Annotated in this window: 51 protein-coding genes and 1 pseudogene; 37 read left to right on the top strand and 15 right to left on the bottom strand. The window is 53.2% G+C overall.

All coding sequences use genetic code 11. The features are described from left to right. Positions 1–185: 185 nt before the first annotated feature. The 9 genes from M0R70_13385 to M0R70_13345 form a co-directional block, all read right to left on the bottom strand. On the bottom strand, positions 186–926 hold the full coding sequence (locus M0R70_13385; GenBank protein ID MCK9420364.1) for an enoyl-CoA hydratase/isomerase family protein: 741 nt from the start codon (positions 924–926) through the stop codon (positions 186–188). Positions 927–1027: 101 nt separating this feature from the next. After that, positions 1028–4195, bottom strand: coding sequence for an efflux RND transporter permease subunit (locus M0R70_13380; GenBank protein MCK9420363.1), 3168 nt, complete (start codon positions 4193–4195; stop codon positions 1028–1030). A 102-nt stretch (positions 4196–4297) separates the two neighbouring features. Beyond that, on the bottom strand, positions 4298–5386 hold the full coding sequence (locus M0R70_13375) for an efflux RND transporter periplasmic adaptor subunit (protein MCK9420362.1): 1089 nt from the start codon (positions 5384–5386) through the stop codon (positions 4298–4300). Between the two features lie 53 nt (positions 5387–5439). Next, a complete protein-coding gene (locus M0R70_13370; protein MCK9420361.1) occupies positions 5440–6792 on the bottom strand; it encodes a TolC family protein in 1353 nt (450 codons plus the stop codon). Next, positions 6792–7130, bottom strand: a complete 339-nt coding sequence (locus M0R70_13365) for a rhodanese-like domain-containing protein (GenBank protein ID MCK9420360.1) — start codon at positions 7128–7130, stop codon at positions 6792–6794. The genes M0R70_13370 and M0R70_13365 overlap by 1 nt, the downstream gene beginning before the upstream one ends. Positions 7131–8282: 1152 nt before the next feature. Then, positions 8283–8603 carry a hypothetical protein gene (locus tag M0R70_13360; protein MCK9420359.1) on the bottom strand — a complete coding sequence of 107 codons (321 nt, stop codon included), beginning with the start codon at positions 8601–8603 and terminating at the stop codon, positions 8283–8285. Between the two features lie 47 nt (positions 8604–8650). Then, the gene (locus M0R70_13355) at positions 8651–8926 is read right to left on the bottom strand and encodes a hypothetical protein (GenBank protein ID MCK9420358.1); all 276 of its coding nucleotides are present in this window, start codon (positions 8924–8926) and stop codon (positions 8651–8653) included. 224 nt (positions 8927–9150) lie between these two features. Continuing rightward, positions 9151–9516: a hypothetical protein gene (locus M0R70_13350; GenBank protein ID MCK9420357.1), complete on the bottom strand. Its 366-nt coding sequence runs from the start codon at positions 9514–9516 to the stop codon at positions 9151–9153. Positions 9517–9596: 80 nt separating this feature from the next. Further along, positions 9597–9953 (bottom strand): hypothetical protein, encoded by a 357-nt coding sequence (locus M0R70_13345; protein MCK9420356.1) that lies wholly within the window; start codon positions 9951–9953, stop codon positions 9597–9599. Positions 9954–10325: 372 nt separating this feature from the next. Between M0R70_13345 and M0R70_13340 the strand changes: the two genes are divergently transcribed. The 10 genes and pseudogenes from M0R70_13340 (at position 10326) to M0R70_13295 (ending at position 18716) form a co-directional block, all read left to right on the top strand. After that, on the top strand, positions 10326–10775 hold the full coding sequence (locus M0R70_13340) for a hypothetical protein (protein MCK9420355.1): 450 nt from the start codon (positions 10326–10328) through the stop codon (positions 10773–10775). Further along, positions 10775–11212 carry a type II toxin-antitoxin system VapC family toxin gene (locus M0R70_13335; protein ID MCK9420354.1) on the top strand — a complete coding sequence of 146 codons (438 nt, stop codon included), beginning with the start codon at positions 10775–10777 and terminating at the stop codon, positions 11210–11212. The genes M0R70_13340 and M0R70_13335 overlap by 1 nt, the downstream gene beginning before the upstream one ends. A gap of 118 nt (positions 11213–11330) precedes the next feature. Next, positions 11331–13151 carry an excinuclease ABC subunit UvrC gene (gene uvrC / locus M0R70_13330; protein ID MCK9420353.1) on the top strand — a complete coding sequence of 607 codons (1821 nt, stop codon included), beginning with the start codon at positions 11331–11333 and terminating at the stop codon, positions 13149–13151. Positions 13152–13216: 65 nt separating this feature from the next. Beyond that, on the top strand, positions 13217–14035 hold the full coding sequence (locus tag M0R70_13325) for a hypothetical protein (protein ID MCK9420352.1): 819 nt from the start codon (positions 13217–13219) through the stop codon (positions 14033–14035). A gap of 58 nt (positions 14036–14093) precedes the next feature. Next, positions 14094–14672 (top strand): annotated as a pseudogene (locus tag M0R70_13320) (GTPase domain-containing protein). A gap of 425 nt (positions 14673–15097) precedes the next feature. After that, complete coding sequence (gene ispD / locus M0R70_13315; protein ID MCK9420351.1) at positions 15098–15787, top strand: 2-C-methyl-D-erythritol 4-phosphate cytidylyltransferase; 690 nt, start codon at positions 15098–15100, stop codon at positions 15785–15787. Positions 15788–16043: 256 nt separating this feature from the next. After that, a complete protein-coding gene (gene ispF, locus M0R70_13310; protein MCK9420350.1) occupies positions 16044–16526 on the top strand; it encodes a 2-C-methyl-D-erythritol 2,4-cyclodiphosphate synthase in 483 nt (160 codons plus the stop codon). A gap of 3 nt (positions 16527–16529) precedes the next feature. Continuing rightward, positions 16530–17108: a hypothetical protein gene (locus M0R70_13305; protein MCK9420349.1), complete on the top strand. Its 579-nt coding sequence runs from the start codon at positions 16530–16532 to the stop codon at positions 17106–17108. Between the two features lie 137 nt (positions 17109–17245). After that, the gene (gene cysE, locus M0R70_13300) at positions 17246–17902 is read left to right on the top strand and encodes a serine O-acetyltransferase (protein MCK9420348.1); all 657 of its coding nucleotides are present in this window, start codon (positions 17246–17248) and stop codon (positions 17900–17902) included. Positions 17903–18095: 193 nt separating this feature from the next. Then, positions 18096–18716, top strand: coding sequence for a LysE family transporter (locus M0R70_13295; protein ID MCK9420347.1), 621 nt, complete (start codon positions 18096–18098; stop codon positions 18714–18716). A 104-nt stretch (positions 18717–18820) separates the two neighbouring features. Here M0R70_13295 and M0R70_13290 read toward each other — a convergent pair whose 3' ends face one another. After that, a complete protein-coding gene (locus tag M0R70_13290; protein MCK9420346.1) occupies positions 18821–19237 on the bottom strand; it encodes an OsmC family protein in 417 nt (138 codons plus the stop codon). 826 nt (positions 19238–20063) lie between these two features. On the opposite strand from M0R70_13290, the gene dsrA reads away from it, so the two are divergent. From dsrA to M0R70_13200, 18 genes are all read left to right on the top strand, one after another. After that, on the top strand, positions 20064–21242 hold the full coding sequence (gene dsrA, locus M0R70_13285; protein MCK9420345.1) for a dissimilatory-type sulfite reductase subunit alpha: 1179 nt from the start codon (positions 20064–20066) through the stop codon (positions 21240–21242). Positions 21243–21262: 20 nt separating this feature from the next. Then, positions 21263–22336, top strand: coding sequence for a dissimilatory-type sulfite reductase subunit beta (dsrB, locus tag M0R70_13280; protein ID MCK9420344.1), 1074 nt, complete (start codon positions 21263–21265; stop codon positions 22334–22336). 80 nt (positions 22337–22416) lie between these two features. Further along, complete coding sequence (locus M0R70_13275) at positions 22417–22653, top strand: hypothetical protein (GenBank protein ID MCK9420343.1); 237 nt, start codon at positions 22417–22419, stop codon at positions 22651–22653. A gap of 7 nt (positions 22654–22660) precedes the next feature. Next, positions 22661–24058: a cobyrinate a,c-diamide synthase gene (locus M0R70_13270; protein ID MCK9420342.1), complete on the top strand. Its 1398-nt coding sequence runs from the start codon at positions 22661–22663 to the stop codon at positions 24056–24058. Between the two features lie 15 nt (positions 24059–24073). Then, entirely contained in the window at positions 24074–24436 is a 363-nt protein-coding gene (locus tag M0R70_13265; GenBank protein MCK9420341.1) for a hypothetical protein, read from the top strand. 110 nt (positions 24437–24546) lie between these two features. Next, positions 24547–24882, top strand: coding sequence for a TusE/DsrC/DsvC family sulfur relay protein (locus M0R70_13260; GenBank protein MCK9420340.1), 336 nt, complete (start codon positions 24547–24549; stop codon positions 24880–24882). A 174-nt stretch (positions 24883–25056) separates the two neighbouring features. Continuing rightward, a complete protein-coding gene (locus M0R70_13255; protein ID MCK9420339.1) occupies positions 25057–25242 on the top strand; it encodes a 4Fe-4S binding protein in 186 nt (61 codons plus the stop codon). Between the two features lie 90 nt (positions 25243–25332). After that, positions 25333–25632: a hypothetical protein gene (locus tag M0R70_13250; GenBank protein ID MCK9420338.1), complete on the top strand. Its 300-nt coding sequence runs from the start codon at positions 25333–25335 to the stop codon at positions 25630–25632. 128 nt (positions 25633–25760) lie between these two features. Further along, positions 25761–26120, top strand: a complete 360-nt coding sequence (locus tag M0R70_13245; protein ID MCK9420337.1) for a DsrE family protein — start codon at positions 25761–25763, stop codon at positions 26118–26120. After that, positions 26121–26537: a DsrE family protein gene (locus M0R70_13240; GenBank protein ID MCK9420336.1), complete on the top strand. Its 417-nt coding sequence runs from the start codon at positions 26121–26123 to the stop codon at positions 26535–26537. Positions 26538–26591: 54 nt separating this feature from the next. Next, positions 26592–27113: an RsbRD N-terminal domain-containing protein gene (locus M0R70_13235; GenBank protein ID MCK9420335.1), complete on the top strand. Its 522-nt coding sequence runs from the start codon at positions 26592–26594 to the stop codon at positions 27111–27113. Between the two features lie 125 nt (positions 27114–27238). Next, positions 27239–28231 (top strand): sulfate reduction electron transfer complex DsrMKJOP subunit DsrM, encoded by a 993-nt coding sequence (dsrM, locus tag M0R70_13230; protein ID MCK9420334.1) that lies wholly within the window; start codon positions 27239–27241, stop codon positions 28229–28231. A 2-nt stretch (positions 28232–28233) separates the two neighbouring features. Continuing rightward, a complete protein-coding gene (locus tag M0R70_13225) occupies positions 28234–29853 on the top strand; it encodes a (Fe-S)-binding protein (protein MCK9420333.1) in 1620 nt (539 codons plus the stop codon). Further along, on the top strand, positions 29853–30281 hold the full coding sequence (gene dsrJ, locus M0R70_13220) for a sulfate reduction electron transfer complex DsrMKJOP subunit DsrJ (GenBank protein ID MCK9420332.1): 429 nt from the start codon (positions 29853–29855) through the stop codon (positions 30279–30281). Before M0R70_13225 ends, dsrJ begins: the two co-directional genes overlap by 1 nt. Continuing rightward, positions 30278–31102, top strand: a complete 825-nt coding sequence (locus M0R70_13215) for a 4Fe-4S dicluster domain-containing protein (protein MCK9420331.1) — start codon at positions 30278–30280, stop codon at positions 31100–31102. The genes dsrJ and M0R70_13215 overlap by 4 nt, the downstream gene beginning before the upstream one ends. After that, entirely contained in the window at positions 31095–32267 is a 1173-nt protein-coding gene (gene nrfD / locus M0R70_13210) for a polysulfide reductase NrfD (protein MCK9420330.1), read from the top strand. The genes M0R70_13215 and nrfD overlap by 8 nt, the downstream gene beginning before the upstream one ends. A gap of 143 nt (positions 32268–32410) precedes the next feature. After that, on the top strand, positions 32411–32596 hold the full coding sequence (locus tag M0R70_13205) for a 4Fe-4S binding protein (GenBank protein MCK9420329.1): 186 nt from the start codon (positions 32411–32413) through the stop codon (positions 32594–32596). Positions 32597–32706: 110 nt separating this feature from the next. Beyond that, positions 32707–33309 (top strand): hypothetical protein, encoded by a 603-nt coding sequence (locus M0R70_13200; protein MCK9420328.1) that lies wholly within the window; start codon positions 32707–32709, stop codon positions 33307–33309. Between the two features lie 356 nt (positions 33310–33665). Here M0R70_13200 and msrA read toward each other — a convergent pair whose 3' ends face one another. Beyond that, the gene (msrA, locus tag M0R70_13195; GenBank protein MCK9420327.1) at positions 33666–34235 is read right to left on the bottom strand and encodes a peptide-methionine (S)-S-oxide reductase MsrA; all 570 of its coding nucleotides are present in this window, start codon (positions 34233–34235) and stop codon (positions 33666–33668) included. Positions 34236–34579: 344 nt separating this feature from the next. Between msrA and M0R70_13190 the strand changes: the two genes are divergently transcribed. After that, a complete protein-coding gene (locus M0R70_13190; protein MCK9420326.1) occupies positions 34580–37561 on the top strand; it encodes a spermidine synthase in 2982 nt (993 codons plus the stop codon). 277 nt (positions 37562–37838) lie between these two features. On the opposite strand, the gene M0R70_13185 is transcribed toward M0R70_13190, so the two are convergent. Then, the gene (locus tag M0R70_13185; protein ID MCK9420325.1) at positions 37839–38612 is read right to left on the bottom strand and encodes a slipin family protein; all 774 of its coding nucleotides are present in this window, start codon (positions 38610–38612) and stop codon (positions 37839–37841) included. A 98-nt stretch (positions 38613–38710) separates the two neighbouring features. Continuing rightward, positions 38711–40078: a nodulation protein NfeD gene (locus M0R70_13180; GenBank protein MCK9420324.1), complete on the bottom strand. Its 1368-nt coding sequence runs from the start codon at positions 40076–40078 to the stop codon at positions 38711–38713. Positions 40079–40365: 287 nt separating this feature from the next. Here M0R70_13180 and M0R70_13175 point away from each other — a divergent pair, with 287 nt between their 5' ends. Further along, positions 40366–40647: a UPF0175 family protein gene (locus M0R70_13175; GenBank protein MCK9420323.1), complete on the top strand. Its 282-nt coding sequence runs from the start codon at positions 40366–40368 to the stop codon at positions 40645–40647. Then, positions 40644–41021, top strand: coding sequence for a DUF3368 domain-containing protein (locus tag M0R70_13170; GenBank protein ID MCK9420322.1), 378 nt, complete (start codon positions 40644–40646; stop codon positions 41019–41021). Before M0R70_13175 ends, M0R70_13170 begins: the two co-directional genes overlap by 4 nt. Before the next feature lie 129 nt (positions 41022–41150). Here M0R70_13170 and M0R70_13165 read toward each other — a convergent pair whose 3' ends face one another. Both M0R70_13165 and M0R70_13160 read right to left on the bottom strand, forming a co-directional pair. Then, on the bottom strand, positions 41151–41483 hold the full coding sequence (locus M0R70_13165; GenBank protein MCK9420321.1) for a helix-turn-helix domain-containing protein: 333 nt from the start codon (positions 41481–41483) through the stop codon (positions 41151–41153). 1670 nt (positions 41484–43153) lie between these two features. After that, positions 43154–43336 (bottom strand): hypothetical protein, encoded by a 183-nt coding sequence (locus M0R70_13160; protein MCK9420320.1) that lies wholly within the window; start codon positions 43334–43336, stop codon positions 43154–43156. A gap of 10 nt (positions 43337–43346) precedes the next feature. Here M0R70_13160 and M0R70_13155 point away from each other — a divergent pair, with 10 nt between their 5' ends. The 6 genes from M0R70_13155 to M0R70_13130 all read left to right on the top strand — a co-directional run. Then, a complete protein-coding gene (locus tag M0R70_13155) occupies positions 43347–50081 on the top strand; it encodes a DUF1566 domain-containing protein (protein ID MCK9420319.1) in 6735 nt (2244 codons plus the stop codon). Between the two features lie 73 nt (positions 50082–50154). Further along, entirely contained in the window at positions 50155–50667 is a 513-nt protein-coding gene (locus M0R70_13150; protein ID MCK9420318.1) for a hypothetical protein, read from the top strand. 6 nt (positions 50668–50673) lie between these two features. Continuing rightward, positions 50674–51942: a cohesin domain-containing protein gene (locus M0R70_13145; GenBank protein ID MCK9420317.1), complete on the top strand. Its 1269-nt coding sequence runs from the start codon at positions 50674–50676 to the stop codon at positions 51940–51942. A 243-nt stretch (positions 51943–52185) separates the two neighbouring features. After that, positions 52186–52758, top strand: coding sequence for a 16S rRNA (guanine(966)-N(2))-methyltransferase RsmD (rsmD, locus tag M0R70_13140; protein MCK9420316.1), 573 nt, complete (start codon positions 52186–52188; stop codon positions 52756–52758). A 55-nt stretch (positions 52759–52813) separates the two neighbouring features. Next, on the top strand, positions 52814–53296 hold the full coding sequence (gene coaD / locus M0R70_13135) for a pantetheine-phosphate adenylyltransferase (GenBank protein MCK9420315.1): 483 nt from the start codon (positions 52814–52816) through the stop codon (positions 53294–53296). Positions 53297–53490: 194 nt separating this feature from the next. Further along, on the top strand, positions 53491–53778 hold a 288-nt coding region (locus M0R70_13130; protein ID MCK9420314.1), incomplete at its 3' end, for a response regulator.

Genomic DNA, 53778 nt, shown 5'->3' with positions numbered 1-53778 from the left:
AGTGATCAATCGTCGCCGATAGGTCCCGTCTCTGGTTATGCCCTGGAGCAATAACTGATATCATCCCTTTTGTACGGAGGGGCGGGGAAACTGTTTTTTCCTTGACAACTGTCAACCATATCAGGGTATAGTGTTCAGGGTCCAGTCTTTCCTGAACCCTGACCCCCGTACCCTGACCCCTGCCGTTAAAGTCTCTCCCACTGCTTCGTGTCCGGGTTGAATGCCTCGCTGAAGGCAGTGACCTCCTGCTGCAGGCCGACCTCGTAACCTTCGTTCAGCCCGAAGTTCACGAGCATCTTGATCGATCGCAGGGAACTCAGGCTGTTTCCTCCGATCTTTACCGCGAGCCTGTTCGCTTCCTCGTCAAGGGCGTCGAGGGGGACCACCTTGTTCACGAGCCCGATCCTGAGCGCCTCTTCGGCGTCCACCATCCTGCCGGTGAAGAGCAGTTCTTTGGCCCTGCCGACGCCGACGGTCTTGTACAGTCTCTGTGACGACCCGAAGATAGGCGGCACACCGAACCGGGCCTCAGGGAACGAGAAGACCGCGTCCGATGATGCTATCCGGATGTCCGCCGCGAGCGCAAGACCGAGGCCCGCGCCCGTGGTCTCGCCCTTGACCGCGGCGATCACCGGGATGGGGAGGTTCTCGATGTGCTTTAAGAGATTGTAGCCCACCTCGGCAACATGGCCCGCCTCCTCCCTGGTCATCTTCACAAACCGGGCATAGTCGATGCCTGAGGAGAAGTTTTTCCCTTTTGCCGTGAGCAGCACCACGCGAAGGTCGCTCCTGGATGAGATCATTTCGCTGACGGTCTTGTTCAGCATTGACAGGACATCCTTGTCCAGATAGTTATCAGGCGGATGATCAATGGTCACGGTGCTGATCCAGTTTTTACAGTTTACGGCTACACATGAATTTGTCATGTTACATTCCTCCGATATCGGATTGCAGCTTTAGGATCGCCCCTCACCCAGCCTCTCCCCGCAGGGGAGAGGAGTTGTTTGAATCAGCATTCCGCACTAATTTACGCATTCTCCCAGTTCCTCTTCTCAACCATATAGTAGAAGAGCGGGATCACTACCAGGGTGAGTGCCGTGGACGCCAGCATTCCGAAGATGAGCGCCAGGGCCAGGCCTGACCAGACCGGGTCGGTCACGATCACGGCCGAGCCGAGGATCGCCGCCGCTGCGGTAAGCACGATCGGTCTTGTCCGGATCGCCCCTGCCTCGATCAGCGCCTGTACCAGCGGTAAGCCCTCGTGCTTCTTGTCGAGAATAAATTCCAGGAGCACGATGGAGTTTCTTACCACGATGCCCGCCAGGGCGATCACGCCGATCATCGACGTTGCGCTGAAGTACACGCCGGTCAGGGCAAAGCCGGGCATGATGCCGATCATCGAGAGCGGGATAGCCGCCATGATGACCACGGGAATGGTGAAGGACCGGAACCTGCCAACGAGCAGGAGATAGATGGCGATGAGCGCCACGCCCATGGCCGCACCCAGATCGCGGAACACATCAAGGGTCAGCTTCATCTCGCCGTCCCACTTGATCCGGTAGCCTTCCGGGACCGGGTTCTTATGCAGATGCTTCATCATGTCGATGACTGCGTAGACCTGGCTCCGTGCTCCCATCTCGGCGTACACATAGGTCACGGGTTCAAGGTTCTTGTGATAGATGGCCTTGTCCATTTCCGACGGGACCACCTTCACGAGCGACGAGAGCGCCACCTGGCTGCCCTGCAGACTCGTAACATACACCTTGTCCATGTCCGACATACCGGTCCGCTCTCCCCGGGGAAGCCGCAGGAAGATGGCAATCGGGTTCTTTGCGTCGGGTTTGTGCAGGGTCGAGATCGCCATGCCCGAAACGGACATGCGCAGGGTCTGAACGATGGTCTCGGTCGAAACGCCCGCGAGCGCCGCCTTTTCCTTGTCAACGATGAGCTGGTACTTCTCCTGTTTCTCCTTAACGCTGTCGTCGATATCCACGACCTGGTCCGTCCTGGCGAAGAGCATCTTGATGTTTTCAGCGATCTCGCGCTGTGTGGCATAATCCGGGCCGTAGATCTCGGCCACGACGGTCGCCCGCACCGGAGGACCCGGGGGGTCCTCCACCAGCTTGATGTTCGCGTTATTTTCCCGGGCGATCCTGGTGATGTCGGGCCGTATCTTGAGCACCAGCTTCTCGCTCGATATCGAACGCTCCTCTTTGTCGATCAGGTTCACGCGTACGTCGGCGAAGTGGCTCGCCTCGCGGAACGCGCCGCCCCTGAGCAGTCCGTTAAAGTCCATCACCGAGCCGGCGCCCACAAAGGTCTCGTAGTCCTTTATCTCGGGAATGCGGCGGAGATAATCGCCGACTGCCCTGGCTGCGCGGTCCGTGTTCTCGAGCGCCGTGCCCGCGGGCATGTCGATCGAGACCAGGAACGTGTTCTTGTTCGCCTTCGGCAGCATGCGGAATTTCACCCACTGCATGAGCGGGAAGGTCATGGAGATCAGGAACAGACCGATGATGATGCTCATGAACAGTTTACGCTTGCCGGGGTTTTCGAGCAGCGGCTCCAGGATCTTCTTATAGCCTTTATAGAGCTTTGTCTCTTCCAGCGGCAGTTGGACGACCTGATGGTCGGTCTTCATGATCCGGTAGCTTGCCCAGGGCGTCACGATAAAAGCTACAAAGAGAGACGTGACCATTGCCACCGGCACATTAAAGGGGATCGGCTTCATGTAGGAGCCCATCATTCCCGTGACGAACGCCATGGGAATGAACGCCAGCACCACGGTTATGGTCGCCAGGATCGTGGGCATGCCGATCTCGTTCACGGCCATGATCGCGCCCTGCAATCGCGAATGCTGCTGCAGCTTGTAGTGGCGGTGAATGTTCTCCACCACCACGATGGCATCGTCAACGAGCAGTCCCAATGAAAGGATGAGCGCAAAGAGCGTTATCCGGTTGATGGTCTGGCCCGCCAGCATTCCCACGGCAAGAGTGATAAAGAGCGTGAGCGGAATGGCGAGCGCCACGATGGCGGCCTCGCGCCAGCCGAGCGTGAGGAACAGCAGGACGATCACAACGACGATCGAGACCACAAGGTGGAAGACCAGCTCGTTCACCGCGTCGTTGGCCGTCTTGCCGTCGTTCCGGGTAACGGTCACGTTGATCCCCGGCGGGATGCTGGTTTTTTTCAATTCATCGAGCTTTGCCAATATCTGGTTCGAGATCTGAACAGCATTCAGCTTCTGCCGTTTGGCCAGTGCCAGGGTCACGGCGGGATGCTCGTTTGCCGCACTCTCGCTCTCGCTGGTGTCCTTGATGCCCGCGTGCGTGGAATGATGACTGTTGAACGCGATGCGCGTAAGCTTCACCGTCTCTTCAAAGCCGTCCGTAACTTCGGCAACATCGCCGAGAGAGACAGGCTTGTTGTTCGCAACGCCGACCACGGCGTTCCGTACATCACTTGCCCGGGTAAAGAAGCCGCCGGTCTCGAGGGTGATCTTCCTGCTGCCCTGCTCAAGCTCACCCGAAAGAAGATTGGTATTCGACTGGGTGATTGCCCCGGCGATCTGGAGCGGTGACAGGCCGTAGCCCGCGATACGGAGCGGGTCGAGGACCACGCGCACCTGGCGGCTGCGTCCTCCGATGACCGTTGTGGTGCCGACGCCGGGGACCTTTCTGAGCTCGTCGAGCACGTTGTCGGCCACGAGCCTGAGCTGAGCATCGTCATAAGCGCTTCCGGCCGCGGGAGAGAGCGTGATCGCAACGATCGGCACATCATCCACGTCAATGGGTTTTACCAGAGGCTGGGACGCGCCCGGAGGAGCAAAGTCCATATTGGACATGATCTTGTCATAGAGCTTCACCATGGACCGTTCTTTGTCCTGTCCCACGAGGAACTTCACGGTCACCACGGACATCGAGTTCATCGAAACGGAGTACACGTCCTCGACGCCGGGGATCTCCCAGAGGATGGACTCAAGCCGCTTGGACACGAGCTCTTCCACTTCTTTGGCGGAGGCGCCCGGCATCATCACCATCACGTTTGCCGCGGGGACCACGATCTGGGGGTTCTCCTCACGGGGTGTGTAGATGAGTGCAAAGAGCCCCAGTATCGCCGTTGCCGCCATAAGCAGCACGGTAAGCTGGGAGTTGATGAAGTACTGGGTTATTTTGCCGCTGATATTGAGTTTCATTATTCAAACCTTTTTGTCCGCAGATTACGCAGATTAACGCAGATGAACACCATAACACTTGTGGTGAATAGGCTCTGAGTCTCTCAGTCCGCAATCCACAATTTATTTTTGCGCCACTATGATCTTTCTTCCCTCGAGCCTGCCGAGGTGCTTGTCGCTGATCACCTGGTCGCCTTGTTTGAGGCCGGAGATCACTTCCACGAAGTTTTCGTGCTCATCGCCGACCTGTATCATCTGGAAGACGGCGCCCTGGTCAAGAGAGACGAGGTACACTCCCGAGATGCCGGACATCTCTACGATGGCACTCTTTGGGACCAGGATGGCCTCGTGTTTGCCGATGGTGAAGAAGGCCTTGCCGTACATGCCGGTGATGAGACCCTTGTGCGCCGGGATGTCGATCTTAACGATGAACGAATGGGTCCGCACATCGGATGCCTGGACCACCTGTGACACCCTGCCGCTGATCTCCGTGCCGGGCATGGCGTCGATCAGTACCTTGACCGGATTGCCGGGCTGAATGGAGAGGATGTCCTGTTCCTTGAGCGTCACTTCGAGCCGAAGGTTTCTGTTGTCCTCGATCTTGATGAGGGGCTGGCCCGGGAGCGCCATCTCACCCAGGTTGATATGTTTCTCCACGATCTGGCCGGAGATGGGCGCGCTGATGATGGTATAGCTTTCCATGGCCTTTGCCGCCTGCAGGCCGGCCTGCGCGTTCTCCAGTCCGAGGGTCGCCTGGTCCATCTCCATCCGGGTCGATGCCTTCGCGTCAAAGAGGCTCTTGATCCGGTCATACTGGAGCCTGGCATTGTTGTACGCCGCCTTGGCCTGGATCGCCTGGGCCGTGATCTCGCCGCTGTCGATCTTCATCAGCAGTTTGCCCGCGGCAACCTGTTCGCCTTCCTGCACGCTGAGGCGGACCACCCTGCCCATGACCTTGCTCGAAAGCACCGAGGTGTTCCTGGAATTCAAGGCCCCTGCCGCGGTGACCACGGAGTCAATGGTCTTTTGCTCTACAATGACTACGGACACGGACACCGGCGCTTCGGACTTCGGTGTCTCCGCATAGCTGTTCTCTTTTCCAAAGATCATATATCCTGCTCCGAGCACGGCGATTGCGGCTGTAATAGAAATGCCGTAAACGATCTTTTTGTTCATGGTCTGGATCTTGTCGGTTATGGTTTTGATATTCATGTTGATCTCCTTGAATTAAACTCTGAACTCCGAACTTTGAACTCCGAACTGAATTACAACGTTCCCACAGCCAGTTTCAGTTCCGCCTGTGCAATATTGTTATCGTAAAGCGCCTGGAGCGCGTTCGTGCGCGCGCGGATGAGCGCGCTCTCTGCGCCGAGTACATCGACGAAGGTGGTCATGCCCGTCTCGTAACGCTTCTGGACGATCCGAAGTCCTTCTTCGGCCTCCTGCGCCGCTGACGCCGATGCCGAGATCCGGTCGAGGGATGCGTCAAGATCGTAATAAGCCTGACGGACCTGGAGTTGGACGCCTGATCGGGTCTGTTCTTCCATCGATCTCATTCTACTGCTTGTCGCGAGCGCTTCCTTCACTTTCGATCTGGTCACAAGACCGTCGAAAAGGTTCCACTGGAGCACCGCCATCACTGCCCAGCTTTTTGCGTCATTGCCGGCAGGCTTGTCGCTGTTCCAATCCATCTGGCCCATGAGGTTCAGGCTCGGAATATAATCGGTGCGCGCCATGGTCACCGATTTCTCGGCATTTTTGCGGTTCAGCTCCATGGAGATGAGGTCAGGCCGCTTCGCAGCTGCCTCGTCGAGCATGGCGTTCATGTCGGTCTTCACATCCTGTGTAGAAAGTGTCCCGGAAAAATCATTCTCATTGCCCTGCGGCGTGCCCATGGCGAAGTTGAGCGCCGCTGTTGCGAGCTTGACTCCGTTCCTTGAACGGGTTGCCATCTCCCTGACCTCGGCAAGCTGCACCTTGGCGCGTAAAAGATCGGACTGGAGAACGGCCCCTGCCGTGTATCGCGCCTGCGCGAGGTTGACGTTCGCCTCGCTCGTTTCGAGCGACTGGAGCGCTACCTTGCGATATTCTTCGGCAAGCAGCACGCCGTAGTACGCTTTCACCACGTTATAGATTGTTTCCTGACGGGTCCGCTCGCGGTCCTGGACCGAAGCTTCCCGGGAAATTTTTGCCTGTTTTCTTCCGATATATTCTTTTCCGCCGTTGAAGACGGGCTGCACGATTGCCAGCCTCGTATTGTAGTTCGAAATGAGCTCGGGATCGTTCATGACAGCGGGATCAAAATCCGCGGAAGTCACGATCTCCTGGTTCAGCTTGGTGCCGAGCGCCATGAGCGGGCTATCCGTCCTGCTCCAGATCTCCGACACCGTCACCTTGGGTAAAAAAAAGGACGCGGACCTGAGCACGCCGGCATCGGCGATTTCGACCTGCGCATCAGCGGCTTTGAGACCCGGGTTGTTCTTGAGCGCCTTGTCGATCGCCTGATCGAGGGTCAACGTCTCGACAGCATAGCTGTAAGCTGCCGCCATAAAGGTCAACAGCGTGATCAATATCAGATATGTTGCGATACGCGCAATTTTGCACTTCCTGCTTTTCATTATGATGCCCTGGTCATCGAAACATTTTCGAGCATGTTCCATGTCATGATCCCGCCTTCAAGATTTTTTACCTTGTATCCCATGCGCGAAAGATAGGAACAGGCATGGGCGCTTCTGTTCCCGACCCTGCAGTAGACCACGATCTCTTTATTTTTCGGCAGCTCGTCGATCCGGTAGCCGAGTTCCTGGAGCGGGAGCAGATACGACCCCTGGATCGCCTGCGCAGCGTTCTCCTGCGGAGTGCGTACATCAAGCAGAAGAAAATCCTCACCTGTTTCTAATTTTTTTATCAGATCATGTGGTCCTATGTTCTGACATCCATTGCTGTTGAAAAACATTATGCACCTCCTGTATACGCTCTCAGGTTCTTTCTATTACAACATGCATGCCAAAACATAATGTGCTGCTTTTGCAGGGGTTTTAGAATTTCAGATGTATCAGTGGGGAAGTGAACGGAAAAATTTGTCGAACGGGTTGCGGGTCTTGGTCAATCAACTTGTTGATTTTGTTGTTTTCATGTATTCGACAATTTTGTGCATTCATACAGCGAATGTCAGATGTGAGATTAACTGTCTCGGCATAGAGAGATGTGTCATTCTCACACGAAGCCACCAAGCCACGAAGGAAGGCTTTAATTAGAGTCTGTATTTTAATTGCCGTTTGCTTAAGATCGTCATTCCTGCGAAGGCAGGAATCCAGTCTTTTCATAAGTCTCTGGATGCCGGATCAAGTTCGGTATGACGAAAAAGAGAGTTTAAATACAGACTCTAATTTTTAAAAGACAGATTCTCATTGTGTTTTACTTCGTGTGCTGCGAGCCTCGTGTGAGCAACGGGGAGGATTAAGGTGGGGATGGGTTGGTGATGATATTCAAGGTCGAATTAGATTTGATACCAAATAGGATTCTCGAAAAGATCAAGCCGACAGAACGGGCCTGTCAATTATTACAACACGGAAGGGAGTTCGCGATTGGCCGGCAGGATGAACACGCGCGTCACTCGCCGCTTTTTGGCGAGTCGATGTGGACGCGCATGTTGTAGTCATCGCGTTGGGTTTCGCACAGCTCTACCCGATTTAACCGCCCGCCACTGTCGTGAGTGACCCTGATTATTACTCAATTTACCATAAATCAAAATTATGCACGCGGCCACGGTTGAGTCGGATTCTCGATTTTTCTTTCTGGCCGTGGAGTGTCTTTTGGTGTTGGACAAGGGGGTTGCGGGGTTGGACGCTCGGGCTGAGATGGCACTTTTGGCGGTTGTTTTTTTTCTGACATAATCAGGCCTCCGGAATGTAAAAGCAGTGAGCCGGGAGTTCATTTGCTACCTGTCTTTCGAACTCGCGTTTTTTGCTCTTTCTAATTGTTCCTTCATTAGTTTTTTGATTTATAAATCTCTTTTGATCTAGGAGATAATAAAACTGATCTTTAAACTCATTGTCATATCTTTGTTGTTGATTTATCAATATAGTGAGTTTATGAAAATCATGTTCTAATGATTTAAAATCCGATAATATTTCACTATATTTTTGGATTTTGCCACTAAGATCCAACATAGGCAGTTCAGAACTGCAAGAACTGCGGTTAACACTGAGAGATATTTCCAAACAGTTTGTCCAGGTGCATCTTGCCAAAACCAAAAACTTGCGACACTAGACGAAGCAGTTAATGCTAAAGTAAATTCAACGAGAAAATTCCATTTTTTATAGTTTGCTAAATGGTATTCATTTATTCTCGCATTTAATCTTGCAGTTCTATATTCATCATAGATGTCCCAAACTGGATGCTGTAAATTCCGTTGCTCAGAATTCATAAGTTCCTCTCAGAGAAGGCGCGGCGGTCTCGACCGTGCAATACATTTCAATCCATGCGCTTTCGATTAAGTTCTTGATTCCGGATATAGAGTTTGCCTATAATCGTCATTGCGAACAGGATTATACTCATAACGATTAGAATGAAACCAGCTCGAAGAAATAACTTTTGAGTCGAAACAGACATCGGGATAAGTTGCAGTACGCCAAGACCAAAGAGAGCAACGCCAATCCACCCAATCAATTGGCTTTTTTGATTCAATAAGCTGTGATACCGTTTTGCTGAAAACTCCGCAAACTTTCGTTCTTGCTCTGTTAGTTCCATTTCATCTCCTGAGTCGATTTATTACTGTATAACGCCCCGGGTGAGCGGCTGGCCCCGCAGGGGCCCGTCCGTCTCGATCCGGTTTGATAGCCCGCGCTGTTTTCGCGGGATATCAGGATCAGCCGCTCACCCGGGGCGATAGCGCGTCGCGAAGCGACGGGCTATCGCCCGCGTGTACCGCCGCGAAGCGGTCGGACACGACGCGGTGGTTGTAATGTCTTTTGCTATTTCGATGAGGGCGATTTCTTTAAGAAACGCGACACATCACGTTTGGAGGCCTCATGCTCAGCTTTCGCGATAAGTTCAGTTTCTTCCGATACAGACAACGCATCGCCAATAAATTCCCGTTTATCTGCCTTATATTGTTCAATAAACGACTTGACCCTGTTGTTAAGCGTTACATTATCAACTTGAAACTTCGTAATCTGTTTTGTAAGTTTAAGATTTTCCGCCTCCAATGCAGCAACATAATTTTGAACTTCAATGTCACACGCTTGGAGTTTTATTCTCAAAGACGCCATGGGGTCAGTGTCCGAAACAGTTTGCGGAACTGCTTTCAATCTTTTTTGATTACTTTTCGGAGTGGTCATTGATGCCTTTCATGAGGGACAAAATGGTAAACGTTCTTACCGTAGTGGTGGAACTTATTATTAGTTTTATGCTGTTAGATTCACTTTTGCCATTGAGCTAAAGCATTTGCAGAACAGGAAGTGATTCCGCTAAAATCATTTCGGCCCATTGAAATTTTAATTCGTTGTTCATTGATGGTTTGAATTTTCTTATTATTTTTGTCTGCATAGTCGTAAGCAAGCGCCGTGAGTGCGCTTTTACAGGCAACTGCAACCGCGTCACTTTCAGGGAAAAACTGATAGCGGGAATAGTAGACTGTTATAGAAAATCCATCGTCCATCGGGTCGATTGCATATTCGGTGTTTTTGTCATAGGTTGTAAATGTTGAATTGGTATACTTCATCGGAGTTGCACAACCCAGTCCAAGTAGGACAATAATGAGTAAAAGAGTTCTCATATAGTTTCTCCAGTACAACCAGTTATTGACTATCCCCCTTGTTTTTAGATCTTTACTATGGGGGATAGTAAAGCACGGATTTCCGGAATTATCGAGTTTAGCAACATATATGCCATTTAGGGCCTGTTGCATACATCGTTTTTATTATGCTTACAATCTCATCTTAAGCGGAATTCTAAAATACCAATGACTTTTCCGCTTGCCCAGAAGCCTGTGAAGGTGAATGGCAGTTTGCGTACCACGTTGTTAGTAAAGGTACCCGCAGTGCTGATTTTTCAGTTGACAGGCGAAAATTTATGCCTATACGCGTGTCAAGATAATAAAAGATCTTCGTTTCTCACAGAGGCAAATCCGTGGTAATATGATCCTGCCATGACCCTCGAAGAAAAACTCCAGAACCTCCCGGATTCGCCGGGGGTCTACCTCATGAAGGACGGAAAGGGGTACGTGATCTATGTCGGCAAGGCCCTGTCCCTCTGGGACCGTGTGCGCTCTTATTTTCAGAAGGGCGCCATGGGCGAAAAGACCGAGAGGCTGGTGCCATTTCAGCTTGACAGCCTTCTTGACATGAATTATCATATTCTCAAAAGAAAGGCGGTTATCATGCGTGCAACCATTAAAACTGCTGATGCACATCCTGCCAGAGCCGCGATTTTAAAAAAGCTCGCTAAATCAACGCGGGCGGTTACGGCCAGTACCATGCTTCCCTTCCTGAAGAAGAAGGGCGCAACGGAGTTGACACTTCTTGAACTCAGAAAGCGGCTGTCTGCTCTGAAGACCCCGCTCTCTCGGGAAATCATCGCGGAGCGCGGAAGAGGTTGATGCGTTATTTCTATTTCGATACGAGCGCCCTCGCGAAAAGATACTCGTTTGAGATCGGTTCGGAACAAGTTGATTCTCTGATCGCCGACGAGAAAAACGTGATCGTTATAGGCAATATCGCCATTACCGAGATTTATTCCGCCCTCAGCAAAAAAGTCAGGACCCGTGAAATTACCCAGCACGACTTCCTTTCCGCTGTTTACAACTTCGAGAAAGACATTGCAAAAAATTCATATCGCTTTTTGGAAGTGGATAACGACATCGTCACTGCCACAAAACGCCTCATCCTTACCTATCCAGAACTCCGTACGTATGATTCCATCCATCTGGCCCTCGCGCTTGAGCTTTCCGAGTTGACTCCCTGCGTCGTCACGAGCGATATCGTCCTTTATAGAACGTGTCAGGCGGAAGGGCTGCAGGTCATCAATCCTGAATAGCTGCCGATCTCGGGGCCTTTTATTCTCCATCTCTCCTAATTATCTTCCTCTGTCCCTGAGCAGTTACAAAAATATCTTAGTTTCTCACAAGTAAGATCCGTGGTAAAATAAGCCTGCCATGACCCTCGAAGAAAAACTCCAGAACCTCCCGGATTCACCGGGCGTTTACCTCATGAAGGACGGAAAGGGGCATGTGATCTATGTCGGCAAGGCCCGGTCCCTCTGGAACCGGGTGCGCTCGTATTTCCAGAAGGGCGCCATGGGCGAAAAGACCGAGATGCTGGTCCGCCAGATCGTCGACATCGAGACCATCATGACCCACACCGAGCTCGAGGCGCTGATCCTTGAGTCCACCCTTATTAAGAAACACCGCCCCCGCTACAACATCATTCTCCGGGACGACAAGAACTATCCCTACCTCCGGTTCGACATGAAGGCCGAATATCCCCGCCTCGATGTGGTCCGGGGACTGAAGAAGGACGGTGCGCTGTACTACGGCCCTTATGTCCCCGCGGGCGGCATGTGGGAACTGCTCTCGCTGATCCGGCGTATGTTTCCGCTTGCTACGTGCAAAAAGGAGTTTAATAAAGACAAGCCCGAGCGTCCGTGCGTGCAGCACCAGATCGGCAGGTGCATGGCGCCGTGCTCGGGAGCGGTGGACCAGGAAGCGTATAAGGACATGGCCGGCCAGGTGCGCTTGTTCCTCGAAGGCAAGGACCGGGACCTGCTCGACCTGCTGAAGCAGCGCATGGCAGAGGAGTCGGACAAAATGGACTACGAGCGCGCGGCGGAGCTTCGCGACCGGATCGCGAAGATCGAAGGGGCCTTCGAGAAGCAGAAGATCATCTCACCGGGGTTCGAGAACCAGGACGTGATCGGCATGGTCTCGGAAGGCGGCCACGCGAATATCCAGGCGCTCTTTATCCGGAACGGCATGCTGCTCGGAAGAAAGGATTTCACCATCCCCGATGTGCTCGGCATGACGGAAGAGGAGGTCATGACCGATTTTCTGCGCCAGTTCTATGCAAAGGAGATGATCGTGCCCGCCGAGGTGCTTCTGCCTTTTGACGTGCCTGACCGGGAACTGTTCGAGGTTTGGCTCACGGAGAGACGCGGAGCGAAGGTGGAGGTCCTTGTGCCGCAGCGTGGCAGGAAACGGGAGCTGGTCCAGATGGCATCCGACAATGCGGGCCAGTCGCTCCGCGAGCACCTGCTCTCGCGCAAGAGCAAGGAGCGGGTCCTCCTCCGGCTTAAGGAAGAACTGGGCCTCAGGAACCTTCCGCGCAGGATCGAGGCGTTCGACATCTCGAACATCCAGGGCGCCGAAGCGGTCGCGAGCATGGTGTCGTTCGAGAACAATCTGCCTGACAAGCGGCACTACAAGCGGTTCAAGATCAAGAGCGTTCAGGGCCAGGATGACTTCGCGAGCATGGCCGAGGTGATCAGGCGGCGCTATACAAAGGCAAAGGAAGAGGGTATACTTCCTGACCTGATCCTGGTCGACGGCGGCAAAGGCCAACTGAACGCGGTGCTTGAGGTATTGCTCGAGCTCGGGATCGACGGGCCCGATGTATTCGGTCTTGCCAAAGCGCGGAGCGGGAAAGAGGGAGCGGAACAAGAGTTCGAACGGGTCTTCCTGCCCGGTGTGGACGAGCCGATCATTCTCGAGCCCACCAGTCAGACCACGCACCTGGTCGCGCGCGTGCGCGACGAAGCTCACCGCTTCGCGATCGCGTATCATCGGAAACTTCGCGAGAAGCGGGCCATCAAGTCCGAGCTGGATGATATCCCCGGCATCGGCGAAGTGAGGAAAAAGGCGCTGCTGCGCCATTTCGGCAGTCTGGAAAAGATCAAGCAGGCGACAATAGATGAACTGGCGGCAGTAAAGGGGATGTCAAAAAAAGCGGCAGAGGAAATCACGATATTTTTTCATGGCTGAGAAATGAAGGACAAGAAGCAAGGGTGTATCTTGCCCCTGAACCCTATTCTCATCAAGGAGCTTTCATGACAAACGAACAATGGCTTGAGATATTCAAAGGCATCGGCAAAAAAATGCGCGACGGTTTGTCCGTCATCCTCGCCAAGGAAGGCGGCATGGTGCCGCTCGGCAAGGGCGCCGGCGGGGACAAGACCTTCCCCGTGGACAAGTGGGCGGAGGATATCATCATTGCCGCGCTCGAAAAGGCGCATGAGCAAGGCGAGTCCTTTACGCTCATTTCCGAGGAGCTTGGCATCAGGAAGTTCGGCGAGGGGAAAAAGGTCGTGCTCGTGGACCCCATTGACGGGAGCAACAATGCCAAGAGCGGGATCCCGTTCTTTTCCACGTCGCTGGCGCTGTTGAACGACGAAACGCTCTCCACGCTTGCCGTGGGATATGTCATCAACCTCGCCATGGGCGACGAGTTCTGGGCAATGCGCGCCCAGGGCGCGTTCAAGAACGGCAAGCGGATCAGGACCGCGGCCACACAGGGCATCACGATCGTGGCCTATGAAGCGTCGTCGCCGAAGGCCGACCTGCCGCGCATCATGCCGCTGCTCGGGGAGGCGAAACGGACGAGGTGCTTCGGGTCCACCGCCCTTGATCTTTCCTATCTCGCTTCCGGCGCCATCAGCGTGTTCGCCACGGCCACAGCCTCGCGCGCCTTTGATTACGCGGCCGGTATGCTGATCCTTGAAGAAGCGGACGGCGTGATCACCGATCTCGAAGGAACATCGCTCGACCACATCGTTGCCGGGCTCGGCCGGACCGTGCCGCTGCTCGCGAGCAAGAACGACGCGACGCACGTGATGGCGCTGAACATCCTCACGTCCCGACAGCGCTGATCCCCGGTTATCGACACCCAGTATTGACATCCCATTTTATTTATGTAATTATGAGGCCATGGCTTTAGTCAATCATCAAACACGCGAGATCAACGCAAAGATCGTTTACTACGGACCGGGGCTCTGCGGCAAGACCACGAACATCCACATGATCTTCCACCGCATCGCGCCGGGACAGCGCGGCAAGCTGATCTCGCTCGCGACCGAAACGGACCGGACCCTGTTTTTCGACTTTCTTCCCGTCGAACTCGGCACGATCAAGAACTACAAGGTGCGGTTCCATCTCTATACCGTACCGGGCCAGGTGTTCTACAACGCGACGCGCAAGCTTGTGCTGAAGGGCGCGGACGGCGTAATCTTCGTCGCGGACTCGCAAAGCGCCATGCTCGATGCGAATATTGAGAGCATCTCGAACCTCCGCGATAATTTACACGATCAGGGGATAAACCTGTCCACCTTTCCCATGGTGATCCAGTATAACAAGCGGGACCTTCCCGACGTCCTCTCGATCGATGAGTTGAATGCGGCGTTGAACCCCCGGCTTGTACCCTTCTACGGCGCGGTCGCAACGACCGGCGACGGCGTGTTGAAAACCTTCACGTCCATTTCCAAACTGGTGCTCCAGGACATGCAGAAACATCCCGAGCACCACAACTTTACGCTGGGCGACATTCTCGGCACGGGAGAGAAAAAACCGAGCCCGCCGACGGACCTCATGGCGGATATGCCGCCGCAGGAGCCGTCAATGCCCGGTGCGCCCATGGCAGAGGCCAAGCCGGAGATGGCGGCGCTCGAAAAGGCCGTGGACGAGGGGATAACGGTGGACCTGGGGAAGCCATTTATGGAAGACGGCCAGATCGTCCTGCCCTTCGATGTGACGAGCAAGGACCGGGAGGACCAGTATCAGATCCGGGTCACGGTCAATATGGAAGCGCCGATGGCAAAGCGGTTCAAGATTGTTGTGAAAAATTTCAAAAAATGACCCGAAGAGGCAGCAGGCTGTAAACAGGGTGCAGGAGGCAGTCCTTGTCTGCTTTCAGCGGTAAGCGTGGTGAGGTACCGATGTCGAAAGTGACGGCACTTATACCCGCGGCGGGCGCGGGCAAGCGGATGGGCAAGGGTACGGCGAAACAGTTTTTGCTGCTCGGAGACAAACCCTTGCTGGCGCATACCCTGCTCGCGTTCCAACGCGCCCCGGAGATCGATGAGATCATCCCCATCATTTCCCGGGAAGACATGGAGGGCTGTCTGCGCGATGTGATCGAACAGTACCGGATTACCAAGGTGAAGACCCTGGTCGTAGGCGGCAAGGAACGTCAGGATTCCGTATTGCATGGTTTGCAGAAGATCGGGGAGGACACGGCGGTCGTGCTCGTTCATGACGGCGTGCGGCCTTTTGTGACGCCTGAAATGATAAGTGAAGCCGTGGGCCTTGCTAAAAAGGGAGAATGTGTCGCCGTGGGCGTGCCGATCAAGGACACGATCAAGGAAGTGGATGAGAATAAGATCGTATGCCGCACCCTGGAACGGGGGACGCTCTGGGCGATCCAAACACCGCAGGCTTTCCCGGCCAAGATACTCAGGCGCGCTTACGAGGAATCGTACAAGCAGAAAATGTTCGGGACCGACGACGCCACGCTCGTGGAGCGAACGGGCGGCACGGTGCGGGTGATCATGGGGAGCTACGAGAACATCAAGATCACCACGCCCGAGGACCTGATCCTTGCTGAGGAAATACTGAAGAGAAGGTAGTCCATTGCAAAGTGCAAAATGCAAAAGGTAAAATGCAAAAGTCAAAATGAGGGGGAATTACCTTCTGGCCTCCTCTTACAGTTCAATGTTATATTTTTAAATTTACGATGTGTATTTTGCATTAATACAGACGCATTAGATATTGTTACCTGTAGGGCAAGGCTTCAGCCTTGCTTTAAGCAACCCTGAAGGGTTGCCCTACAAATGATATAACAACAATTATTGCGTTTGCTATAGTTGCGGCGGAGGCTGTTCTATGCGAATAGGCACCGGCTATGACGTTCACCGCCTTGCAGCGGGCAGGAAACTGATAATCGGCGGTGTGGACATTCCCTTTGAAAAAGGGTTGTTGGGACACTCGGACGCGGATGTGCTGCTTCACGCGATCTGCGACGCGATGCTCGGCGCTGCCGGTCTCGGTGATATCGGCAGGCACTTTCCCGACACGGCGCCGATATACAAGGACATCTCGAGTCTTATGCTCCTCGAAGAGGTGCGGCAGCGGCTTTCTGAGGCCGGTTTCCGCGTGAACAACGTTGATGCGACCATTGTCGCGGAAAAGCCTAAGATGGCGCCGCATATCCCCGCCATGGTCAGGAACATCGCCGAGGCGATCAAGGTGGACCACGCCGCAGGCGTGGTCAATGTGAAGGCCACGACGACCGAGGGACTCGGCTTTGCGGGAAGGGGCGAGGGTATCGCGGCATATGCCGTGGTCTTGATCAGGAAGGTGGAGTGATCCGTGCCGAGAAGTCTTCTTTTCATACTGATGCTGATGGGTTGTGCAATGACGGTCTATGGTCAAGCCGACCCGCAGGCGCAGACTGAGGACCAGGAACTCAAAAAAAGCTTTCTCTATCAATGGACCGATAAAAAGGGCATTGTTCATATCGCCGATGGTCTGGATAAGGTCCCGAAGGGTTACCGCGATAGGGCGGTGAAATTACAACAGCCGGAGAGGGAAGACTCCGATCAAGGGCAACAGGTGCGGCAGCCGTCCGTCTATCCTTCGGGAGCCGCATCCGAGGCCGCGGATGCCGCTGCTAAAGCCGCGTGGCAGCAACGCATGAGGGCCGCGAGGCAGCGGCTTGCAAACGCTGAAAAACGGTACCAGACACTTGATCAACGAAGGAACGAGCTGCTCCAAAGTTGGGGTGGTCCTGCGTCCGGCCGGCTCACTGAACGTACAGAGGCCGAGACGATCGAGCAAGAGATGAAGAATGTGCAGAGAGAGATGGACGGGGCCCGAAGTGATGTCAATGTTGTTATCCCGGAGCAAGCGCGGAAGGCAGGCATCCCGCCGGGATGGCTCAGAGAATAGTACGGAGTTTCGAGTTTGGAGTGCGGAGCGTAGAGTTCGGAGTACGGAGTTCGGAGTGAGGAGAAAACGTCAAAATCCAAACCATGCTTGCATGTCGGTATTCCGCAATCCGAAGCCTGCAATTCGAAATTAAAAATATGCGCGAGACCTTTCAAAAAATAAAGAGAGACTTTAACGCGGCGCTCTCGATGGACCCTGCCGCGACGAGCAGGATCGAGGTGTTCCTTACCTATGCCGGGTTCCATGCGCTCCTGTTCCACCGGTTCGCTCACTGGATGAGCAAAAAGCGGGTTCCCTTTGTTCCGCGGGCGATGTCGCAGTTCGCGCGGTTCATCACCGGCATCGAGATCCACCCCGGCGCGACGATCGGATCTGGCCTGTTCATAGACCACGGCATGGGTGTGGTGATCGGCGAGACCACCGAGATCGGCGACAATGTCACGCTGTTTCAGGGCGTGACCCTCGGCGGGACGGGCAAGCAGAGAGGCAAGCGTCATCCCACGATCGGCAGCCACGTGGTCGTGGGGGCGGGCTCCAAGGTGCTTGGTCCCATCAAGATCGGGGATTACGTCAAGATCGGCGCGAACTCGGTCGTGCTCCAGGATGTGCCGGACCATTCAACGGTGGTCGGGATACCGGGGAGAATTGTCAGGATCAAGGATGAGCGCGTGGCCGACGAGGCGTTGATGGACCACATCCATATTCCCGATCCGATCGCGGACAAACTTATCGAACTGCAGGTTCAGATCGACACGTTGAAGAAGGAATTGGATATGATAAAAAACAGGAAGTGAGGTCCTCGTAGAAATTCCGGAAGAAGATCCTCATGCATCAACAGTGTTCCGGATTATCTCAGAAACGTGTACCTTGCCCCTATCATGAACAGCTCATGCCCGATCCCGATTTCATCGCATGCAAAGAGAGAATGTGGAAAATTCCATTGTCAACGTAAGCATGGCTGAGTAGAATAGTTCCAACCTTTTCGGCATGGAAACGACTTTTTTTCTCAAAGGGCTCATCATCGGTTTCGTCATCGCGGCCCCGGTCGGCCCCATCGGCGTTCTCTGCGCGCGCCGCACGCTCATGTTCGGCAGGAGGGCCGGGTTCTTTTCCGGCATGGGCGCGGCGACGGCCGATGCCATCTATGGGTTCGTGGCTGCCTTCGGCCTGACGCTCGTGTCGGACTTTCTCGTCGGCCACAATGTGTTCCTCAGGCTCGTGGGCGGCTCGCTCTTGTGCATTCTGGGCGTCAAGTCGCTGGTCGCGTCGCCGGCCTCGAATCGCGATTACCCCGCGTCCTTCAAAAAATTCGCGGGTATGTACTCATCCACTTTTTTTCTGACTTTGACCAACCCCATGACCATCTTCTCCTTTGCCGCCGTCTTTGCCGGATTCGGGCTTGCCGGAGTCAAGGGGAGCCTCTTTTCATCCGGCGCCCTTATAGTCGGCGTCTTCCTCGGATCTGCGCTTTGGTGGGTGTTCCTGGTGGTCCTCTTCAGCATTTTCCGCAGACGGTTCCACTCCCATGAACTTCGCTGGGTGAACTTCATCTCCGGCGGCATCATCATCGCCTCAGGTATCCTTGCCCTTCTGAGCCTGGAGTGGTGAGGAGAACAGCATACATTATTAGTTCGGAGTTCAGGGTTCCCCCGATAGATTCATTCGAGGGCAGGCTGCGTTCGGAGTTTGGTATGCGGAGATGGGAAAAGAAGTTAGTCCACGATCCGGTAACTGTGCGTGATCGTTCCGGCCTTGGCAAGTGTAGCGCCTACCGAACAATACTTTTCCAGCGAGAGATTGACGGCGCGCTCCACGGCCGCTTTTTCCACGCCTTTGCCTTTTACCACATATTCAATGTGGACTTCTTTGTAGATCTTCGGAGCCGTGTCTGACTTTTCTCCTTTGATATTGATCTCGAGACCGGAGACCAGCTGCCGCTTCTTCCGGAGGATGGAGATAACATCCATGCCCGAGCAGCCGCCGAAGCCCACGAGCAGAAGTTCCATGGGTCTGAACCCGGTGTTGTGACCGCCTGATCCATCGTCAGCGTCCATGATCAGAGTATGGCCTGACGATGCTGTTCCCGTAAACTGCATATCGTTCAGTAAGGTTACTTTTGCTTCGACCATATTTTTCTCCTTAATCGAGGGGATGAGCATCCTCATGGTAGCAGAACTCATAAGCACAGTCAACGCATTGCTGATAAATAGAGATGATTAAATTGGTTAAATGACCAAAATGGGAGTTTAGTGTTATTGTCATGTAAAATCAATTTGTTGTAATTTTATCAGTGTTTTTATTTGGTCATTGTACCATATCGTACTACTATGGGGCCTTATGATCATGTCGTCTAAGTTTTGATTATTTAAAAGCTTATTTTTATTTATCGCAAATATGATGGTGGCCGCCATTTTGCATCCCTCTAGCGTGAGTCAGCTTCTTCCTGATTATCCCGGCAAATCACATCATTAGTAGATTATTTAGCAACTAATGCAAACGCATAAAATATTGTTACATGTAGGGCAAGGCTTTAGCCTTGCTTTAAGCAACCCTGAAGGGTTGCCCTACAAATGATATAACAACAATTATTGCGTTTGCTATAGTACATTCGAAGCAGTGCAAATTATGTTCGATTATGGTTCAATTAGTATTATTAATTTGACTAAAAGCGGAACTACTCATACAATCGCATGTCTCATCATCTATACTATACCATGGCACTCGAAATCATGAACGATGAGATTGTCATACCAACCCATCAGATTCGCTCTATTTTTTAATATGTTTTTTTGAAAGGGGGGCATCACACCGAATAAAATAAACCGTATCCCTCAGGTTACAGGGCGTTATAAATTACGTTGAGCGCGTTTTGTTTTAAGGAAGCATGATGCCGGTCCGATGACTTTTACAAAATCTTTAGTTTAACCAGATAATTCTATAAGGAGGATTTCCACTATGAGCAAAGATGGTAAGACACCGATGCTTGACGAACTGGAAAAGGGCGCATGGCCCAGTTTCGTGAAAGAAATCAAGAAGGCTGCCGTGAGGAGTAATGCGGCGAAAGATCTGCTCAACATCCTTGAGCGATCGTATCGGGATAAGGTTACCCACTGGAAGCACGGCGGGATCGTGGGCGTGCTTGGTTACGGCGGCGGCGTTATCGGCCGCTACTGCGACCTGCCCGAAGAATACCCGGGCGTCGCACACTTTCACACCGTCCGTATCAATCAGCCCGCGGGTTTCTACTATACGTCCGCCGCGCTCCGTGAACTGATGGACATATGGGACAAGTATGGAAGCGGCTTGACCAACTTCCACGGTTCCACGGGAGACCTGGTCCTCCTCGGCACCCAGACCGACAAGCTCGAGGCCATCTTTGCTGAAACAACGGCAAAGGGCTGGGACCTCGGCGGGTCCGGTTCCTGCCTCCGCACCCCGAGCTGCTGTGCGGGTATGTCACGCTGCGAATTTGCGAACATCGACACGATGGAAATCTGCGATGTGCTCACCCATAAGTTCCAGGACGAGCTTCATCGTCCCGCGTTCCCCTACAAGTTCAAGATCAAGGTGGCCGGGTGCGCCAACGACTGCGTCGCTGCGATCGCCCGCGCCGACATGTCCATCATCGGCACCTGGAGAGACTCCATCCGGATCGATCAGGCCGAGGTGAAGAATTGTTCTTCCAAAATGAACATTCAGACCGAGGTCGTTGACATGTGCCCGACCAAGTGCATGAACTTCGAAGGCGACACGCTCAAGATCAACGGCAAGGATTGCAACCGCTGCATGCACTGCATCAACCTGATGCCGAAGGCGCTGCGTCCTGGCAAGGAAAAAGGCGCCACGATCATGCTGGGCGGCAAGGCCCCGATCGTGACCGGCGCTCTCATGAGCTGGGTCATCGTTCCCTTCATGAAGCTCGAAAAACCCTATGATAACCTGGAAGACCTCATCCGCAAGCTGTGGGAGTGGTGGGATGAGCACGGCAAGAACCGCGAGCGTATCGGCGAGCTCGTCGACCGCATGGGCATGAGGTCCATGCTCGAATCAACCGGTCTGCCGCCCGTGGCGCAGATGGTGAAAGCCCCCAGGTCGAACCCGTACGTATTCTGGTCCGCGGAAGACGTGAAATAACTTAAGGAGGATAACTTAGAATGGCTGACAAACCGAAAAGAATAACCGATATTGGAGCTCCTCACTACAGCAAATTTATGTCTCCCGTGATGACGAAGAACTACGGGAAATGGAAGTACCATGAACAGATCAATAAGGGTGCGATGAAGCACGTCTCCGAGACCGGCGACGAACTCTATACCGTGCGTATGGCATCCCCCCGTCTGGTGAGCAGTGATTTTATTCGCGAAGTATGCGACCTTGCAGAGAAGTTCTGCGGAGGATATCTGCGCTTCACCACACGGAATAACATCGAGTTCTTCCCCGATAAAGCCCAGCTGGAGCCTCTCCAGGCCGAGCTCAAGAAACGCGGCCATCTGGTCGGCGGCATCGGCTATGGCATCAGCAACGTGGTGCATACCCAGGGCTGGATCCACTGCCACACCCCGGCAACGGACGCTTCCGGCGTCGTGAAGGCGGTCATGGACGAGCTGCATGAATATTTCACCACCAAGACCCTGCCGGCCCGCGTGCGCATTGCGCTCGCCTGCTGCCTCAATATGTGCGGCGCGGTGCACTGCTCCGACATCGCCATCCTCGGTATTCACCGCAAGCCGCCGAAGGTGAACGAGAAGACGATCGCGAACCAGTGCGAGATCCCCACAACCATCGCTTCGTGCCCGACCGGCGCCATCGCCCCGAACCCGGCCGCGAAGTCCGTTAAGATCAAGGAAGAGCGCTGCATGTACTGCGGCAACTGTTACACAATGTGTCCTTCGCTCCCGCTCGCGGATGCACAAGGCGACGGTATCTCCATCTATGTGGGCGGCAAAGTCTCGAGCGCACGCGGTGTGCCTCGCATGTCCAAGCTGGCCATCCCGTTCCTTCCGAACAATCCGCCACGCTGGCCCGAGGTCGTGCAGGCTGTAAAGCACATCGTGGAAATCTATGCCAAGGACGCGCACAAGCATGAGCGCGTGGGCGAATGGATCGAGCGCATCGGCTGGGAGCGGTTCTTCAAGATGACCGGGATTCCGTTCACCTATCAGCACATTGATGACTTCACTTTTGCACGCGAGACGTTCAGAATGACCCCGACCTTCAAGTGGGAATAGCCGTATACTGTCATGCCGGCCCCGGTGAAAGACCGGGGCCGGTTTTTCTATGACCTGAACAACCTATGGAGGGGATGAATATGGATGCTGAAGAACTGCAGAAAAAAGTATATGCCCTGGTGGAGAAGAGCCAGGGAAAAAAGAAACTGAAGCCCAAGGACATCAGCAATGCCATGGAGGTTGAAGGCGCGACCCAGGCCGAGACAAAGGCCGCGCTTCGTGTGCTCATTGACGGCGGCAAGCTGGTGTATTCGTATTTCGGCGGCACTGCTGTCGAGATCCCGCACACGGAAGGTTCGGCCAATCCTCAGTCGTAACGCGCGAATGTGGAATGTCCCGAGGCTGATCGTTTCAGCAACACGCGGGGGTCTGGGCAAGACCACCATCGCGATCGGCATAACCGCTGCGTGGCGCAGGCAGGGCAGGCAGGTGGCGGTTTTTAAAAAAGGCCCTGATTTTATTGACGCGGGATGGCTTGGCAGGGCGGCAGGCAGGCCGTGCTATAACCTCGACCTCTTCATGATGGAGGGGGAGAGCATCCTTCGCTCTTTTCAGCAACATACCGACGGCGTTGATGCGGCATTGATCGAAGGCAACCGGGGCCTCTTTGACGGCATTGACGAATCCGGGCGCTACAGCACGGCACGATTGGCAAAACTGCTCAACACGCCTGTTCTCCTTATCGTGGATTGCACCAAGGCCTCAAGCACCATCGGGGCCGTTGTCCTGGGATGCCGGACGTATGATCCCGGGGTGGATATCCGGGGGATCATTCTGAACAATGTATCGCCCGGCAGGCACGAGACGGTGATCAGGAAAGCCATAGAACAGAGCAGCGGCATTCCGGTCGTTGGCGCAATGCCCCGGCAGAAGAACGGTGAATTTCCCGAACGGCACATGGGGCTTACCCCGTTCCATGAGCATCCTGAAGTCGAGCAGGCGATCAGCGCATCAGCAACCGCGGCGACAAAATATCTTGATCTCTCGATGGTATGGGAGATCGGCCGTAATGCGCCGGAACTGGATGTCCCGGAAGCCGTTGCTTCTCCGGACCGGTTCTCGGGTGAAAACAAACACGCAGTGATCGGAGTTATCAGAGATACCGCGTTTCAGTTCTACTATCCGGATAATTTAGAGGCGCTCGAACAACAGGGAGCATCCCTCAGGGAGATCAACGCACTTCATGATAGGGAACTTCCTGATATTGACGCCCTGTATATAGGCGGCGGCTTCCCCGAGACACAGGCCGCGGAATTGGCAGCGAATGAAAGTTTCTGCAGATCGGTCAAGGCCGCGGCAGAAGGCGGGCTTCCCATCTATGCCGAGTGCGGTGGTTTCATTTATCTCGGCAGGAGTTTGACGGTCGGTGAAAAGAGCTATCCCATGACGTCGGTCCTGCCGATCGACTTTATTCTTGAAAAAAGGCCGCAGGCGCATGGATATACTGTTATGGAAACCGGGACCGAGAGCCCGTTCCTTGACAGCGGTGTTATAATAAAGGGCCATGAATTTCACTATTCCCGTCCCCAGGCCGGTGAAGTACTGCAACCGATGGCGTATCATATGAGCCGCGGTCACGGGATCGACGGCAAAGGCGACGGGATCGTATATAAAAATGTGCTTGCCGCGTACACTCATCTCCATGCGCTCGGTACGCCGGAGTGGTCCGCGGCCCTGGTCAAGAAGGCCCGCGAATACCGAAAAAGCAGGCAGGCAGCGTAGGAGGCGGGTTTTCATTTGAGGACAGAAGCAAGGGAAGGTGTTGAACCGGTCTGTCCGTTTTGCCGCACTAGGATCGCACGGCCGGCTGATATCAAGATAAACTCGATGGAGCGGGTTCTGGGCGGTAAATGCACTCTGTGCGGCGCTCTGTATCTCGTTGATCCCACGAGCAGGAACGTGGGGGAAGTGATGTTGCAGGCCCTCGGCCTCGCCGCACAGGAGCTTTCCAAAGAGGTCTCCGATATGATCGCCGGGGAAGACTACGATGACATGATCCTCAGTTATGATTGGAGGACACACCGGTCATCCGGAGAACCGAGGAGCTTCATGGACCGGCATGGCCGCCTGTATTTTCTTAAAGTAAAAAAGAAACAATAACGGTTTGTTGGGATAGAGGCGCAACTGCCGGTGATCGAGCCAGCAAATAATAAAGAGAAGGACGCTGATGCAGCGCCCAAAAAATTTAATGAACGAAAGGGGATACAAAAATGGCAACAGTTGACGTAAAAGGAAAGACGATCGAAGTGGATGAAGATGGATTTTTAGCGAACCTGGATGACTGGAATATGGATGTGGCGAATTACTTCGCGCAGGTCGAGGGCATCGAAATGAGCGACCAGCACTGGGAAGTCGTGAATTTCCTCCGCGAATACTACAAGCAGTATCAGATTGCGCCGATGATCAAGATCCTGGTCAAGGAGATCGGCAAGAAGCTCGGGGCCGATAAAGGCAATACCAAGTATCTCTATGAACTGTATCCGGGCGGCCCGGCAAAGCAGGCATGCAAGATCGCCGGTCTGCCGAAGCCGACGGGCTGCGTGTAGGCTGTCGGGGTTTTTTGTTTCAGGCGCTGTGTGGGCACCCATGACGTTTGCCTTTCGTTCGCTCAGTGAAAGGCCATGACCATCTATGACGCACCGGGTATTTCCACCGCGTGAAGGTCATGGTATGCCGAACCAGTGCAGTATGATACCAGTTAGAAGGAGGTACACATAACCATGTATATGGTAACAATCGACACTAACAAGTGCGACGGCGACGGCACCTGCGTGAATGTATGTCCGCAATCCGTGTTCAAGCTTGATAGCGGAAAAGCAGATCCGGCAAACATGTCCGAGTGCATAAACTGCCTGACCTGCGTGGAGAACTGCCCGCAGCAGGCAATTACGGTTGCCGAGATCTAATGCGGTAACAGACACAGTCAACCGAAGGGGATAATTGAACAACTTATCCCCTGTTTTTTTATTTTCACGATGGCTCAGGGAGGTGATACGATGAAGTTAGCAGTATTCCTAAGCGACTGGAGAAGGACCGAAGACAGCTTTGAACGCTTGCAAGCCGACAAGATGGGGGTGGTCCTCGTAGGCAACGGCATTTATCATGCCGTTGTTAAGGAGAATGGCAAAGATTCGCCCGTGCTTTCCAAGGCAGGAGCAAGTTACTACGTTTTGGCGGATGATCTTGAGATCAGAGGGTATACCGCGGCGAATGTAAACTCCAAGGTGAAGGTCATCAGCTACGGTGATATTGTCGATCTCATTATGAACGACTATGAGAAGACGGCCTGGCTGTAGTAAATACCGAAGGACGAAGGACGAGGGACGAGAGACGCGGTAAGTAAAGTCTTATGCGTCCGTCGTCTTAACGAACGAAGTGAGTGGTCGTCCATCGTCCATCGTATATTTGAAAAAAGGAGGATAAAATGGGAGAATTAACATTGGGAGTGTTCCCTTCGCTGGTCGGCTCGATGTCGCTTGACTTTTCGTTCAAGCTTGCCGAGGCCGCGATCGCAAAGGGCCACAAGGTCAATATGTGGCTGTCCGGCAACGCGGTAATGATGGCTAAGAAGGGGCAAAAAGCATTCAAGGACTACTCGTACAATGATAAGCGGATGAAAGAGCTTATCGCCAAAGGCATGGAAGTCACCGCATGCGAGGCCTGTGCCGAGGCCCGGGGCTACCACAAGGAAGACACCCCGGAGGGCGTGAAACGCGCCAGCATGGACTGGTACCTGGCAAAGACCGTCAAGACCGACAAGCTGCTTCATATCGGAGGTGAGTAAATGGGCGCCGTAAAATTAATGTTCGTTGTTCAGAGACCGCCCTACAAGAGCGAGAACCCCCGCCTGGCGCTCACCCATGCGATCTCAAGCCAGACCGCTGAGATCTACATGGATGACGGCGATTCAGTCGTCCCGACCGTTGTCTTCGTCGGCGATGGCGTGCTGAATGCGGTTAAAAACCAGCCGGCCATGAAGATCTACGGTGTGACCAGCACCGAAAGCCACATCAAGAGTTCCCTTCAGGTAGATGTGCCGATCTGGGTCTGCAAGGAGGACATGGAGCGCCTCGGCCTGAAAGAGGACCAGATGATCGCCGATGCCGATGATATCGGCGGCGCGGATATCAAAACCAAGTTCGTTTCTTTCGCGGATATTCAGAAAGAGATGGAAGCGGCGAAGCACCTGCTCTTCTTCTAAACGTTTGAGACCATGCAGCGATCGCTGCATGGTCCTGTTTTTGCCGGATTGATTATGGATATGGACCTCAAACAACAGCTGATGGAAAAGAAGCCCGCGATCCTGAAAAAGTGGTTCGATGCGGTTGCGGACACCTATCCGGAGAATACCTCAGGTTTTTTGAAGAAGCAGAAGGCCCAGTTCACGAACCCGGTCGGCTACACGCTCGCGGAGGGATTGGACGGCCTGTTCGATGCGCTGCTGAAGGGGATGATCCCTGATACCGTTAAGACCCTTCTTGACGGAATTGTCAGGATCCGGGCGATCCAGGAGTTTACGCCCTCCGAGGCCGTTGCGTTCATCTTCCAGCTCAAGAATATCGTGCGACAGGAGCTCGGCAACGAGATACTGCATCTTCCCGGGATGACCGATCAATTGGCGGCCTTTGATTCCACCATCGATGATCTGGCCCTTTTCGCCTTTGACATTTACATGAAGTGCCGGGAAAAGATATTCGAGCTGAAGGCGAAGGAAGCTACCAACATGACCTTCAGGCTTTTGCAGCAGGCGCGTATCATCGTTGACGGTCAGGATTGACGAACTTCTGAAAACCTAAATAAAAATATTTACCACAGAGATCACAGAGGAATATAAAATAATTCAGGATTTTCTCGGTGTTCTCTGTGGTGAAAAGTTTTAACTAAACGAAGAGAGGTAACGACATGAAAGTCATAGTTTCTTTCATCGCAGTACTGCTCCTTGTACTGATTGCCTACACGGGAGTGACGGTGTTGAACGCGCAGTATGTCTTCGGGATCGTGATCCCCTATCTGGCGGTACTCCTCTTTATCGGCGGCATGATCTACCGTATCCTGAAGTGGGGAAGTTCACCCGTGCCGTTCCGCATTCCCACGACCTGCGGACAGCAGAAATCGCTTCCCTGGATCAAGCAGAGCAAACTTGAAAACCCCTCGGGCATGCTGGGCGTTCTCGGGAGAATGGCGCTCGAAGTGTTCTTCTTCCGGTCCCTTTTCAGGAACGTGAAAACACAGTTGAACGAAGGCGCACAGCTCACCTACGGTGAGGCAAAATGGCTCTGGCTCGCCGGCATGGCGTTCCACTATTCATTCCTCCTCATTCTAATCAGACATCTGCGGTTCTTTATGACGCCGGTGCCTGAAGTGATCCAGACGATCGCGGCACTGGACAGCTTCCTCCAGATAGGGACACCGCTTTTGTACCTGACCGACGGAGTGCTCATGGCAGCGGCTACCTATCTTTTCATCAGGAGGGCGGCCCTTCCGCAAGTTCGGTATATCTCGCTGATCGCAGACTACTTCCCGCTCTTTCTGATCCTCGCCATTGCCACATCCGGCGTGCTCATGCGGTACTTCATTAAAACAGATGTCGTGAGCGTGAAGATGCTCACCATGGGTCTGGTCAGTTTCAGTCCAACGGTCCCCGGCGGCATAGGTTCCGTGTTCTACATCCATCTGTTCCTCCTCTGCGTCCTGTTCGCCTATTTCCCGTTCAGCAAGCTGGTACACATGGCCGGCGTTTTCATGAGTCCCACCCGCAACCTGGCGAACAACAACCGCGCGAAGAGGCACATCAATCCCTGGAACTATCCGGTCCATGTCCACACCTATGCGGAGTATGAGGACGACTTCAGGGAAAAAATGAAAAAAGCCGGCTTGCCGGTAGAAAAGGAGTAATCATGGCAAAACTTCCGACGCCAGAAGAACTGTCGAAGATAGATTACGCGCCGCCGAAGACGGGGTGGATGGACACGCCCGTCGTGTTAAAAGAAGGGATGTTCTGTCACGGATCGAAGCCGAAAAGCCTCCAGACCCTCAGCTTTCCGAACCCGCGGGACTGGAGACCCATGGACGAGGACTGGAAGCTTCCCGAGAACTGGAAGCAGATCATCCTCGAGGGGATCGCGGACCGGCTTGAAAAATACCGGTCGTTCCGGCTCTTCATGGACATCTGCGTGCGCTGCGGCGCCTGCGCGGACAAATGCCATTTCTTCATCGGCACCGGCGACCCCAAGAACATGCCGGTGCTCAGGGCCGAGCTCATTCGCTCGGTTTATAGAAAAGAATTCACCCTGGCAGGAAAGATCTTCGGCAAGATGGCCGGCGCGCGCGAGCTTACCGTCGATGTGCTGAAGGAGTGGTGGTACTACTTCTTTCAGTGCACCGAGTGCCGCCGCTGTTCGGTCTTCTGCCCCTACGGCATCGACCAGGCTGAGATCACCATCATCGGGCGCGAACTGCTGAACCTGCTCGGCCTGAACATTGAATGGGTCGCCGGTCCGGCCGCGAACTGCTACATGAAGGGCAACCACCTTGGTCTCGAGCCCCATACGATCGTGAGCAACCTCGAGTACATGCTCGACGACATCGAGACCATCACGGGCAAGAAGATCAAACCCTCGTTCAACCGAAAAGGCGCGGAAATCCTGTTTGTAACGCCTTCGGGCGATCTCTTTGCCGATCCGGGCACGTACACGGCCATGGGCTACCTCATGCTGTTCGAAGAACTGGGGCTCGACTACACCTGGAGCACCTATGCCTCGGAAGGCGGGAACTTCGGGTACTTCACCTCGAACGAACTGGCAAAGCGGCTCAACTCCAAGATCTATGCCGAAGCGAAGCGGCTTGGCGTGAAGTACGTCATCGGCGGGGAATGCGGCCATATGTGGCGCGTCCTGAACCAGTATATGGACACCTGGAACGGACCCGCGGATTTCCTCGAGGTCCCGAAGTCGCCGATCACCGGCACGGTATTCGAGAACGCGCGATCAACGAAGATGATCCACATCGCGGAATTTACCGCCGACCTGATCAAGAACAACAAGCTCAAGCTCGACCCGAAGAGGAACGACAATCTCAAGGTGACGTGGCACGACTCCTGTAACACGGCGCGCGGCATGGGCATTCTTGAGGAACCCCGGTATGTTCTCAGGAACGTGGTCAACAACTTCGTCGAAATGCCGGAGGACACGATCCGTGAGAAGACCTTCTGCTGCGGAAGCGGATCCGGCCTGAACGCCTCGGAGGACATGGACCTTCGCATGAAGGGCGGCTTCCCCCGCGCGAATGCCGTCAAGTTCGTCCATGAGCACTACGGGGTGAACATGCTGGCAAACATCTGTGCCATCGACCGCGCAACGCTTCCCCCGCTCATGGATTACTGGGTGCCCGGCGTGGGTGTCTGCGGTCTCCATGAGCTCGTGGCAAATGCCATGATCATGAAGGGCGAGAAGGAGAGAACGACCAACCTGCGCGGTGAACCTCTTCCGGGAGTCGAAGCGAAGGAGGACCAAGCCTAATGAAACTCTATGACGGCGGCAAAATAATCATCGGGATCCTGGTGTTCGCGGCATTCGCGGCATTCCCGTTCTACAACAATATCGGGAAGGTGAATGCCAAGCCCGACCCGAAGGTGGATACTCCCGCGATCCAGGAATGGGAGAAACAGTACGGCAAGAAGGAGTGTGTGGAGTCCAAAGAGTTCATGCGGGCCGAACACATGCAGCTCTTGAACAACTGGCGGGACACCGTAGTGCGGGAAGACAACCGGGGTTATATCAGCAATGCAAACCACAAACGGTTCAACATAAGCCTGCAGAACGGCTGTATGAACTGTCACTCCAACAAGAAGAAGTTTTGCGACGAATGCCACACCTACATGTCGGTGACCCCGTATTGCTGGGATTGCCATATTCAGCCGAAGGAGAAGGAGGAGAACAAATCATGAGCATGGACAGGAGAAAATTCCTTAAAATAGCCGGTATCTCCTCCGTTCTGGGTCTCGGCGCGTCCGTCGTCTCAGCCAAAGGGCCATCGCTGCTGACAGGTATGGATCCATCGCAGGTGGACAAGAACAAGGAAGCGTTGCTTGCGAAGCGCTGGGCCATGGTCGTGGACATGAGCAAGTTCAAGACCGAGGAAGATTTCAAAAAGGTCATCGATGCCTGCCACCTGACGCACAACGTTCCCGATTTCCGGAACGCAGACGGCAGCGTCGACAAGAAGTTCGAGGTCAAGTGGATCTGGACAGCGCCCTACGAACGCACATTCCCGGGTCAGGACAACAAGTACATGAGCGAGCACATGAAGGAAATGCCGTTCCTCGTCGCATGCAACCATTGTGATAATCCGCCCTGTGTCCGGGTCTGTCCCACCAAGGCAACATTCAAACTTCCGAACGGGATCACGATGCAGGACGAGCACCGCTGCATCGGATGCCGCTTCTGCATGGCCGCGTGCCCCTACGGGTCACGGAGCTTCAACTGGCGCGACCCCCGGCCTGCCATCAAATCCGAGAACAAGGAATACCCGACGCGGTCAAAAGGCGTGGTGGAAAAATGCACCTTCTGTACCGAGAGGCTTGCGGTGGGGAAACTGCCGGCGTGTGTCGAAGCCGCGCCCAAAGGCGGCCTGCTCTTCGGCGATCTGGAAGACCCCAATTCCGAGGTCCGGAAGATCGTGACGAACCAGTACACGATCAGGCGCAAATCCGACCTGGGTACCGGCCCGGGCATTTATTACATCGTAGGAGGGAGCGACCATGCTTGAGAAGGCATTAGTGGGAAGTAAAAAATACTGGGCATGGATCATGTTTCTCGGTGTCCTGGCTGCGATAGGGGTGTTCACCTATCTCAAGCAGTACTCATACGGATTGGGACTCACCGGCATGCATCGGGACGTGACCTGGGGCCTGTATATCGGCCAGTTCACATTCCTGGTCGGCGTCGCGGCCTCGGCCGTGATGCTCGTTATTCCGTATTATCTGCACGATTATAAGACGTTCGGGAAAATCGTGATCCTCGGTGAGTTTCTTGCCATTTCGGCAGTGGTCATGTGCATGCTGTTCATCCTGTCGGACATGGGGCAGCCCATGAGGGTCATGAACATATTCCTGCACCCCACACCAAGCGCCATGGTGTTCTGGGACACGGTCGTGCTGAACGGTTACCTGTTCCTGAATCTCCTCGTCGGCTGGGTGACCCTCGGATCCGACCGGAAGGGCATTGCCCCGCCCAAGTGGATAAAACCGTTCATCTATCTCTCGATCCCCTGGGCGATCAGCATCCACACGGTCACGGCATTCCTTTATGCCGGTATCCCGGGACGCCATTTCTGGCTCAGTGCCATCCTGGCCGCGCGGTTCCTGGCCTCGGCTTTTGCCGGCGGTCCGGCGCTCCTGATCATCCTTGCGTTGATCGTGCGGAAGATCAGCAAGTTCGACGCAGGCAAGGAGGCCATCCAGGCAGTGGGCAAGATCGTTGCCTATGCCATGTTCGCGAACGTCTTTTTCCTGGGACTGGAGTTCTTCACTGCTTTCTACAGCGGCATCCCGGGCCATGCACAATCCTTCCTGTATCTGTATACCGGGCTTGAAGGCCACAGCGAACTTGTGCCGCTCATGTGGACCTCAACGATCTTTGCGGCGATCTCGCTGGTCATGCTCTGGGTCCCGGCGATACGGAAGAACGAGGGAACTTTGGCGCTTGCGTGTATCATGCTCTTCGCCTCCTTATGGATCGACAAAGGCTTCGGCTTGATCATCGGCGGTTTCGTGCCGAACCCCTTTGAAGAAGTGCATCCCTACTGGCCCACCATGCCGGAGACCATGATCACTATCGGCATCTGGGCGATCGGGTTCCTGGTACTGACCCTGCTCTACAAGATCGCGATCACGGTCAGGGAAGAAACAGCGGGGATCGAGCTGGAGCATTAAGAAAAACCGACCGTTGCCTATCAGGGGTCCACGCCGCACGGGTGGGCCCTTTTTTATTTCTCACTTGATTTTAAACATCGGAGTGGGTAATATACCGCTTCGCTGGATGGATTCATATTTTATCGAAGGAGGAAGCCAGACTCATGTATATGGTAACAGTGGACAAGGCAAAGTGCGACGGCGACGGCGTCTGCGTGAACGTATGCCCCCAGGGGGTGTTCAAGCTCGTAGACGAAAAGTCCGAGCCGGAGAACATGTCCGAGTGCATCAACTGCCTGACCTGCGTCGAGAACTGCCCGCAGCAGGCAATTACCGTCACGGAGATATAAAAAGATCGGCAACGTCACCTGTAAAAGGGGACCCGTTAGTACCGGTCCCCTTATTTTTTTTTTGCGTCCGGCGGGGAGAACACGCCCGGGATGCCTTTTTTGGAGGGGACATGAGAAGAATCTCATTTATCTTAAGTTTTCTGCTTTGTATGACCACGGTTTTGATTGCTGAGGCTGCGGATAAGCAGAAAGACACGGGGATATATGGCTTTGAATCAATTTTATTGGGGACGCCATTTGATAAAGCCGATGCATATATTCAAACTCAATTCGCCTTATATGATGTAATAACAAAGACCGATAGCATCAAAAAAGCGCGCACCATCCTGATAGAGGGCTACGATCCAAAGAGAAAGTCTTCATTCATGGCTGATGTCATATTATTGTTCGATAGAAATGATTTATTTTTCAAGTGTGAGATGGAAGGTCCTAACAGAATATCGGATCCGAAGCTTCTTGCAGCCGATGTGTCCTATTTCCTGGATATGTTAAAAAACAAATATGGGAAAACATATCAGCAGGAGACGATCGGGGGGCAGGGCTTCTATCGGTGGTCTCTCGGCACGGCTCAAGTCAGCCTGACAGCTATACAGGGCAAGGATTTTCAGTTTGCCAAAGTATCCATTTGCGATGTGTTTTTATCAACGAAACAGAACGATTGTGAAAAAGCAGAAGAGGAAAAGACGAAAGGAGCCCCCCCTGGCAAGATCTGAAAGGGAAATATCGTAGCGAATATAGGTTCTGCTCTTGAAGAGTGAATGGTATAGGTCAAGTCGCAACAGGCTGTTGAAAAACGTTCCATTTACCCTTCGACGGGCTCAGGGTGAACGGAATGGGCATTGAATTTGTTGTTCTTTATCCGTTCGTGGTGAGCTTGTCGAACCACGCTAATGACTTTTTCAACACCCTGGTAAGACCCGCCAAGCCCCTTTCAGCAGCAGGAGTAATAGCCGATGCACTCTAGCGCGGCTATTTTATTGTGATCTCCGGACGAAAACTCGGGGGACATCCCGTGTCCCAGAAGCCCATTCCAATGGCATCCAATCAAACCCGGCTCTCATTCTCCCTTTCAATGTCCTGCCGCATCGCCCCACAGCTCCTTGAGCCGCTTGTCCCGACCGCACGAGGTGCGATAGAATTTGTAACGGATCGGGTTCTTCTTGTAATAGTGCTGGTGGTACTCCTCGGCAGGGGTGAACTCCGTGGCTTGCGCGATCTCGGTTACGACAGGTTCTTTGAAGGTCTTGCTCTTCTCCAGAAGGGCCTTCGACTGCAGTGCCAGCCGGTGCTGTTCTTCAGTATGATAAAAGATGGCGCTGCGATACTGATGACCGGTATCACAGAACTGCCGGTCCTTGACGATCGGATCAATGTTGTGCCAAAAGACGTTCAGAAGCTTTTCGTAGGTCACTTGCGCAGGGTCATAGACGATCTGAACAGACTCCGCGTGCCCCGTCCCTCCGGCCGAGACCTCTTCATAGGTGGGCGACTTTTTATGTCCCCCGGTGTAGCCCGGGGTGACCGAGACCACGCCGGGTATTTCGTCGAAAGGGTGCTCCATACACCAGAAGCAGCCGCCCGCGAAGGTTGCCTTCTCAAGGCTCGTTGCAGCCATGACCGCGGCGCTCGCGATAAGCATGACTGACAGTCCCATTATCGATTGAATAAGCATTTTCATGGCACCTCCTCCCACGATAATCAGTGTATGACTCTCTTGCCGTGTTGTCAACGAACATTTATTTACAAGCTCCCGGACATGTCAACCGGATATCGGCAGAAAATCATACGATGTTGGTTATTTTCAGGATAGTTGTAAAGATGTTATAAGTATGATAAATTAATTCATGTTTTGCGGATCAGCTTTTACTTGTGCGTCAATTCGGGAGTTGACACTGATCGTACAAACCATCTTGTGGTCGTGATAACATGCTCATACCGTATCATTGCCTCCGATGATCTGAACCAACGAAAAAAGGTTTATCCATGAATAAAAAACATCTTGCTCTATTTTTGCTCATATTCACTCTGTCCGGATTTTCAGGGCTCATTTATGAATCGATATGGACCCATTATCTGAAACTGTTCCTGGGGCATGCAGCGTACGCGCAGACACTGGTATTGGCCATCTTCATGGGCGGGATGGCATTCGGTTCGTGGATGTGCAGCAAATATTCCATCAAATGGAAAAACCTGCTCATCGGTTACGCGCTGGTGGAAGGCGCCATCGGTCTTTTCGCCATGATTTTTCACAACGCCTTCGATCAGGCTGTTCAAATCTCCTATACCAGCATCATCCCTCTTTTCAACTCCGCGTCACTTGCAAGCATCTATACCTGGACGCTGTCAGCCTTGATGATCCTGCCCCAGTCGATACTGCTCGGCATGACCTTTCCGTTGATGAGTGCCGGGATCCTTCGATTGTCGCCCAACAACCCGGGCAGAACAATTGCGTTGTTTTACTTCACGAACAGTCTCGGGGCTGCGATCGGCGTATTGGTCAGCGGTTTCATTCTCATTCGTTTTCTCGGTTTGCCCTGGACCATAAGAACGGCCGGTCTTATCAATATAGCCGTGGCCCTCTCGGTATGGCGGCTGATGAAAAGCCAAATCATACAACCGGTCAGCGTCAAGGTTGATAAAAAAATACGGCAGGAACGTCCGGCGGACAACGGGTATCTGTTATTTCTCTTTATTTCGTTCCTAACCGGCACGGCATCTTTTATTTACGAGATCGGGTGGATACGGATGCTGAGCCTCGTTTTAGGAAGTTCCACCCATGCATTTGAACTTATGCTGAGCGCCTTTATCTTCGGCCTTGCCTTTGGCGGTTTATGGATACAACGCCGAATAGATGGTATTGCTGCGCCTGAACGCACTCTTGCCTATGTGCAGGTCGTCATGGGGCTACTGGCGCTTTCCACGCTTTTGTTGTACGGAAATACCTTTGAAGTCATGAAATGGCTCGTACAGACGCTGAGCAGGACGAACACGGGGTACGCCCTGTTCAACCTGTCCAGTAATGCCATCGCATTGGCCGTCATGCTGCCGACGACGTTTTGCGCCGGGATGACCCTGCCGCTCATAACCTACCAATTAATCAGGCAGGGGCATGGGGAGCGGAGCATCGGGCAGGTTTACGCGGCCAACACGGTGGGGGCCATTCTTGGAGTTTTTTTCGCCATCCATGTCGGGATGCCGATGCTGGGGTTAAAAGGACTGATCGTTTTTGGCGCCGGCCTTGATATTGCGCTTGGCGTGCTGCTCTTATGGAGTGCGAAAAACGCTACGACGAAGCGTTTACCCGCCATCGTAACCGCTCTCTGCATCTTTGCAATTGCTGCGACCCTTTTATTCGTGAAACTGGATGCATATAAAATGGCGTCAGGTGTTTACCGCATAGGTGATCTCCTTACCGAGGAAAACAGCAGGCTTCTTTACCATAGGGACGGAAAAACAGCAACGGTGAGCGTGGCCCGCTTCAATAATGGGGCTATCAGTATACGTACAAACGGAAAGTCAGATGCCGCGATCAATATGGATACTCGTGGAGCGGCGCACCGAGATGAAGACACCATGATCCTTCTCGCGGTAATTCCCATGGCGCTGAACCCGCAAGCCGAGACCATAGCCAATATCGGTTTTGGCTCAGGCCTGACCACGCATACCCTGTTGAGCAACCCCCGGATCAAGCAGGTTGATACCGTTGAAATAGAAGGGAAGATGGTGGAAGCCGCACAAAATTTTCGCCCGCGCGTAGAGTTGGCATTCAGTGATCCGCGAAGCAAAATATCCATAGATGATGCCAAAAAGTTCTTCGCAGTCCACAATATAAAATACGACATGATCCTTTCGGAACCGTCAAACCCCTGGGTCAGCGGAGTATCAGGCCTTTTTTCCGAAGAATTTTACCGTCTTGTCAGTCGTCATTTAACCGAAAACGGATCGTTTGTACAGTGGCTCCAACTTTATGAGATGGATAACGAGCTTGTCGTGTCCGTGTTAAAGGCGGTCTCGTCACATTTTAACGACTTTGTCATCTACGCCGCTGACCGCGAGAATATAATACTTATCGCAAGGAACAACGGGAAGATAGCCGCCCCTGACCCGGCGCTCTTACGATATCCTGATATTGCCGCCGCACTGGCCAGGATCCATATTAACGGCATGCAGGATATTGAAATCCGAAAGGTAGGAAATAAAAAAATCTTACGTAAACTTATGGAATCGTTTTCCATACGCGCAAATTCAGATTATAACCCTGTTCTTGATCAAAATGCGGTCCGCGCCCGGTTCTTCCAAACCAATGCAAGCGATTTCGTGAGAATCGCTCATATGCCGCTGCCGTCTTTGGAAATGTTGACAGGGTCTGCTCCTGACAGGGGGGCGACCGATATTACGCCGTCCGGCTCTTTTTTCGAAACGAAATCCGCCTACGAAGCTATGATGGCGAGAGATTTTATTTTAGAGGGAAGATTTGATTCACGATATGGAAATGTCTCAATGGACACAAAGCGACTGGCTCTCCAGCTTAGACAGATATTTTATGATTGTCGATCCCTGTCAGGAGAAGACGCTGGAATGAAAAGTCTCTTCGATACATTTATCATCATGTCCTCTTATCTGAGGCCGCACGAATTGGATGTGGTTTGGAAAAGGTTGGACTCGGCCCCCTGCGCCCGATCGCTTTCAACAGAAAAGAGGAACTGGATCGCGTTATTTAAGGCGGTGGGTAAACGAGATGCGACGGGAATGGCGCGTGCGGCTCAAACCATGTTGGAGAGCGGACAACGACTGCCTCCGGACGCCTTAAAATATGTGGTATTGTCCGGGATGATGGGGCACCTGAGACAGGGTGATCGGGAAGGGTCTCTTAAGCTTTGGTCCCGGTATCAGCCCGAGATTTTTGGAGCGGACAATCCGGATCTGTTATTTCGACTGCTTGCTGCGGAAAGCGCCCCGAATTGAACGCGTTGAAAATAATTATATGGAGAACTATGAGAGAGCATCACGCGGGAATGAAAAGAAATCTGCGTTTAAGGGCGGCTTTTGATGGCCTCCCTTCAGGTTGATTCGCTGTTACCGTTCACTCTCCTCTAACAGGTTGTTGAAAAAGTCTTTTTGTGGTTCGACAGGCTCACCACGAACGGATAAATACGAATAAATTCAATACACGCTCCGTTCGCCCTGAACCCTGAGCTTGCCGAAGGGTCGAAGGGTAAACGGAGCGTTTTTCAACAGCCTGCTAATCCTTTTTGTCCACCAGCTTCTGGAACGCCGTAAAAATATCGATCGGCAGGGGGAATATGATGGTCGTGTTCTTTTCCGTGCCGATCTCGGTAAGCGTCTGGAGGTACCGGAGCTGAAGCGCGATCGGGTTCTTGCTGATGACCGCGGCGGCTTCACCCAGCTTCGCCGATGCCTGGAGTTCGCCTTCGGCATGGATGATCTTGGCCCGGCGTTCCCGCTCCGCCTGTGCCTGGATCGCGATGGCGCGCTGCATCTCGGCCGGCAGGTCCACATTCTTCACTTCCACGGTAGACACCTTGACTCCCCAGGGCTCAGTCTGTTCATCGATCACCTTCTGGAGCTCGATATTAATGGCTTCACGGTTCGAGAGCAGGTCGTCGAGGGAATTCTGGCCGAGAATGCTCCGGAGCGTGGTCTGGGCAATGAGCGATGTGGCATAGTAGAAATCCTCGACCTCGACAATGGCCTTGCGCGGATCAATGACCCGAAAATAGACCACCGCGTTCACTTTCACGGTCACGTTGTCCTTGGTGATCACGTCCTGCGACGGGACGTCCATGGTCACGGTTCTGAGGCTGACGCGCACCATCTTCTGGATGCCCGGGATCAGGACGATCAGGCCCGGTCCCTTCACGCCGTGTTCCAGGCTGACCTTGCCGAGGGTGAAGATAAGGCCCCGCTCGTACTGTTTCAGGATCTTGAGTGTGTTGAACAGAAAGAACCCGCCCAAAAATATGAAAATCATGAATCCAAGCCCGTAAACTTGCATTGTACGCCTCCTTTATTAGGGTGTCTTTATTGGCCGCAATTGCGGATTTGGTGAGATATAAAGATAACTCACTCCCTCACGATTCCATCAGCGAAGTTTTATTTTTCAGAGGATTCTGCTTTCTTCACGATGAGGGTAAGTCCATCGATGCCGACGATGTTCACCTTCTCACCTTTTTGAACGGACCCGTTGCTTCGCGCGTTCCAGTTTTCGCCGCGGACGAACACCTGGCCGGTTGGATTGAGGTCCGATCTCGCCTCCGCCTGCTTCCCGATGAGTCCTTCCTGGCCCGTATCGGTCTTTTCCCGGTGCACGCGGACAGCGACCGTGACGGTAACGATGAACAGGATGGCCGACATGGCCACGACCGGGATGATGACGGCCCATGAGATCTGGAGCGCCGGGGCAAGAGAGTCGATGAGCATGACCGAACCGAGCAGCATGGCGATGGTCCCGCCGACGCCAAGGACCCCGTGGCTCGTGATGAAAGCCTCGGCGATGAACAGCGCGATGGCAAAGATGATGAGCATGAGTCCCGCGTAGTTGATCGGCAGGGTCTGGAGGGCGTAGAAAGCGAGGATCAGGCAGATGGCGCCGGCCACGCCGGGAAAGATGGCGCCGGGATTCGAGAGCTCGAAGTACAGGCCGTAGAAGCCGAGGATCATGAGGATATAGGCGATATTAGGATTGCTGATGATGCCGAGGAGCTTGTCGCGGAACCCCATCTTCATGGTTACCACTTCGGCGCCAGCGGTCTTGAGCGTCTTTTTTCCAATGACCACGTCAACGGTTTTGTTGTCCATCGCTTTGACGAGCGAGGCAATGTCCGGCGCAACGAAGTCGATAACCTTGTTCTTGAGGGCTTCGGTCTCGGTGATGGAAACGCTTTGCCGCACGGCATCCTCCGCCCACTTCGCGTTCCTGCCCCGTTTTTCCGCGATACCCCGCATCATGGCGGCAAGGTCGTTCACGGCCTTCTTCTCCATGGTTTCGTCCATCTTGCCCTGCATCTGCACGGGGTGGGCCGCGCCGATATGCGTGGTCGGCGCCATGGCCGCGATGTTGGCCGCGAGCGTGATGAACACGCCGGCAGAAGCGGCCCGACCGCCGCTTGGCGCCACATAGACCACGGTCGGAACTTCGGAGGCCATCATCTTCATCACGATCTGCTGGGTGGAGTCAACGAGACCGCCCGGGGTGTTCAGCTGGATAATGAGCGCCTCGGCCCCGGCTTTTGACGCGCGGTCAATGGATTTGATGATGTACTCGGCAACCACGGGTGTGATGGGAGCGTCGATCTCGATCAGGTGAATCTTCCGTGCGGAAGGGATTGACGCAGCCGCGGGAGGAGTCGGTTTTGTAATCTTCTTCGTCTTCTTCGTGTCCGCGGCCACCGTGAGAACGAACGAACCGGCAATGATCAGGATGAGAGCTATGAAAACGGCATGTCGCGTCTTTATACGCATGTTGCTGTCTCCTTGAATAAAAAAAGTATATACGCATTGTCCATGAGTGTCAAGAAGCCCGTCAACCCAGAAAAAACTGCGGTCCTCCCGCGAGGCGGCGCAAATCCCACAAAGTAGGCCACGAAATATCTGTTTTTCTTCTTTTTGCTTTAGTGTATACTTATAACGAATGGAACAAAAAAGATGGCAATATTCAACAGGGATGAGAGATATGGATGATGTTAATGACATCGGTGAGCTTATTGAAGACTTTATTGATTTGCTATTGGACATGAGGGAGGTAGCATATGTTTATGTTATGGGAAGTTGAGGAACTGAAAAAGGTTGGCGAACTTCAACCGGAATTGGTTGACATGGCTCTAACGAATCTATGGAAAGAGAATCCGCAGCTGCACAAAGCGGTGGTGATGAATGCATATCTCGATGCGAAGATTAACTTGGGGAAAGCGGCGGAAATTCTTGGTTTGACGCGCATTGAGCTTGAACGCGAAATGATGGAGAAAGGCATCCCGATCCGGAGACTAAGCACGGATGACATAAATGCCGAGGTTGAGGCGGCGAAACGGTGACCAAGGCGGTAGCCGACAATACGGTCCTGTCCAACTTCGCGTTGATTGAACGTGAACAACTGTTGCGAGCTGTGCTTGGTGATACGTTGGCGGCCACGGAAGCTGTAATGGAGGAACTTCGACGGGGTGAGCGAAAAGGTATCGTGCCGCTTCGGGATTGGTCGTGGCTGACTGTTTTGAAAATTGACTCCGAGCCTGAGAGAAATGCCTATGCGATCTTCTCTGAGACTCTCGGAAAAGGTGAATCGTCCTGCTTGAGTCTGGCTCTTTCCAAAAAATTACTGTTGTTAACGGATGATGTCGATGCGCGTATGATGGCTCATCGAAGAAGCGTGAAGGTTTCGGAACGATTGGTGTGCTCGTGCTGGCCGTAAGAAAGGGCATTGTCACACTTGAAGTTGCAAATCTGTTGCTGACCGGAATGATTCAAAAGGGATATTATTCGCCGTATTCACGGCTTAACGTATTGGTACAGGATGTTTGATTTAATTTACGAAATCGAGTTACTTTTTCTCCAATATCTTGATTGCAAGCTCATGGATGAACTTGATGTCCGCTGGCGTGCGGGTTTGCAGATATGCGATCAGATCCGCAAGTTCCCTGGTCGGCTTATGCGTCGTCTTCTTTTTCGTGGGATAGATCAGGTCTTCGACCGGCATTTTGAGAGCATCGGCGATGTTTTCCAAGGTCTCAACCGTGGGGTCTCCGCCGATGCCTCTTTCGATCTTGCCGACCCTGTCTACGCTTAAATGCACAAGTTTCGCGAACTGACTCTGTGTCAGTTTCAGCGATTTGCGGAGTTCTCGTATCTTTTGGGAGATATCATTGTTTGCCATTAGCTCACCTATGGTCAGCATATTAGGCGAACCGAAAACAAAACAACAGGGACTATAATGCTGAAAATAATAATGACATATGCACACTGCATATCAACGGAGTTGTTCTCTCGACAATGAACGGTTTAATCACCCGCAACTACCCCATCGAATAATCCTTGACCGCATCACTGGATAGCTCTATAATCGGTTCATTATTACCTTAAATGTATTGCGCCCCACCTCAGAGTTCGACGTCATTTAGGAAGGCTGAATAATGCCCGAGAAATTATCCTTGGGGACTCCTTCTATACAATATGTTTTTCCGAAGTACATCCTGATTCCTTATAAAGCGTCTGTTTCAAATTACGAGTTACATCTACGATCCATGTGGAGTGTTCATGGACTTATAGCGCTCGTCCTCATGCGCGAGGGATTGGATGAGCTCTTTGGTTTCCGGAGTGCGTTGGGCAGCAACAACGATTTGCAGTGAAGTAGCATGGAAGTTTCACGTGGGCAGCGTCACAGATATTCTCAAGGTTGTCAATTAGCGCGCGGTGACGAAGGCGTTTGAAGTGAGCGTTGTTGAGAATGTGTTAGCTGAACAAGAAGATATTGAGGTGAGTCGATGATGATAAAACGAAAAGTGCCAGGACAAATGCACGTCGCGTGTCAACGTAGGTTCTCGTGTCAGTGAAAAATGGTTATATCGTGATATTAATGAAGAGGGCTTTAACTATGTCTACCAAACAGAAAATAAATAGAACCGTCCCATTTATTCTCTTCTCGTTCTTGATCTTCTTTTCGCAATCCGCAAGCGCTGCGAATCTTCTAGCGCCGACCCTGAGCGCTCCGTCGAACGGAGCGACAGGGGTTTCGCCGACCCCGACATTCAGTTGGCGTGCGGTAACTGGGGCCAGTGCGGGTTACTGGCTTGCGGTCGCGACCAGCAGTGGAGCGCTGCCGACCCTCCCGACGGACTCCACCTGCCCGAGTTGTGTTTCTATGGTGGCCGCCGCAACCACATCGGCCACGCTACCATCGGCGCTCACTGCGGGAACCACTTACTACTGGCGAGTACGAGGCAGAGGACCAGGAACGACATACGGCAACTGGTCAACCACGTACAGCTTCACGATCCAGTCCGCGCCGGTCAATCACGCGCCCTCGCTGACGCTGACGAGTACGAGTGGGGCGAGTGTACTGATGAACCAGGCGTATTCGATCACGGTGAGCGCGGCGGATGTGGACGGCAACCTGTCCAACGTGGACGTGAACTGGAATGACGGCACGGCGGTAGAACACAAGACCGTTAGTGGGAGTTCGGCGAGCGTGACGTTTACGCGATCGTTCAGCACGGTACGGACGATCAACTGGTCGGCGACAGCCTACGACACGACGCTTTTGGCCAGTGGGCAGTTAAGCGGTTCGTTTACGGTGACGGACTCGACGCTTACTGCGCCGACCCTGAGCGCTCCGTCGAACGGAGCGACGGGTGTCTCGACGACCCCGTCATTCAGTTGGAGTGCGGTGACTGGGGTCACTGCGGGCTATGTAATTGCGGTAGCAACCAGCAGTGCAGTGCTGCCGACCGACCCGGCGGACTCCACCTGCTCAAGCTGTGTAATTGTCCCTCAAAGCGCCGGCACATCGTACACGCCATCATCGGCTCTCATTGCGGGAGCCACTTACTACTGGCGAGTGCGCGGCAGAGGACCAGGAACGACCAATGGCAACTGGTCAACCACGTACAGCTTTACGACCCAGGCGACTGCCCAGAATCTTCTCCCTCCGACGCTGAGCGCTCCGTCGAACGGAGCGACGGGGGTTTCGCCGACCCCGACATTCAGTTGGAGTGCGGTAACTGGGGTCACTGCGGGCTACGTGATTGCGGTAGCAGCCAGCAGTGCAGTGCTGCCGACCGACCCGGCGGACTCCACCTGCTCAAGCTGTGTAATTGTCCCTCAAAGCGCCGGCACATCGTACACGCCATCATCGGCGCTCATTGCGGGAGCCACTTACTACTGGCGAGTGCGCGGCAGAGGACCAGGAACGACCAACGGCAACTGGTCGAGCATTTTTAGCTTCACGACCCAGTCCGCGCCGGTCAATCACGCGCCCACGCTGACGTTGACGAGTACGAGTGGGGCGAGTGTGACGACGGGCCAGGCGTATTCGATCACGGTGAGCGCGGCGGATGTGGACGGGAACCTCAATAACGTGGACTTGAACTGGAATGACGGCACGGCGGTAGAGCACAAGACCGTTAGTGGGAGTTCAGCGAGCGTGACGTTTACACGGTCGTTCAGCACGGCGCGGACGATCAATTGGACATCGACGGCATACGACACTGCGAGCTTGGCCAGTCCGACGCTTGACGGTTCGTTTACGGTGACTGACGATCCGAACGATCAAATCAGCGAGGCTGTGTCGCTCGGCTATACGACGCAGGCGCTCGTGAGAGATGGAACTATTGATTTGTCCACGGATGTGAATATGTATTCATTCACTGTTTTGGCGGGACAGCGGATTGGCTTAGACATTGATCGGCCTTCGGGCAGCACGTTTGACCCTTACATTCGCCTTTTCAACAGCAGCGGAACGCAACTCGCCTTAAGCGACAACGACGCTGCGCCGGACGAATCCTCTAGCGGAGGATCGTCGTATTTGGAATATCTTTTCACGATTTCTGGCACGTATTATGTCGGAGTCTCCGGATCTGGAAATAGTTCATACGACCCGATCACCGGTAACGGAGATGCCAACGGTAGCACTGGAGCTTACAAACTGATCATTTCCCCTGGCATTACCGGTACGATTGTTGGCGACATTGGAACCGGACGTGGAACTGAGACGTTTATCGTGGATATTCAACGTCTGCCCCCAACAGATTCTTCCTTTCCGCGACCAATTACTAACACGCTGCAGACATGGATTGTGATTCACGGCAGAGATGGTTCGCGGACCAGTGAAAATATTCTTAGGCTTGCGCAAGCCATTGCAAACAAATTTCCAAACGAACAAGTTCTCACTCTCGACTGGAGTGGCCCTGCGATGCCTCACGGTGAGTATGATTTCTACGAAGAAAACTGGATTCAACCAGTCGCCCAGTGGGCTGCCCAAGCACTCACCGGGTATAGGTTTACCGGGTCGTTATTAAATTTGGTAGGACACAGTTGGGGTGGCTACGTGGCCGATGAAATTGCGGAAAGAATTGACGGTGGCGTGAATACAATAGTAGCGCTAGACCCTGCAAAAGAGGGCGATGGATGGTATAACCCGGAAGACTTTGGTCAAATTAACTTTGCAGCACATTCACAGTTCTCTTGGGCGTTTCACAGTTCTAGTCTCGGAGCGGCGTCGACACCACCCACAGCTGACGAGGCCTTTGTTGTTAAAACGGGTCTTGGCTGGGTCGATGCACACAGCGCGGTCGTAAACCTTTTCTCATACATGGTTGAAAATCCGACCATCGGAGTCAGTCAGTTCTTCCAGCTTGATCGGCTGTTGCTCCACACGCCGGGACCATGGGTTCCCAATAAGTATTTTACGGAGTTCCCATTCCCTGAGAACCGAACTGGCGGATATGAGGGCATCATAACGGCGACTCCCGGCTCTACGGTCTCAGTAATCTCTCCCCAGTCCCCGCTTGACTTCGTGCCGACAACTCCGGAGATTACTGTGCTGGGTAATTCTGTGGCAATCGTCGATAACGATACGACACCGAATCTTTCTGATAACACAGATTTTGGTAGTGTTCAGCAAGGCCAGACGGCGACGCGGACGTTCACTGTTCGCAATGATGGTGGATCAAGCCTTACTTTGGGCGCGGTAAATGTGCCGTCGGGTTTCACTCTAACAAAAAGCCTCCCTACGTTTCTAATTGCTGGAGATTCAGACACTTTTACGGTGCAATTGGATACTTCGACTATTGGTACTAAAAGCGGGCAAATCAGCTTCTCCAACAGCGATAGCGATGAAAATCCGTTTAACTTTTCAATCACTGGTAACGTAACGATTCTACCGGACACCACGCCGCCGACGGTGACGATCAACCAAGCAGCAGGGCAAACGGACCCGACTGGCAATTCACCGATCAACTTCACGGTGGTCTTCAGCGAAACGGTGACCGGGTTTGCGAGCGGTGATGTGACGCTTGGTGGAACCGCTGGGGCGACCAGCAAGAGCGTGACCGGCAGCGGGACCACCTACAACGTGGCGGTGAGCGGGATGACGCAAAGCGGCACCATTACGGCGTCCATTCCCGCAGGCGCGGCCCAGGACGGGGCAGGCAATTCCAGCCTCGCCTCCACCAGCAGCGACAACAGCGTGACCTACAACGCGCCGGACACCACGCCGCCGACGGTGACGACGAATGCGGCCAGCGGGATAGGACAAACAAGCGTAACCCTGATCGGAACGGTGAACCCAAACAGCTCGAGCACTACGGCGTACTTCCAGTGGGGTACGACAACCTCTTATGGAAACAACACGTCATCGCAGAGCATGGGGAGTGGGACCAGCGGTGTATCGGTGACGCAAGCGCTAAGCGGACTTACTTGTAATACGCCTTATCACTACCGGGCAGTGGGAACGAACAGCGGAGGAACAAACTACGGATCAGACGTGACCTTTACGACAAGCGTATGTGCGATACCGCCGCCTACGGTGACTACAAATTCAGCCAGTGGCATAGGGCAGACGAGCGCGACTCTGAACGGCACGGTCAACCCTAACGGGGCAAGTACGTCTGCCTACTTTGAGTACGGCCTTACTACAGACTATGGCTTCTCTACGTCAGCACAAAGCCTTGGCTCCGGTTCAGGCAATGTTTCTTTGACGGCAAGTATAAGCGGCCTAACCTGCAATACGTTGTATCACTTCCGTGCAGTAGGCACCAACAGTGGAGGCACGAATTACGGCTTGGATGCGACTTTTACGACAAGTGCCAATACACCGGGGACCTCTTCATTTTCCAATATAAGCCAGACCGGTATACAGGCAAACTGGACGGCAAACGGCAATCGTTCCGGAACAGAGTATTATAGTGAGAACATGACCACGGGGACTAATTCCGGCTGGACAGCTAACACTTACTGGAATAGTACCGGACTGACATGTGGAACATCATATAGTTTCAGAGTGAAGGCAAGGAATGGGGATGGAATTGAGACGGGCTGGACAAATCTCGGCACACAGAATACTCAATCATGCTCTTGCACCTCTTCATCTCTTTCTGTGAGCATCAATGCTCCATCTTCTGGATTTAGCGCCAGCAAGGGCAGTGGCACTTCGGTAATGGCCGCTGTAACTGATAATTGCAATGGTAGCGTTACGGGGACCACAGTCATTGCCTCGTTCAGTAATGGGGATGTTTCAATTACCCTTTACGATGATGGAGCGCATAACGACGGAACCGCGAATGACGGGGTTTATGGAAATATGTGGACGCCGAATAATGTCGGCAATTGCATAGTAAATGTTACTGCTTCAAAAACAGGCTTAACCTCCGGCAATAATAGTGTCATTGGCACGGTGCAGTCAAATAATTCTGCGCCCTCGGTAACCACCGGCTCTGCAAGTTCTATTGGCGCGAACTCGGCTACAATAAGCAGCACCGTAAATCCCAATGGTTTGGCCACCAGTGTCTGGTTCGAGTATGGCACGACCACCGGTTACGGAAGCAGCACCTCTTCCCAATCCATTGGCAGCGGATCAAGTCTGGTAGCTGTAAGCACGCCTTTGACAGGGCTTGCTCCATCGACCCCTTACTATTTCAGGGCTGTGGGGCAGAACAGCGCTGGCACTTCATATGGCGCTGGCCAAAGCTTTACAACATTGCCATCAGGCATTATTGCCTTTAGACTCCCCGACACCGGCCAGACGCAATGCTATGATTCGATCGGGAATATTATCAGCTGTACCGGCACAGGGCAGGACGGGGCATACAACATCAACCCCATGTCCTACACTTATAACGGCAATGGCACGGTGACGGACAACAACACAGGCCTGATGTGGCAGCAGCAGGATGACGGGAATACTTACAACTGGTATAAGGCGTCAGGCACGTATGACGCAACCGACAATCCAACCACACAAGATGTCTGTGGCGAGTTGACGACGGGAGGTTTATCAGATTGGCGGTTGCCATCAAAAAAAGAATTGATGAGCATCGTTGACTACAGCATCCAATATCCCGGACCGACAATTAACCCGATATTCACGAATACCAAGTACGTTGACTATTTGAATTGGTCGTCTACTACCCTCGCGTACGATCCGGGTAGCGCGTGGCTCGTGGTTTTCGACAACGGCGGCGTGTACGGCGGCAGCGGTAAGTACGGTAGTGGGTACGTTCGGTGCGTGCGCGGCGGACAGTCTGGGTCATTTGGTAATTTTGACGACAATCATGACGGTACAATAACGGATACTTCGACAGGCCTGATGTGGCAGCAGTTAGAGTCAGGGGGTATGACGCGGTCTAACGCACTCAACTATTGCGAAAACCTTGAACTGCCCTCTGGAAGCGGACAAACAGACTGGCGTCTGCCGAATATCAAGGAGCTTGAGTCAATAACCGACGATACAATATACAATCCTGCTATTGACAGAAATTTCTTTCCGAATGCCACCAGTCATTCCTACTATCTGTCGTCTACTACCTCCGCCGAATATTCGAGCTATGCGTGGTTCGTGGACTTAGACTGGGGCCAGCCCACAATGATCTTGAAGTCCGTTAGTGTTAGTTGGTTCTACGTCCGGTGCGTTCGTGGCGGACAGGGACAGGGACAGAGTGCAACTCAGTATCAGTTAACAACATTGGTGAGTCCTGCGGCCGGGGGCACGGTGAGTCCAAGTTGTGAAAGCGGGTGCTGGTACAATAGCGGCGATAGTGTTTCCGTAAGCGCGACGGCAATCAGTGGTTATGCATTCAGCTCATGGAGTGATGGCGGAGCACAGAGTCATAATGTGACGATGGCTGGGGCAAAGAACGTGACCGCGACATTTAACCTTGCCGATACAGTTTCGCCATCGGGAACAGTAACCATAAACAACAATGCAGCGTATGCAACTGCGACCACCGTTACCCTCAATCTGAGCGCGTCAGACAATATAGGCGTTGTAGGATACTATATATCTGAAACTGCAACCGCTCCTTTAGCTGCGGCGGCCGGCTGGATAGCGATAAATTCAATCACCAGTTACAGCGCTAATGTACCGTATACCTTGAGCAACGGAGACGGCACAAAAATTGTTTACGCATGGTTCAAAGATGCAGCAGGGAATGTGTCGAATGCGGCCAGCCGTTCTATTATTCTGGATACCGTTGCGCCGCTTGGCTCCATTACGATTAACAGGGGGAATGGCAACACGAATTCAACATCAGTCCTATTCGACCTTTCCGCTGCTGACTCGCTAAGCGGCGTCTCGCAGATGTGCGTCAGCAACAGCTCATCTTGTTCCTCATGGGAAGCCTATGCCACATCAAAACCAGGTACTCTTTCTGCGGGCGATGGGCTGAAAACCGTATATGTCTGGTTCAAGGATGGCGCGGGCAATACGTCGAGCGTATACACCTCTTCAATAACGCTTGATACAACAGTCATCGACACGACAGCGCCGAGTCTGGTGCTCTCCACGCTGCCCGATGGCTCCTATACTAACAATCCGAACCTCAACGTAGCCGGGACCGTAACAGACAATGTGCTTATACAGAGTCTCGTGATAAGCGGTGATACTGTGACGGTGAACCTGGATAACACTTTCAGCCATCTTGTGACGCTCGTGACCGGGTCAAATACGATCACCACTGTGGCCGCGGACCAGGCGGGCAACACGACGACGGATGTTCGCACCGTCATCCTAGATCAGACCGCGCCTGCGCTCACGGTTACATCGCCCGCGGACAACAGCAAGACCAACCAGACGCTGTCAGCCGTAAACGGCGCTGCCGATGCGAATGCGACCGTAAGCATAAAAGTCAATAACAGCAACCCGGCCTTCGCCTTGATGACCGGTACGAACTTCGCTTATACCGCAACTCTCTCAATAGGCCTGAATAGCATCGGCATTACGGCAACCGACCTGGCGGGCAACACGGCCTCGGTCAACAGGACAGTCACCTACGACAGCGTCGCGCCGAGCATTGCGATCACAATGCCGAATCAGGACGAGCCGAATACGACCGGCAGTGTCCTTCTCCAGGGAACGGTCTCCGACGCGTTAACCGCCGTTTCAGTTGTCGTGACGGATGGCACGAACACCTACACGCCTGCGGTGACGAACGGAACCGTCCAGCAGATGCTCACCTTCTCTACGGAAGGTCTTCATGCCATTATTGCAACGGCCACAGATGAAGCGGGAAACCACAGTATGGCTCAGCGAAACATCAACTACGTTAGATGGGGCGATCCGGATTCTTCGGGAGTCGTTGATGTTAACGACGCACTTAGGGCGCTCAAAATTGCCGCCGGGTTGATCCAGCCGACTGCTACCGATCTGGAGCGCGGCGATGTGGCCCCGCTGGTGCATGGAACACCGCAACCGGACGGCGTAATTGATATCGGCGATGTAGTGGTAATATTGAGAAGAGCAGTGGGCCTAGTGACCTGGTAATATATAGCAATCAGCAAAAGAGGTTTGACAGACTGTTTATTGCAGTCGGCTGGTATGTACGGAGGATAATTTCATGAATGGTCACAGACAATTTGCTTGTGTTATTTTAATCTCCTTGCTACTCGTCACTGCATGTGGTGGTGGCGGGAGCACGGTTGCCGGCGGAGGCACTCAACCAACAAAGTCGGCGGTGAAAATATCAACTACAGGAGCTCTACCGTCGGGTACGTTAATAGGCGGCATTGATATTACTGTTTCATTGGCCCCTGGCGTATCAGCCAGGAGCACGACCAATCCACCGGAAACCGATGCAGGTGTTGTCGTTGCATCAGGTGTAGCATCTTCTAACTCGACGATTCTGGCAACCTATACATCAGCAAGTGGTGCAACACCTGCCAAAGCGCGTTTGTTGGTTGTGAATACCAGCGGCTTCGGGATTGGTGAGTTCGCAATAGTAAACGGGGATATTGCCGCAGGAAACAGTCCACAGGCTGCTGATTTTACCGTTGCTTCAATCACCGTGACGGACCTCAATGGTTCTCCGATATCCGGTCTTACTTCGGCATTTACCGTGAATAACCAATAATTGAGGATGATGAACGTTAGAATTATCATCAGCATCGTGATTCTCGTGCACGTTTGCGCTTTATCCGTTTTTGCTGCTTCGACCATCACACTAACGCCGTCGGGTAATGGTGTTTATTTGCTCCAAGGCGATGGGATGGCGGATGTTGCCGCGCTCGATATTACTATTACCTACGACGCACTGACCTTATCAAGCCCCCAAGTCAGCCAAGGGGATTTTATTGTTGGCGCTATGATGGCGGTCAATCCTAATGTAACAGGAATCGTACGCATCGCAATCATTACAACGAACCCGATAAGAGGGCATGGCAACATAGCGAAAATAACATTTAATCGGACAGGGAGTGCCGAAGGCGGCATTACCTCTCTTCGCGCAGCCATATCGAATCTAAGCGGAAGTCCGTTCCCTGCAGTAACTCAGGTCAATAATCAATCCTCAGCTAACACAAGCCCCCCCAGTGCGTCATCGCATCAGGGTTCGACATCAACGACATCAGATACTATAATTGCCATAACGCCTTCTCCCTATACGGGAGGCAATCGGACCGTCATAGGTGGCGTTGTGAATCCACCAGTTGAGACAGTTATGCCCGAGAAACAGGAGCCGCCAACGGTATCAGAACCGAGGGTTGATAATGTTAAAGAGACGCCATCTGTTGTTGAAGAGACAATCTCAAAAGAAGTTATTGCAACGCATGACCATCGAGGCGCATCAAAAGAAAAGGCTGTTTATACACAAAAGAGCGTCCTGGAAAGATTTCGCGATCTTAAAGGGGAGCGTAGCCAAAAGGTGTTTACTGCATTATTCAATCATGAACCCTTGATCGGATTCCAGCAGGAACCGCCGATAATCCTGTCAGATGGGAAAAGCACTGTTAAGGTTGTTTTCATTGCTTTAGCTTACGGTAAGGATTTTCCGGACGTGAGCTTAAAGGGTGCGCGACTTATTTCCCTTGTGAAAGACCCCGAGAAAACAAACATCTGGATAGCAGAGATAAAACCTGATAAAGGGGTGAATTCAGCAGCATTGACCGTTTTGCAGGATAAGGTGACAATGATTTTCCCGTTAACGGTTGCCTCAAAACCGAAGATACGGTTGGGCAGATCTGCTGAAGTGACGGACGCCGATTTTGATAAATTCCTGAAGGAGCGTGGTTCACCGTCGAAGTCGAAATATGATTTGAACAGTGACGGGAAAAGAGACTATGTAGGCGATTACATTTTCACGGCAAATTACATCTTGTCCATAGCTAAAATCAAAAAAAGAGATAAGTGAACAATGGCTATACTCCGCCAGGTGGGCTAATCTTCTATAGGCTGTCAGTTCTTCTCCGGTTTTATCGATCTTGAACCCAAAAACATTTGTCATATCACGAGCTCACCTTGTCGGTTATCGGATTTGGTTGCTAATCCGCAAAACCCGCTTCTATAGCGGCCGGCAAGGTTTTTTGTTGTCCGAAGCCAAGAAATGCTTGACTCAGAATGAGTTTTTCTGTAGCATCGCTTGAGTGAACGTGTGATGAGAGTGACCGGAGGAACAGAAAGAGGACGACGGTTGAAGGCGCCGGCAGGGTCCCGCGTGAGACCGACGTCCGACAAGGTGAAGCAGGCCTTGTTCAACATCCTCGGGGAGAGGGTGGCAGACGCGTTGTTTCTCGATCTTTTTGCCGGCGTCGGCGGCATCGGCATCGAGGCGCTCAGCCGCGGGGCGGGGCGCGTGGTTTTTGTGGACGCGTCGCGCGCATCGTTGCAGGTGCTCAACGAGAACCTCGAGCAGACCGGCTTCAAAGAGCAGTCGCAGACCGTGCTGTCGAAGGCCGAGTCATTCCTCAAAAAACCGTCGGGGTTGTACGATGTCGTGTACCTTGATCCGCCGTACGCGGATGAGATGCAGCCCTTGCTCGAACTGATAGCAGGGGCGAATATCCTGAAGCCTGATTCGATCGTGATCGCAGAACACTTTAAGAAACAACCGTCACCCGCGAGCGCAGGCGGTCTGACGCTGTATCGCGAAGCGAACTATGGAGATACCGTGCTGGCGTTTTATACATTCAGCAGTCAGAAGTCAGGAGACAGTCACGCTATAGCGTGATTCTGGATTCTGACTCCTGACCCCTGGCTTCTGATCACTTCATTAAGGAGATACCATGAAACGCATTGCTGTTTACCCCGGAACGTTCGATCCTGTCACGAACGGGCATATCGATCTCGTTGAACGAAGCCTGAGAATATTCGACAAGGTGATCGTAGCGGTGGCGGAGAATCCCAAGAAGACGCCGCTTTTTTCTCTTGAAGAGCGCATTGCCATGTTCAAGAAAGCACTGGGCAAACGCAATAACGTGCAGATCGAGGGTTTTGACGGCCTGCTCGTTGATTATGTAGAAAAGAAGAGCGCGGTCGGCATCATCCGGGGGCTGCGTGCCGTATCGGACTTTGAGTATGAACTGCAGATGGCCCTCATGAATCGCAGGCTTGATAACACGATTGAAACGGTATACTTGATGCCGAGCGAAGAATATTCGTTCATCACCTCGACCATTGTGAAGGAGGCCGCGAGTTACGGCGGTGACGTGTCGAGCCTTGTGCCGAAGGGAGTGGTGGCGAAGTTGAAGAAGAAGTTCGGGAGGTAGTTTGTTGTTCGATCTTGCGGTCCTATCAATGGAAACGAGAGAATAAGCATGGTCCGCAGATTACGCAGATTGCGCAGATGAAGATCAGGAAAGAAAATTATATAATGCTTTAGTGACTTAACAAAAAAATCAGTTCTCTTGTTTTTAATCCGCGAAATCTGCGTAATCTGCGGATAAAAAAAGATTGAGGTTTCATGTCGAGGAACATATTGATCGTAGAGGACGAAGAGACGCTGCGGGAGTCCATCAAGCGCATATTTGTCAAGGAAGGGTACACGGTGGACGGCGCGGAGTCGGCGGAGAAAGGCCTTTCCCTGCTTGAAACCGTTGCGTACGACGTTATTTTGACGGACATCATCCTGCCGGGCATGGACGGGATCGAGATGCTCACCCGGGTGCGGGAACAGGACCCGGACCAGATCATCATCGTCGTCACCGCCTATGCATCGCTCGACACGTCGATCAAGGCGCTGCGGGCGGGC

The sequence above is a fragment of the Nitrospirota bacterium genome (assembly GCA_023229435.1).
GTDB lineage: Bacteria > Nitrospirota > UBA9217 > UBA9217 > UBA9217 > JALNZF01.
Note: the sequence above shows the minus strand (reverse complement) of the source record. Positions and strands in the feature narration are given on the sequence as shown.

Excerpts from the sequence above, each read along its gene's own strand:
- M0R70_13370 (MCK9420361.1), bottom strand. The coding sequence starts at position 6,792 with ATGAAAAGCAGGAAGTGCAAAATTGCGCGTATCGCAACATATCTGATA.
- M0R70_13255 (MCK9420339.1), top strand. The coding sequence starts at position 25,057 with ATGTATATGGTAACAATCGACACTAACAAGTGCGACGGCGACGGCACC.
- dsrM (MCK9420334.1), top strand. The coding sequence starts at position 27,239 with ATGAAAGTCATAGTTTCTTTCATCGCAGTACTGCTCCTTGTACTGATT.
- M0R70_13295 (MCK9420347.1), top strand. The coding sequence starts at position 18,096 with ATGGAAACGACTTTTTTTCTCAAAGGGCTCATCATCGGTTTCGTCATC.
- dsrA (MCK9420345.1), top strand. The coding sequence starts at position 20,064 with ATGAGCAAAGATGGTAAGACACCGATGCTTGACGAACTGGAAAAGGGC.
- M0R70_13345 (MCK9420356.1), bottom strand. The coding sequence starts at position 9,953 with ATGAGAACTCTTTTACTCATTATTGTCCTACTTGGACTGGGTTGTGCA.
- M0R70_13190 (MCK9420326.1), top strand. The coding sequence starts at position 34,580 with ATGAATAAAAAACATCTTGCTCTATTTTTGCTCATATTCACTCTGTCC.
- ispF (MCK9420350.1), top strand. The coding sequence starts at position 16,044 with ATGCGAATAGGCACCGGCTATGACGTTCACCGCCTTGCAGCGGGCAGG.
- coaD (MCK9420315.1), top strand. The coding sequence starts at position 52,814 with ATGAAACGCATTGCTGTTTACCCCGGAACGTTCGATCCTGTCACGAAC.
- ispD (MCK9420351.1), top strand. The coding sequence starts at position 15,098 with ATGTCGAAAGTGACGGCACTTATACCCGCGGCGGGCGCGGGCAAGCGG.
- M0R70_13215 (MCK9420331.1), top strand. The coding sequence starts at position 30,278 with ATGAGCATGGACAGGAGAAAATTCCTTAAAATAGCCGGTATCTCCTCC.
- M0R70_13205 (MCK9420329.1), top strand. The coding sequence starts at position 32,411 with ATGTATATGGTAACAGTGGACAAGGCAAAGTGCGACGGCGACGGCGTC.
- M0R70_13150 (MCK9420318.1), top strand. The coding sequence starts at position 50,155 with ATGAATGGTCACAGACAATTTGCTTGTGTTATTTTAATCTCCTTGCTA.
- M0R70_13240 (MCK9420336.1), top strand. The coding sequence starts at position 26,121 with ATGGGCGCCGTAAAATTAATGTTCGTTGTTCAGAGACCGCCCTACAAG.
- M0R70_13180 (MCK9420324.1), bottom strand. The coding sequence starts at position 40,078 with ATGCGTATAAAGACGCGACATGCCGTTTTCATAGCTCTCATCCTGATC.
- M0R70_13260 (MCK9420340.1), top strand. The coding sequence starts at position 24,547 with ATGGCAACAGTTGACGTAAAAGGAAAGACGATCGAAGTGGATGAAGAT.
- M0R70_13290 (MCK9420346.1), bottom strand. The coding sequence starts at position 19,237 with ATGGTCGAAGCAAAAGTAACCTTACTGAACGATATGCAGTTTACGGGA.
- M0R70_13250 (MCK9420338.1), top strand. The coding sequence starts at position 25,333 with ATGAAGTTAGCAGTATTCCTAAGCGACTGGAGAAGGACCGAAGACAGC.
- M0R70_13275 (MCK9420343.1), top strand. The coding sequence starts at position 22,417 with ATGGATGCTGAAGAACTGCAGAAAAAAGTATATGCCCTGGTGGAGAAG.
- M0R70_13380 (MCK9420363.1), bottom strand. The coding sequence starts at position 4,195 with ATGAAACTCAATATCAGCGGCAAAATAACCCAGTACTTCATCAACTCC.
- M0R70_13175 (MCK9420323.1), top strand. The coding sequence starts at position 40,366 with ATGTTTATGTTATGGGAAGTTGAGGAACTGAAAAAGGTTGGCGAACTT.
- M0R70_13185 (MCK9420325.1), bottom strand. The coding sequence starts at position 38,612 with ATGCAAGTTTACGGGCTTGGATTCATGATTTTCATATTTTTGGGCGGG.
- M0R70_13340 (MCK9420355.1), top strand. The coding sequence starts at position 10,326 with ATGACCCTCGAAGAAAAACTCCAGAACCTCCCGGATTCGCCGGGGGTC.
- M0R70_13355 (MCK9420358.1), bottom strand. The coding sequence starts at position 8,926 with ATGGAACTAACAGAGCAAGAACGAAAGTTTGCGGAGTTTTCAGCAAAA.
- M0R70_13270 (MCK9420342.1), top strand. The coding sequence starts at position 22,661 with ATGTGGAATGTCCCGAGGCTGATCGTTTCAGCAACACGCGGGGGTCTG.
- M0R70_13225 (MCK9420333.1), top strand. The coding sequence starts at position 28,234 with ATGGCAAAACTTCCGACGCCAGAAGAACTGTCGAAGATAGATTACGCG.
- M0R70_13325 (MCK9420352.1), top strand. The coding sequence starts at position 13,217 with ATGACAAACGAACAATGGCTTGAGATATTCAAAGGCATCGGCAAAAAA.
- nrfD (MCK9420330.1), top strand. The coding sequence starts at position 31,095 with ATGCTTGAGAAGGCATTAGTGGGAAGTAAAAAATACTGGGCATGGATC.
- M0R70_13235 (MCK9420335.1), top strand. The coding sequence starts at position 26,592 with ATGGATATGGACCTCAAACAACAGCTGATGGAAAAGAAGCCCGCGATC.
- msrA (MCK9420327.1), bottom strand. The coding sequence starts at position 34,235 with ATGCTTATCGCGAGCGCCGCGGTCATGGCTGCAACGAGCCTTGAGAAG.
- uvrC (MCK9420353.1), top strand. The coding sequence starts at position 11,331 with ATGACCCTCGAAGAAAAACTCCAGAACCTCCCGGATTCACCGGGCGTT.
- cysE (MCK9420348.1), top strand. The coding sequence starts at position 17,246 with ATGCGCGAGACCTTTCAAAAAATAAAGAGAGACTTTAACGCGGCGCTC.
- M0R70_13360 (MCK9420359.1), bottom strand. The coding sequence starts at position 8,603 with ATGAATTCTGAGCAACGGAATTTACAGCATCCAGTTTGGGACATCTAT.
- dsrB (MCK9420344.1), top strand. The coding sequence starts at position 21,263 with ATGGCTGACAAACCGAAAAGAATAACCGATATTGGAGCTCCTCACTAC.
- M0R70_13375 (MCK9420362.1), bottom strand. The coding sequence starts at position 5,386 with ATGAATATCAAAACCATAACCGACAAGATCCAGACCATGAACAAAAAG.
- dsrJ (MCK9420332.1), top strand. The coding sequence starts at position 29,853 with ATGAAACTCTATGACGGCGGCAAAATAATCATCGGGATCCTGGTGTTC.
- M0R70_13335 (MCK9420354.1), top strand. The coding sequence starts at position 10,775 with ATGCGTTATTTCTATTTCGATACGAGCGCCCTCGCGAAAAGATACTCG.
- M0R70_13350 (MCK9420357.1), bottom strand. The coding sequence starts at position 9,516 with ATGACCACTCCGAAAAGTAATCAAAAAAGATTGAAAGCAGTTCCGCAA.
- M0R70_13365 (MCK9420360.1), bottom strand. The coding sequence starts at position 7,130 with ATGTTTTTCAACAGCAATGGATGTCAGAACATAGGACCACATGATCTG.
- rsmD (MCK9420316.1), top strand. The coding sequence starts at position 52,186 with ATGAGAGTGACCGGAGGAACAGAAAGAGGACGACGGTTGAAGGCGCCG.
- M0R70_13200 (MCK9420328.1), top strand. The coding sequence starts at position 32,707 with ATGAGAAGAATCTCATTTATCTTAAGTTTTCTGCTTTGTATGACCACG.
- M0R70_13245 (MCK9420337.1), top strand. The coding sequence starts at position 25,761 with ATGGGAGAATTAACATTGGGAGTGTTCCCTTCGCTGGTCGGCTCGATG.
- M0R70_13385 (MCK9420364.1), bottom strand. The coding sequence starts at position 926 with ATGACAAATTCATGTGTAGCCGTAAACTGTAAAAACTGGATCAGCACC.
- M0R70_13165 (MCK9420321.1), bottom strand. The coding sequence starts at position 41,483 with ATGGCAAACAATGATATCTCCCAAAAGATACGAGAACTCCGCAAATCG.
- M0R70_13145 (MCK9420317.1), top strand. The coding sequence starts at position 50,674 with ATGATGAACGTTAGAATTATCATCAGCATCGTGATTCTCGTGCACGTT.